Source organism: Desulfopila aestuarii DSM 18488, assembly GCF_900143695.1.
Taxonomy (GTDB): Bacteria; Desulfobacterota; Desulfobulbia; order Desulfobulbales; family Desulfocapsaceae; genus Desulfopila; species Desulfopila aestuarii.
In genome coordinates this window covers 115344-173014 of the sequence record NZ_FRFE01000012.1, presented here as the reverse complement: position 1 = coordinate 173014, position 57671 = coordinate 115344, and the positions used below count along the sequence as shown (strand labels likewise).

Here is a 57671-nt window from a genome sequence, read left to right as displayed (position 1 = left end):
AGCCGATGACGGCGATATCCTGAGTATAACAATTGATGGCGTCAAGTATGAGTGGAATGGTTCGCAAATAACTCCTGATAATGGTGGGAAGGCTACTGCTGGTAGTGAAATTACGATCCCGACCGGACAAAATGGTGTATTGACGATCGATTTTGCTACTGGAGAGTATAAATATTTGCCCGATTCAAACATGCAACTTGATACTGCCTATCGGGAGGTGTTTAATTTTGTCGTTGAGGATAACGATGGTGATAAAGGTACTGGCACCGTAACGCTCAATATTGGCCGTGGCATCGATAGTGACAATGATGGAGTTATCGATGCTGTCGATATTGATGATGATAATGATGGAATCGTAGATCTAAATGAAGGTGCATTTGTCGATTCTGATGTGACGATACATACAGAGCCTATGAGTATCGCAGGTAAGGGTGGTACCACAACCCAGAATATCAATCTCTCAGGATATGGTATTAACGTCGGTGATTATATTACTATATCTGATCTTTATGCGAGAGGAGACGCTGATGGAGGAGTTGACAATTTTGAATTTTTTAATTTAACAATCAATGGAACATCTGTTACGGGTTTGCAAACCCCCTCCCAGGGTCCAAGCAATTTGCCAGATCGCCTACATCACATATTGCGATTTGCTCCTCTAGTTGTGCAGGTTCAGTCAGATAGTAACGGTGACCCGGTACTCACGATTGTGGGGCAAACTGGCTCTGAAGTAAAAAGTCAAGGTATAGAATATCGTTTTGATATTACACACTCAATTTCAACCTTTGAGCTTACGGCAGATACCGACCATGATGGTATCATGAACATCCTTGATACGGACAGTGATAATGACGGTATTCCCGACAATGTTGAAGCCCAGGACAATAGCACCCATGTCGCACCAAGCGGAATTGACGCAGACCATGATGGCCTTGATGACGCCTATGCGCCTGACGGACTGAAGCCGCTTACTACTGGCAATGCAGGACCTGCTGATTTCTTGAATACTGACAGTAATGAAGATGGCGTGCAAGATGGAAAAGCCGATCCGACAAATGGTGATGACCGATTGGTTGGCGGAGATGGATCTGACACTCTAGAAGGGCAGGATGGTAATGACTTTCTGTTTGGCCAAGCGGGTGACGATACTCTCCATGGTGGTGAAGGCGATGACGTCATCGATGGTGGCGCTGGCCGTGATTCCATCTATGGTGATGTGGGAGATGATACGATTTTCTTTGATAGTAACGATGCTCATATCGACGGTGGTTCTGGAACGGATACACTGCTGATCTCTGATGCAATTCTCGATTTCAGTAGTATTGCAGATATTACTATTAAGAATATTGAAAGGCTGGATCTCAATGCTCCTGAGGCGCAAGAGGTCAAACTTACTCTTGATGATGTCCTTGATATGTCCGGGACAACCGGAACAACTCATGTGTTGGAAGTGGCAGGTGGGGAGGGTGATAAGGTCACCTTCGATACAACGGGTTGGAGCAATGATGGTAATGGCTTATTCTCCAAAGCTGCTGACACTGTGCAGATCGTCTCTGATGATAGTGATGCGAACAGGGTTCAGATATTTACTGATGATGGTACAGAGATTGGCTAACCAGCCAGCACGATAACCAAAAAGCAAAGATCCGTACCGGCGTCGTGCTGGTACGGATCTTTTTTTAAAGAAATTTTGTTCGGTCAGAAGATATGCAGCAATGCAGTTGTTTACCGGCTCCCCTTCAACCTCAACCCCAATTCCAACCGATTTCGCAATCCAGTTTTCTCGTAAATAGAGCTTAAATGCGCTTTAACCGTGCGCAGACTCACAAAAATCGTATCAGCAATCTGCTGGTTCGACATGCCTTGAGCCACATAGCGGGCTACCTCCTGTTCTCGTTCACTTAAGCCACTCAGAATAGTGTCATCCTGGTGAAGAGTACGATCAGTGCCGACTGCTGTCAGGATCAGTTGGGTAATAATGGCAGGAGGAAGCCAAATCTGTCCCTCTTTCACACTTCCTATAGCCTGGGCTAAGTTGTCCACACGCATCTGGCGATTACCATACCCTTTCACGCCGCGCTGGACTAATCCAACACATTCCTCGAAAGTTGGGATTGCGGTAAGGACGATGACGGGCAATGGAATATTTTTGACTTCTGGTATTGTAGTATATGGCAAATCGACAATAACCACTTCGCGTTTCTGAAAGGTGTCTTCTTTCACTAGACTGATATCTGCGAAGAAAAGTACACCCTTGTCACCAAAGAGTGAGACGAGTTTTTCTTTCAGCTTGTCGTCCTGGCTACAGCATACTATTGCCATTATCTTTCCCGTAATGCGTTGTATTTTGCTCTGAGTATTGGCTTCATGATGTATTGCATCACCGTTTTCTTGCCGGTGATTATATCGACCTGGGCTGTCATACCGATAATGATGTTTTTCTTGTTGTCTTCAGTCCCAAGATAATTTTTGTCACATTTCACCCGAACGAGATAAAATTCTTCCCCTTTTTCATCAGTGATGGTGTCAGCACTGATTAGGGTGACCTCCCCATCAAGGCCGCCATATATGGCAAAGTCGTAGGCGGTGAATTTCAATATCGCTTTCTGGCCGGGGTAGATAAAGGCAATGTCAGAGGGTTTGATTTTTGTCTCGACCAGCACGTTTTTATCGATCGGCACAATCTCTAAGATATCCATGCCCGGTTTAACGACTCCACCGACGGTATTGATCAAAAGTTGTTTTACTGTACCATCAACCGGGGAGCGGACACTTGTTCTGGTTACCCGGTCTTCGATTGCCACCTGGGTAAAGGTAAGCCTGTCAATTTCGGCCATGGCAGCATTGAGTTCTTCCAAGGCCTCTGCTTTTCGTGTTTCTTCTAATTCTTTTATCTTCTGTTCTGCTTCGATAATCTGCAGATTCAGTTTTTCGATTTTCTTGATGGTGCGATTTATTTCCTGCTTCTTTTCCAGATCCCGCTGCTCCAGCTGTAAAAATTCGAGTTCGGAGATAAGGTTTTTTTTCAGTAAAGGGCGGCTGAGCTGCATCTCCCTGTTGATCATGTCCTGGCTGGTTTTGAACGACTTGAGATCCTGCTCTGCATCCACCAGCTCGACTTTTCGCTGTTGTAGCTGCTGTTGCAATACAGATTGCTGATTCTCATACTGTCGGAGCTGGGTGGCAAAAAGACGTTTCTCATTTTCCATCAGGCGCGCCATATTCTGGTCGCCTTCAAGCTCTACGAGCGTATCGGTGATGCCTGCCTCGGCCCGAAGTCGGCTGGACTTGGCGCGCAGTTCATTAATCTTGCTGGCGCTTTCGCTATACGAGCTGCCGATGCCGGTATCGTCTATGGTGACAAGCAAATCTCCCGCATGGACGAACTGTCCCTCGACGACATGAATTTCCTTGATAATTCCACCCTCCAGATTCTGGACCACCTGTATCTGTTGTGAGGGGATGGTACGGCCTATGCCTTTGGTGCGCTCATCCAGCTCGGCAAAATATGCCCAGATGACAGCAGCAACGATCACCAGGCAGATCACATAGAGAAGGACATTGAGGCGGGATGAGCTGCCGGCAAGCATTGCACCGCTCAGGCTGTTCATGAACTCGACATCTCTCTTGCTGTACTTGCCACTGTATCGTGATTGGCCGTCACCTATTTGCTCCTCTCGAGAAGGGGAGGCCGGGCCTTGGTTTTCTGCACTCACAGGCTCTTTCCTCCAAGCTTTGCGAGAATTTCATCTTTGGGACCATCCATCACCAAGGTGCCGTCGTCCATGACCAGCAACCGATCGACAATCGCCAGAATAGAAGGCTTGTGCGTAATAATGATGGTTGTTTTGCCCTTTGTGGCCTCGTTGAGGTTGTTGATCACCTTGATTTCGGTGTTGTAATCCATGGCGTTGGTCGGCTCATCGAGAAGCACAATCGGGCTCTCGCTGATGAAAGCCCTGGCCAGGGCAATGGACTGACGCTGTCCCCCGGAAATATTTCGGCCCCGCTCGCCAACCTGCAGATCCATCCCAAGTGGATGTCGATCTGTCAGGGCATTTACCACACCAAAATTTGCGGCTTTCACAATTTCGGCGTCGGTTGCGTGGGGCGATTTAAGGGTAATGTTGTCCCGGACGGTACCGGAGAAAAGGGTTACTTCCTGGGGAACAAAATGGACATTTTGTCGTAAGTCCACCGGGTCGATTTGCTTGATGTCGAGGCCATCAATAAAAACAGAACCACTTTCGGCGTCAAAAAAACCCATCAATAGGTTGCTGAGGGTCGACTTGCCTGAGCCGACCGCGCCGATTATGCCCACCCGTTCGCCGGGCTTTATTCTGAAGCTGATATTTTTTAAGGCCTGTTTCTGCTCATCAGGATAGGTGAAGCTGACGTTTTTCAGCTCAATGTCACCCTTGAATTCCGGGCGCCGGATAAACCGTTTACCGTCCGGGCGCTCCTCTTGTTTGGCCATCAGCTCATTCAAGGAGTGGAGAGCCGTCTTCATCTGCTGGTAGTTGGTGAGAAGGGTTGCGGCCTGGGTCCAGGGTGCGATGGTACGGGTCGCCAGTATATTGACTGCGATCAGGCCACCCATTGTCAATTCACCGTTTTTAATGAGGTAGACGCCGGCAACGATGACCAGCACAGAGCAGAGTTGTGTTAAAAAAGACGAAAGAGTGGAGAGCGAACTGAACCTGATTCTCGACCCCAGGCTTTTGGAGGCAATGTCACCGGTGGACTCTTCCCAGTGCCACTGCACGGTGCTACTGGCATTGAACGCCTTCACTGTTTCGAGGTTGGACAGGGACTCAACCAGAATGGAGTTGCGCCGCCCTATCGCCTGATGGGTGCTGTCGACGATCTTCTGAATGGAATTCTTCATCGGTACGGTGATGATAAAAAGCACGAAAACGACGGTCAGGGGCAGCAGGACGAGAACCGGGTGGATGGTGTAGATCACAACAAGAAAAATCACCGAGAACGGGAGTTCGATAAAGGCAGTGAGGGCTGTTGATGCAAAAAAGGAGCGAACTCCGTCAAAGTCCCGGATGTTGCTGGCGAAGGCACCGACCGAACGGGGACGCTCCACCATTTTCAGATTCATGGAGTGTTGGAAGAGCATAGATGAGAGAATGATATCGCTCTTCTTGGCGGCTTGTTCCAGGAGAATCGTTCTGAGAAATTTTAACGTCAGATCAAAGATGTATATCAGGCCGATGCCAATGGCCAGTACCCACAGGGTGTCAATGGCGTTATGCGGTATAACCCGGTCATAGACATTCATGGTGAAAAGAGGACCGGCGATTACAAAGACATTGATGAACAGGGTGGCGATAATCACCCGAATGTAGATATCTTTGAACCTGTACAGGGTGCCGAAAAACCAGTTCTTGTTGTCCTGCTTGATACTTTCGGTGATCAGATTTTCCCGGCCAAAACCCTGATATTGCTTCTTGAGAAAGAACACATATCCGAGATACTCCTCTTCCAGCTTGTCCAGTTCGATCTCAATGGGAGTGTCATCGACTGTCGGCATAATAATGACGGCACGCCTCTCTTCTGGTGAAATTTTCGTCAGCACACAGGCATTGTCATTTTTCAGCAGGAGGATGACGGGGAGCACCACGGCAGGAATGGAATCAAGGGGTCTTTGCTGCAGATTGGAGTTGAACCCAGCCCGGCTGGCTGCTCTGGAAAAGTTTGATTTTGATCCATGTATACTGAATAACCTCTTTTTCTCCTCCGCCGGATTGAACGGCAGACCTTCAACCAGGGATTCCGCCGATGCGGGTCTGTTATCGATTTTGGTCAGTGCCACCAGGCATAACAAGAGAGGGTCATATTGTAAATTATCAACCATGTACTATCCCGATCTGTAAAAGAGGCCTGCTCAAGCCAGGTAGAGTCAGAAGGCTGAGCGCCGACACCATTGTCCTCTGTTCCCCTGTGACGAAAAGGCTAAATTGGTAATCATTGGTTTATGCCGTATTTATCCGTTATTTAGTTGTATTGAAAGACAAATTGAAATGCAAGGAGGTCGGTTTCCGTCAGCAGAGGCGAGGCTGAGCCGCATTGAGGGGGACGCATATCGGTAGTGGTTGTCTTTCCAGGGTGGTGTGTCCGGCATTGAAGTTAAGTACTGCAAGTAGGTGCTTATCGGAGTGAAGAAGTTCCGATAAGCACTTGCTGAATAAGGGTGATCGATGATGTTATTGTAACTGCTCGATCGGTATGTTGAATTTCTGAGGCTCAATGTATGGAGGAAGCGGTTTATCGTCTCTATGCGGATAGCCAGTGGTATTGACATTGTCGTCCTCACATCCGGCCGGTCTGACCGTTGAATCGACCGCTGAGTTGTCGCATTGATCGGAAATATCAACGACCACATCCTTGTCACGATTCTCATCCAGACCTTCATAGGAGACCGTATTGTCGGGGTCTTGTTGCGGAAGGTTCAGCGCGGTGCGCAACCCGGGAACATACTCATCGAGGAGTGCTCCGGTTGCCTGCATAAGCCGATAGAGAGAGATAAGATGGGCGAAGTCCGAATCCGCCATGGATATTTTTGACTCGGTATATTCGTTTTCCATATTGAGGAGATCGAGCAGGGTACGGCGGCCGACATAATATTCTTCTTTGAATGCATCCAGGGTCTTGGCGCTCTCAGCGACATGGTCTTTCAGGTACTTGGTCTTGTAATTTTCCGCCTCCATGATATTCCAGGCGAGTCGGACTGTTTCATTGACGTTACGCCTTTCGATATAGGAGCGCTGATATTCTTTCCTGATTGCCATCTGGTCTCTGGCCTGTTCGCTTTCGCGAAGTCCGCCATCCCAGAAGTTGTAGTTGAGGGTCAGGTAGGCACCGCTTTGGGTGGTATCGCCTCTTTCGCCACCGGTATCGTCCCGATATTGGCTCTTGAGCTCCAGATCTATGGAGGGGCGATCCGCCGCTAAGGATTTTTCATAGGTATAGCGGCGAGTCTCGATATTGTATTTGGCAACCTTCAGCGCCGGATGGTTCTTTAAAGCTACATCCACTGTTTCCGGCAGGGTCCCGGTCGGCGCGTATGCCGGCTCGGGTCTGACAAACTGTTCTGGCCGCAGCAACCGGCCGAACTGGCGATGGAAATATACCAGGGCCTGGTTCAGGTCCTGCTGTCTGGAGATATAGCTGGCTTTGGCCAGTGATAAACGTGATTCTGAGTTGTACAACTCAGAGACCCGGTTAAAGCCGGCATCGGTTTTTTCCCGAACCTGACGCATAATTCGCTCCTGGGTGAGCGCATTTTCTTCAGCAATCTGCAACAAATCCCTTGCCTTGATTACGTTGATATAGGCTTCAGCGCAAGCGAGGTAGACATTGTTGGCAACGTCCAGAACGTCATAGGCTGCAGCGAGGATGCGGGCATCGGTTTCTGCAACAAAGGCTGTACTTCTGCCGCCATTATAGAGATTTTGGCGGGCAAAAAGTGTGGCAGTTGTTGCAAAAAGGCTTTCACTTTTATCATTTGTGGGAACTCCATCTGTCCATTCAGGACCAGCGGAGAGGGTAGTGCCGATGGTGGGGCGAAATTCACTTTTTGCAATACCACGCTCAGCTAAAACACTCTGATACCTATTATAGGCCTCAAGAATCGAAGGGTCTGTTCGTGTAATATCTTCAAAGACCTCTTGAAGACTGACAGCGCCTGAGACAGGCTGTTCCGCAGCGGCAAGAAAGCCCGGTAGTAGGAGACCAGAGAGAAGGGCAAGAAAGCATGCCATTCTGAGTGAGATTTTAAATGGTTGTAAGGTCATATGCGCCTTCCTTTCAAGGGTAAAGATATAATAAGACTCAGCGAAGATTCATGCTGTAAAGATCATGGGGGGGGCGAATTGCACGAGACATTTTTCCCGCTGCAAAAATGATATTTTCATTTTGTTATTTTCCGATCTTGTCTATATCGGTTGGGAAGCCTGAAAATCAATGAAAATTCTTCATAACTTTCAATATATATACTACCTGTCATGGTATTTCCAGATCTTTTAAGACGTTCTTTTGTGGAGTAATTCATTGATATGTAAGGAATATTTCATATTTATGCCATTATGGTCAAGAAATTGCGGTGATTTATTAAAAATTGGAACATGGTAACAGATTGTATCATGGATGTTTGTGGTTTGGCGGTCGTTTAGCAGAATTTGTAAATCATCGAGATTTTGAAGTGCTTTTAAAACCGGAAAATCCTTCACGCGCACAGCTGTCGTAACATCTCATAAAAAAATAATCGTGGCCGTTCGGTAAACAGAAGACTGTCGGGAGGCACAACGATAGAGGCGAAAATAGTAAGATAGTACCAAATTCTCAAAGGATACCTGTGTCGCAGTCTGTAACTTTTTGATTCTGTTTGCGTTTAGGTAACTGAAGCTGTTGGGACGGAATTGGGAGGTGCCAGGACTAGGCGTCTCAAAACTTTGCAACTTACGGAACTTTGGAATTGGAGCGAGGGTGTGAACGGTAATTCTAGCAGTGCCAGCGCCTACTTTTCATCTGATGGTCTGGTTGTTCTTGGCGTAGTTCTCGGAGCAATGTCCTGGGGCTTGGAGTCATTTATCCATTCACAGATTTTTTACGATCAACAGCGGGATTTTATCTTGAGCCTGCTGATGCCTGATAGGCATGAACTCTGGATGCGTTGCATCATTGTCGCGCTGTTTGTCTCTTTTGGCTTCTACTCCCGAAAGGTTATACAGGCACTAAACGATGCACGGGAGGAGTTGGTCAAAGTCAATACAGAACTGGTCCAGATATTTGATACAGCGGCCGATGGAATGCGGGTTATCGGCGCAGACTTCAGTATCCAGAGAGCCAACAGCACCTTTTTGCACCTGGCTGGGGTTGGAGCGATGGATGTGGTGGGTCGGAAATGTCACGAGGTGTTTCAGGGTGAGAGCTGTCATACCGATACCTGCCCAATGATTCGGATACAGAGAGGGGAAGCGCGTGTTGAGTATGATGCGGTCAAAATGCGGCAGGATGGTTCCAGAATTCCCTGTATCGTGACAGCAACACCATTTTATAACAGCAGGCGTGAACTGGTCGGGATTGTCGAGGATTTCAAGGACATCTCCGAGCGAAATAAAACAGAACAGGCGCTTAGGGATTCTCATAATAAGCTGCATCAGGTGAGTACCCATCTGGAAATGGTCCGTGAGCAGGAACGCCGCACTATTTCCCGGGAAATACATGATGAACTCGGGCAGAATCTCACCGGCCTGTTGATGGATGTCCAGTGGCTTGTCCGTAATCAAGACGCCACCGATGCCGATGTTGATGAAAAGTTGACGGGGATGGCGAGCCTGTTGAATCAGACAATTCAGACTGTTCGCCGTATTGCCTCGGAGATCAGACCGGGGGTGCTGGATGATCTTGGGCTTCAGGCCGCGATCGAGGCGGAGGCGGACAAGGTGCGGGATCGGCTTGGAATACTTTTTGATATCGTTTGCCTACCGGAAGAAATGGAGCTTGACGAGCAATACAGGAACACCGTTTTCCGTATTTTCAAGGAGGCGTTAACGAATATTATCCGTCATGCCGGTGCATCCAGGGTGACCATTCGTCTCATGGTAGCCGCTGGTGGTGTAACACTCACCGTGAGTGACAATGGCAGGGGGATTACTGAAGATGAAAAAAGGGGAAATCGATCACTCGGGTTGGCGAGCATGCATGAACGGGCATGGCTCGTTGGTGGTTCATTGAGGGTTTTCGGCGAGCCAGGGCAAGGGACCACGGTTTTTCTCAATCTTCCCCATGCATATTAACAGGAGGGAGGGTGATGCTGAAGATATTGACGGCCGATGATCATGCAGTGGTTCGGGCGGGTGTGCGACAGATCCTTTCCGAATCAAAGGACATGCGAGGTGTGGTGGAGGCGGAAACGGGAGCGGAAGCAGTCAGGCAGGCGGCTCTTGGGCATTTTGATGTGATTCTCCTCGATGTCTCTTTGCCGGATAAAAATGGTCTGGAGGTTTTGAAAATGCTTCGGCAGCAGAATCCGGACCAGGCGGTGCTTATGCTCAGCATGCATCCGGAGGAGCAGTACGCGATCCGGGCCCTCAAGGCTGGAGCGAGGGGATATCTGACAAAAGAGAGCGCACCGGCTGAGCTGGTATCGGCAGTTCGCAAGGTTTCAAAAGGTGGGAGATATATCAGTCTTGCCATGGCGGAGAAGCTGGCTTTTTATTTGGACCAGGATCAGCAGTTAATGCCGCATCAGCTTCTTTCCGACCGTGAGTACCAGGTGATGTTGATGATTGCCGGCGGCAAAACCGTGTCCGAGATTGCCGACGAACTCGGCCTGAGTGTGAAAACCATCAGTACGAACCGAGTTCGAGCCATGCAGAAGATGGCAATGCGACACAATGCCGAATTTACCTATTATGCAGTGAAAGAGGGTCTTGTCTCGTAGGTTGTAGAGGAAATTAACTAATTTCCTTTTCTCATCTTGTAGGAGTTTGTCCTACAACATATACCTCCCTGCTCTGATATGCAGGGTGTTACCTCCCTGTTACTCTGGTCTCAAATAGGATGTCACTCTGGGTGGCATTCGGATGAGGTAACTCTCAGAGCCCTTCTCCTGGATCTTCTCCGGAGAAAAATGACAACACGTGAGGTACATGATGAAAAAGGTATATGTGATGGCGATGGCAATTGTTATGGCGGCTGGCGTGGCTTCGGCTGCAAACCTGAATTCAAATGATGTGTATGGGTCAGGCAACGACAATATGAGCATTGCCAAGGGAGTTGATTGTACTGGAGATCATGCCAAGGATCAGGACCAGAGGCAGGATGGCTCCTGCCAGGATTCTGTCGCCGGTAATGGACCTGCAACTGGTGACCAGGACGGTATTCCGGATCAGAAACGTGATGGTTCCTGTGTAGATTCAGTGGCCGCAAACAGAACCGGAGACAAGGACGGTACGCCGGACCAGGATCAGAAACGTGATGGTTCTTGTGCAGATTCCCTGGCCGCAAACGGAATTGGCGATCGGGATGGTACCCCAGACCAGCTTCAGGATCGTAAACAGGATCAGAGCTGTTAAGAGTTCATAACTATCAGCTGCGAACAACAACGCCCCAGACCGAATGGTCTGGGGCGTTGTTGTTTGAACACAAAGTGTAAAAAGACAGGGGGCCATATCCCCTGTCTGAGGCAGTACTAATGGAACATGCTGCTGTTGATCAAAAAGTGAACATAGATACTCGCAACATAGCCAAGTGCGATGGCCCAGGACCACTTGAGGTGGCCAAAGAAGGTGTATTTCCCCCTTGCCTGGCCCATCAGGGCTACTCCGGCGGCTGAACCGATGGAAAGCATGCTGCCGCCAACACCCGCAGTCAAAGTGACCAGCAGCCACTGACCGTGGGACATGTCCGGATTCATGGTGAGGACCGCAAACATTACCGGGATATTGTCGACAATGGCGGAAAGGATACCTACCATGACGTTGGCTGCCGTCGGCCCCCAGTCGAGGTACATGACCTTGGAGACCATGGCCAGGTAACCCATGAACCCGAGGCCGCCAACGCAGAGGATGATACCATAAAAGAAGAGCAGGGTGTCCCACTCCGCCCGAGCTACTTTGGCAAAAATGTCAAACGGCTGGATCTGACCGATTTCTTCCTGGGCTTTTCTTGGGTCATATGCAGATTTTTTCGAGTCGTGGGTCTTTTTCAGGTAAAAACCATAGAATTTCAACAGAGACAAACCGGCCATCATGCCGACCATGGGTGGCAGTTGTAGGAAGTTGTGGAAGCTGACTGCGGTGGCGATGGTCCAAAGGAAGAGCCCCATGATGACAAAGGCGCCGCGCTTCATTTTCAGATCAGCAATACCCGCTTGGGGCTGGGCATTGGGAATGGCAAAGCTCATGATGAAAGCCGGAACGACCCAGTTGATCACTGACGGGATAAAAAGTGCGAAGAATTCCGTGAACTGGACGATACCTTTCTGCCATACCATCAGGGTCGTGATATCACCAAAGGGACTGAAGGCGCCACCGGCGTTGGCTCCGACCACGATGTTTATGCAGGACAGGCTTATGAATTTGGTGTCGTCTTTTCCGATAGCCATGACCACAGCACACATGAGAAGAGCCGTGGTAAGGTTGTCGGCGACCGGTGAGATAAAAAAGGCCAGGAGGCCGGTTATCCAGAACAGTTTTCTATAGGAAAAACCGGCGTTGACCAATTTTACCCGCAGCGCTTCGAACACCAGCCGCTCATCGAGGGCGTTGATATAGGTCATCGCCACCAGCAGGAAGAGAAACAATTCCGCGTACTCAAGGATATTATGGCGTATGGCGACCTCTGCGGTATGGTCAATGCCGTGCGTGGAGTAGACAAGACCAATCAGACCCCAGATGATACCAGCGGCGAGCAGTACCGGTTTGGATTTCCGCATGTGGGTCACTTCTTCCAGCATTACGAGGGCGTAGGCAATAACGAAAACCGCCAGACTGAAATAACCAACCCAGTGGCTGGTAAGGTTAAGGGTCTCGTGGGTGGCTCCGCCTGATGCTGCCAGCGCTGTCCCGCCAAAACCAATTGCGGCCAAAAGCGTGGCCGCAAGACAAAAAAAACTTCGTTTCCGCATCACATAACTCCTGTTGTTGTCGATAGTTTTATGCTGCCGGCAGACATCTGCGTGTACTGCCGGCATATTGTGGTGGGTTCCTTTATGCTAGTGGAATTTTGGTCGCCATCCCCATCAGCGGCCAGATAACCGTTACAGCCAGCCAGACCACCACCATCAGCAGGATGGAGGCTGGAATACCGTACATCACGAATTCGCCGGTGGAGAACTGCTTGGAATTGTAGGCAATGGCGTTGGGTGCAGCGCCAACCAGCAGCAGAAACGGCATGCCTGCGACAACAAGAGAGGAGAAAAGAATAACCTCACCCGTTACGCCAAGGTACGGGGCGATAACCAATGCTACCGGCAAGGAGATGGCGATGGCCGCCACGTTCATGATGAAGTTGGTCATCATCATGACAAAGAAGGCCATACCCAGAATGAACACGATGCCCGGTGCGTCCTTGAATAGTTGCAACCAGTTGACTGCCAACCATTTGGCGGCGCCGGTCTCCCAGAGACAGAAGCCGATGGACATGGCTCCCGCAAAAAGCAGGATGATGTTCCAAGGAATCTCCTCAAGATCTTCCAGGGTGAGAATTCCCACCATGAAGAACGCGATTGTTGAACAAAGCATTATACCGGTCTTGTCCAGTGACGCAAGCGCAGGTACAAAATTTTTGAGGGCAATTACCACGATAGTGGTTAAGACAATGGTTATAGTTATGATTTCGTTGCGGCTCCAAACGCCAAGCTCCTTGTACATCCGCGTGGATCGTTGTTTAAGACCGTCAATTCTGGCTCTCTCAGGTTTGCAGAAGATCATGAAGAAACCCCAGAGCAGAAAAACCATCAGCCAGCCGATCGGAAACATGTACATGGTCAGCTCAAAGAAACTGATGTCCACCTTCATGATATCCTTATAGAAGCCCAGGGCGACAGCACCGCGGGCAGCACCCAGCAGGGTGATGATACTGCCTGCGCCCGCTACGTAGGCCATGCCAATGAAAAGCCCCTTGCCAAATTTGGTTGGTTGATCACTGTCGGAATAGAGGGCGTGTATGGCCATGAGCAGCGGAAACATGGTGGCGGCTACGGCAGTGTGGGCCATAAGGTGGGTAAGGGCGGCAGTCATGACGAAGCAGCCCAGGTATATCATGGAGGTTCTCTCTCCGACGATGGCCAGCATTTTGTAAGCGAGACGTTTGGTCAGGCCGGTCTTGGTGAAGACCATGCCGATAACGATGGAGCCGAAGATAAAGAGGACTGACGGGTCCATGAAATCTTTGAAAGCTACTGCGGGTTTTCTAATAAGGAAAAGGGCTTGCAGGGTGCCGATGGCGATGCTGGTCACGCCGATAGGCAGAACTTCGAATACCCACCAGGTCGCGGCCAGGGCGAAGACGGCCAGCGCCCCTTTGGCTTCCTTGCTGAGAACAAAATGCTCACCCAGCGGATCGATGGCGTCCGGCCAGGGCGGACACCAGTAAATGAAAGAGAAGAGAGCGATTCCTAAGAACATGAAAAAGGCACGCTTTTTGTCAAAGCTTGCTTTTTCCTGTGGTAATTGCGCGGCGGCTGCTGTGCTCATATGAATATCCTATATGGTTGATCGTTGCTTTCTGATGAGTTAGATGGTGCAGTAGCTACCGAGGACCCTGAATATGTCCTGCATCCGAATTGCGCCGGTCAGTACATTGTTTTCTGTTACTGGTAGGGTGGATTCGCCATCTTTCACCATGATCTCAAGAGCGTGGAGCAAAGACATTGATCCGTCGACTGAGCGATGGGGCTTGGTCATATGCATTTTTACCGTATGGGCCGCTTGCCGGCGGCATTCGCGACGGAAGCTGTCCTCCAGGAGGATGGAGAGATCGGTGAAGTGCTCTTTTTTTCCTTCGTAGATCCCTGAAGTGGCGGTGCCGAGGATCGACGGGAAAAAGCTGGTGAGAATGTCTTTGACCAGGATGTGGCCGACCAGTTGACTGTTGCCATTGGTGACGAGGATTTCATCATAATAGAGGTGGCGTCCATCGGCAGAGCCATTTTCGAGAAGCAGTGTTACGGCACTGCCGATCGGCTCGTTTTCAAGCAGATGGGGATATTGATCAAGGGGAATGAGGATCTGGCTGACGAGGGATATATCGTTTTGCATAGGGATCTCCCTGGGAAGTTTTTTGAATGGAAGTCTGATTACCAGCCGCGACTTTTCAGGATCTGGTCGAGCTCGTCCTGTGCCTTTTTTTCCAGCACATGAGTCCTTCTGTCCTTGGCCTCACCGATCTTGGTCAGCAGGGTAGTCATGTCCACAGGTTTCTGCAGGAAATCTCCCGCTCCTTTTTTCATGGCTGCGACCCCGCTTTCCACCGTGGCATGACCAGTGAGCATAATCAGTTCGGCGGTGGGATTGATGGCTTTGATTCGTTCGATCGTCTCGATGCCGTCGATGCCGGGCATCGAGAGATCGACGATGATCGCATCAAATTCCTGTTGTTCTGCCCTGGCAATGGCCTCTTGGCCACTGCTTGCAATCTCCACAGTCAGGCCCCGAATTTCGAGACGTTCAGAGAGGGTTTTTAAAAATTCTTCCTCGTCGTCCACCAGCAAGATCCTGGCTTTTAGTTGTGTGTCCATGTTGCTCTCCCTGAAATGATAGTATGTTGTACAGGACCGGTTCCTGTGCAGTGTGCTTATGGTTGTAACATCCTGCATCGATACAGAATGGACACTGGACATACAGCAACCCCCGTGCCATTCCCGACAAAACTTCATAACTTACTGAATATGTTTAGTAATGATTTTGTCTCAAGCTGTTGGGCGCGGATTGCTTTGAGATGCGGATTGTAGTTGCTGGGGAGACGAATAGATACTTTAAGTTGCAAAATGTTACATTTCGTTATTTAATGTATCTGGCAGTGTGCTGGTGTGTCAGTTGAGGGGGTGGGGCGAATGAAGCTTTTCTGTAGTGGTGGGTGCGAGGTCCGTTTGTGATTTTATCTCTATGTTTTCTCGTTGTTTGTTCGATATGTATCCCTTTGTGGCAATGTGAAGTATGAAGGCGATGTGAATCAAAACGTTACATTTTGTCGCGTGTAAGTGTAACGGGTTGTACGTAACATGCAGACATTATGTTTTCCGGAATTTTCTAAATTGTTGATATGTATATATATGTTTGTCGTTGCTCTGTTGTGGCACGGCGTGTGCAGATGGTGATAGTGAGACATCTGGGGATACAGAAAAACAATCTGTCACCGTAATATCAACACGAGAGGTTCAATTATGTCATCAATAGCCATTTTTCCATGTACCTTTACCCCGGCAGACACCATCATCCATGAATTGGCGAAAACGTTAGAGCTCGAAGTGTATGACGATGAGCATCTGCTAGCTGATACCGCCCGAAAACATGGGCTGAATATCGAGAAGCTCAACGCGGCAATGTACAATAAAACTTCAGTATTTAATCAGTTTACCCTGGAGAGGGAAAGGGCCATCAACCTTTTCAAGTCTGAGCTAGCCGACAGACTTGAAAGTCCAAAGTCCTATCTTTTTCATGGTTTTCTGACCTCTCTCATTTCTTCGAGGCTCACCCATGTTTTGAAGGTCTTGGTCGTTGACTCCAGGCAGGAGCGGATTGCCCATGCTGTGGAATCTGGACTAACGGAGCGGGAAGCGAAAAAAGCGGTGAAGGCGCATGACATCAAGGCCTATAACTGGACAGATTTTCTCTTCAAGAAAGAAGCATATGACAGTTCGCTCTTCGATCTGGTAATACCTGTTGAGGGCAAGTCACCGGCCGAGGTCCAGGAGGTTATTGTGAAATGCCTGCATACAACTTCGGTTTTGAGGACGCCGGAGTCCATGGCGGCGGTTGGAGACTACCAGATTGAGGTTGAGGTCGAAAAACTGCTGTTAAACGGCGGTCATCGGGTTGTGGTAGATTGTCAGGGCGGAGATGTGACGCTGACGGTTGAGAAAAGTGTATTTAATTTTAGTAAACTCGCTACAGAATTGACAGATCTTGCAGGAAAGGTCGGCGGGGTCAAACGGGTGCATGTGGAAAAGAGTGTAAACTATAACGACTCGATTTACCGCCAGCAAAAATTTGAGCTGCCTTCAAAGGTTCTCTTTGTTGACGATGAAAAAGACTTTGTTCAGACCGTTTCTGAGCGACTGATTAGCCGTGATGTTGGTACCTACGGAGTGTTTAACGGTGAAGAGGCACTCGAGTTGATTGCTGATGATCAGCCGGATGTGATGGTTCTTGACCTGAAAATGCCTGGCCTGAATGGTGTCGAGGTGTTGCGTAGAACGAAAGAAGTGGCCCCGGATGTTGAGGTAATTATCTTGACCGGCCACGGTACAAGTCAGGACATGCGAGAGTGTATGGAGCTTGGCGCCTTCGCCTATATGAATAAACCGGTGGACATCGAAGAGTTGTCGGCAACCATCAAGGCTGCCAATGACAAAGTTCATAAGAAAAGTTGAAGTGTTGGATTGTTCTGCGAAAAATGACCGCGAGGAGGTGGAAATGGAGACAGCACTGCAAACCAGGATTCTACTGGTGGATGACGAAGAAGAATTCATCGCCACTCTAGGGCAGCGGCTTGAGACCAGGAATCTGAAGGTGATGGCTGCGACCAGCGGCGAGCGGGCCATCGAAATTGTGGACAGTCAGGATGTCGACGTGATTATCCTTGATCTGGCAATGCCCGGTATGGATGGACTTGAGGTTTTGCGGCGAATTAAGAACGGCCACCCGGAGGCAGAGATCATCATGCTGACAGGTCACGCCACCATTGAGTCAACAGTCGAGGCTATGAAGCTTGGGGCAGAGGATTTTCTTGAAAAACCGGTGGACATGAAAGAACTACTCGAAAAAATACAGGAAGCAAAACAAAAGCGGGTCCTGGTGTTGCAGGAAAAATCGAAGGCGGAAATTGAACAGATCCTCAAGACCCGCGCCTGGTGATGCTTTGGTAACGGTTGGAAACGGAACTTGCGATTCGCAATGACATTTTCGCCGCGGGTCAAGGAGTGGGTTGAGAAAGCATGATGCCGAAATTCGTCCCGGAGACAGCGACCCTGCTGGAGGGCATTCCCTACCCGGCAATGATCCTTGATGACACCTTCAGGATTGTTGCCATGAACCGCCTCATGGAGGCCATGACCGGCTATCCGCTGGATCGGGTTATCGGTATCCATGGTGAACTGGTGGTGCGCAGCAATACCGGTAACTCCAGGGGCCAGAATTACAGCCGGGTTCTGCAGACGGAAGAGTCTCTTTCTGTCAGTGGCGATATCATCAACTGCTATCGGCGTAAAATTCCGATCCAATACACCATATCACCGGTAAAAAGCGAGAGCGGTGTTCCTGGGCTACTGGTTATTGCCGAAGATACCTCCGCCCGGGTCGACGTCAGCAAGAGCAGTATGCGTGATTTTGCTTCCGAGGAGCTTATCGGCTACAGCCCGAAGATGCAGAAGGTGTTCGACATGATACCGCTCATGGCCCACACCGATGCCTCAGTGCTGATCACAGGTGAAACGGGTACCGGCAAAGACAAGATTGCCGAGATCATCCACCGTGAATCTGATCGTGCGCGTTTTCCGTTTATTAAGATCAACTGTGGGGCACTGCCTCTCGATCTTCTGGAATCTGAGTTGTTCGGCCATGTGAAAGGTGCATTTACCGGGGCGTCGCGCAATAAGCCCGGCATGTTCAAGCTGGCCGACCGGGGGACTCTCTTTCTGACGGAGATCGGCGATATGCCGCTGCCTCTGCAGGTAAAACTGCTCTCGGTGCTGGATGATCGACAGTTCATCCCCGTTGGCGGTGAAAAAAGTATCAGCGTCGATGTACGGATTATTGCAGCCACCCATCGTCCGCTGCGCGAGCAGGTGCGTCGCAACGCCTTTCGTGAGGATCTTTTTTATCGCTTGAATGTATTGCATGTGCATCTTCCTCCTTTACGGGAACGGGAGGGAGATATCCGTTATCTACTCGATCATTTTCTTGAAAAGTATACGCAAGCGCTTGGCAAGACCATCGTTGGTTTTACTCCGGGAGTCATGCAGAGTCTCCTAGACTATCCTTATCCTGGCAATATTCGGGAAATGAGCAACATCGTTGAGTATGCCGCCAACATCTGCAAGCGCAAAAAGATCAGTAAAGAGCATCTGCCGCCATATATCTTCGAAAAACAGGAGAGTGAGATCCTTAATGAAGAACCGGAGCCGGACGCCCCGAGGGTGGAGGCGTCTGTTACGAATATTGAGGAGAAGCGCAATGGTGAAACAGGTGAAAGCTGGGGTGCAATAGAGAGGCAGATGGTGGTCGATGCCTTAAAAGAACATGGCGGCAACAGGAGTAAGGCTGCGGATGATCTTGGCTGGGGCAGGATGAAGCTGTGGCGGAAAATGAAAAAATACAAATTGCTCTAGGAGGGGGGCTTGCGTGAGAAAATTGCTGATTCCCATTCAGGGCGATTTTGTTGCTCCGCGGTTTGACCTGGCAACGGAAATATTCATGGCCCGTTTTGAAAACGGTGAGGTCGTGGGAGAACCGAAGACCATTATCATGGAGCGGCCGTCAGACGAAGGGCTTTGCCAGATGATCGTTGAGGAGCATATCACCGATGTGGTCTGCGGCGGAATTGAGGAACTACACTATAATTTCCTGGTCTGGAAAAAAGTGAAAGTATTGGACGGTATTATCGGGGGGTGGCAGATGGCGCTGGAAAAGGCGCTCTCCGGCCGCTTGCAGCAGGGTGAGATTCTCCAGCAAAACAGTGACGAGCCGTTGAGCTTATGAATACCAAGAATCCATTTACAATTTTTGACTGGATTGCCCCGAATGCGGTGAGAAATCCGGTCGATGCCGACTCCGGCCAGCGGAGTTACGCTCAGCTCAGTATGGTGCTCTATTCGAGCATGCTGCTGATTGCCATCGTTCCGGTGCTGGTGGTCGGCTGGCTTGGCTATCAGAACTATAACAGGCTCTTCCAGATTTCCGAGCAGGAGGAATTGCAGTGGAAGATAGATGGCAAAATAAAGTCCATTGAGCATATGGTCACTAGTCTAAAGTCTGTAGTACAGTTTACCGCCCGTCGGGACCGCTATATGGAATTGACGGAAAATGATAATCTTGAGGAACTCTTTATTCGTATCCAGCACCAGTATGCCTTCTTTGCCGATCTCGGGGTGATTGACCAGAGCGGTATCCAGCAGGCATATTACGGGCCGTATAACCTGCAGGGGGCTGACTATTCAAAAGAGAAGTGGCTGCAGGAGGTGTTCGACAAAGGCGTCTATATCAGCGGTGTCTATACCGGCTACCGTAAGGTCCCTCATTTCGCCATTGCCGTCAGCAACCTCGACCCGAAGACTCGTCAACTCTGGGTGTTACGGGCAACTATCGATGCTTCAACTCTCCAGGAGTTTATCGATACTATCAAGACCAACGCAACCGACGACCTGTTCCTTGTGGATGGCAACGGGGTGCTTCAGACCTCGTCGGGCTATTACGGCAAGACGCTTGCAAAGTTCGGCTCACCGGTTGAGGTCGGAATTCACCATAAACTTTCGGATCGGGGGGAGGACACCTTCGAGGCCATCGGGACCATAAACAATACACCCTGGTCTCTGGTACTGCTGAAGCGTCGCTATATTCATCACGACGAGTGGAAGAATTTCCGGGCCAGGTTTATTTTTATCATCTTCACTTGTATCTTGATGAGTCTGATAGTGGTCCATACTCTGGTGAAGATGCTGACCGGCCTCATTAAAAAGACCGACGAAATGCAGATAGCAATGCTGAAAGAGGCCGAGCATACCGACAAGCTTGCCTCCATCGGCCGGCTGGCGGCAGGTGTCGGGCATGAGATTAACAACCCCCTGGCGATCATCAGCCAGAAGGCGGGATTGATCGAGGATCTGCTGGAGATGACCAGTGATTTTGAATATAAAGACACCGTTAAAAATAACCTGGGCGGGATTTCCAAGAGTGTGGAGAGGTGCAAGGCCATCACTCACCGGTTGCTCGGTTTTGCCCGGAGAACTGACGTGACCGAAGAACCACTGCAGGTAAACGATATCATCGGTGAAGTCTTGCAGTTTCTGGACAATGCCATGCTCTACAGCCGGATCAAACTCGAGCTGCATCTGCAGTCAGATTTGCCAGAGGCAGTGAGTGATCGGTTGCAGTTGCAGCAGATATTCTTGAACATCATCAATAATGCCATCGATGCCATCGGCAAAGACGGGGTGATTTCCATAACCACCCATACTGTGGCAGGCGATGTCAGGGTTGTTATCCAGGATAATGGGCCGGGTATCGACAAACAGATCCTTCCCCATATCTTTGAGCCGTTCTACACAACCAAAGAGACCGGCAAAGGGACTGGGCTTGGACTTTCCATTTGCTACGGGTTGATCAAAAAACTGGGCGGCGACATCACCGTCAGGTCGGTGGTTGGTCAGGGGACGGCCTTTACAATTACAATACCGGTACACAGAGAAGAGCATGGAGAATAACGAGAAAGATAAAGGGATACGCATCTTGGTTGCCGATGATGAGGTGGAGTTTGCTTCAACCCTGGTTACCCGGCTGCAACTGCGGAAGTTTCAGGCCAGAATGGTCAATTCGGGAATAGATGCGCTGGCAGCGATTGATGAAGAGGTGCCGGATATTTTGCTGCTCGATCTGAAAATGCCGGACTTGGACGGTCTTGAGGTGTTGGCGAAGTTGCGTGAGAGCTATCCTCACCTGAAGGTGGTCATTCTCACCGGCCACGGCTCGTTTGAGGCGGGCCGGGAGGGGATGGAGCTGGGCGCTTTTGATTATATAATGAAACCGGTGGATCTGAATCGGCTGATAGCAATCGTAAAAAGCGCCTGTGGAGATTCAAAGGCGTAACGCTTGCATGAATAATGTCCCGGGGTGTCGGGCGATCTCCCTCTAAGGGGCTGCCAGTGGGCCGGATATTCCGGAGAAAGCAGCTAGGTGTAGGATATGCGGAATATAGAAAGTGTGGATGGGCTTTGTCTTCAGGTCTTTGGGGCGATTTCTGCCATGGTATCCCATGATCTGAAAAATACCCTGGCGATTATTAACGAGAATGCCGGTTTACTCGATGACCTGGCACTTATGTCAGGGGATTCCGGGGTGCCGGCAGAACGGGTACAGAAGGCCGCTGCCAAGGTCGCTCAGCAGGTAACAAGGTCCAACACCATCATCAAGAACCTGAATCGTTTCGCCCACAGCGGCGATGCGCCGGTGGCCAGGGCCGCGGTCAGTGATATCCTGCAGTTGATGGCCGATCTCACCACCCGTAAGGCGGCCATGCGCAGTATGACCGTGATGGTTCAGAGTGATCCTGATCATCAGGTGGAACTTGGTTTGTTTCAGCTTGAGGCATTGTGTTATCAGATTTTGGTCCACCTCTATACTGTTGCGATTGCCGGCACGGCTGTAACCATAACCTCGCATGTGAGTGATGAGGGTCTTGTCATCCGTTTCGCGGTGCATACGAGTGACCTTTCGAGTTTGGGGGTGTTCCCCGGGAAAGAAGAGCGGGTTCTGCTTGAAGCGTTGCAAGGTCGTTGCGTGGTCGATGAGGATGCGGTACTACTGACTCTGCCGGCAGTGTAAACGAAAAGACTCGACGGATTGTCCGGCTGCCTCGGGTTATTACGGGTTACTTGACAATATCTGACAGACAGGAAGGGACATGCATTTATTTGAGACGGAAAAAGGTGACAGGTGGGTCTGTATCCACTGTGGTGTGGAAGAAAAAGAGATGATTGAACAAAAGAAGTGGGAGTACATCTTTGACAGGGAAGACCAAACCCTCAGGTGCTCGATCTGTGGTAAAGCAGATTATGATATCGAAGACTAGCCTCGACTTTTCAGAAGAGAAAACGACGGGTTGACCTCAATGGCAACCCGTCGAATTTTTCTTCCGCCTACCCCCGATTTCTTGAGAAATTCGGGTTAAAACCACCAGATCATACGTTTTGGCGGATTGCCAAACGAATCAAATGAATCACCGGACTCGCGGAGTACTTCTTTCAACTCATCGGCAGTGAAATCGTAGCCGTCGGTTACAGCCGAGGCAACAAAATCGTCCATACTTTTCAGAGCATCGTATTTGGTGCGCAGGGGCTGGCTTTTTCCGCCGGCGATAAGCAGTTCCTCAACATTCTTTTTGGCCATGGTTTTCTCCTTTGTTGCATCAATCTGTTGAAACAGCCTGGAAGGTCTATAGGTTTCTCTAGAGCAACTGATATGCCAAAGGAGACTAATGGTGTGTCGAATTGTTATTGTCTAGTATTTACAATTACATGTGTTCTTTTTCGCTTGAGGCTGCCCTTGATGTTCGCTTTGTCGGGAATGGCAGGAACTAGACAATAATGTCTCGCAACGACAAAAATGTAGCAAGCCTGGCAGGGTAGCTGGCCGTTATTTTCGTTTATTGCTTTTGGCTGTATACATTCTGCGGTCGGCATAACGAATGAGTTCGTCGGCGGTGGTGCCGTCGTCCGGGTAGATGGAGGCACCGATACTAGCCTGAATCTGGATGGTGACGCCATTGTCCAGCGTCAACGGATGGCGGATCAGTTGGGCGATTTTCTCAACCAGACTCGGGATATCTTCAGCTTTGTCGGTATCCTGCATCAGGAGAATGAACTCATCGCCGCCGATCCTGGCAGTAATGTCGGAGTGCCGCAACCCTTCGGTCATACGTAGTGCGACTTCTTTTAAAACATGGTCGCCGTGTTTATGGCCGTAGGTGTCGTTGATGGGTTTGAAATTGTCAAGATCGAGATAGACAATGGCAAACCGTCCTTGTTTGCGGGTGGCTGAAAAGACCGCCTGTTTTACATGCTCGAAAAAGAGTCGCCGGTTGGCAAGACCGGTCAGGGGGTCGTGGAGGGCCAGATAGCGGATACGCCGATACGAACTGAACAGGGCAAAAACCAGACCGCTGACAATAAATGAGACGGCAATACCGAATCCCCGCAGGAACAGGAGCAGTGGCGGCATTGCCGCCAGTTCAGCTGGTTTCGCTGCAAGAATCCAGTTGCCGACAGGAAGACTGATAGGGAGTTGTATCGACTCTTTATCGGTGAAGAGCGATTCCTGGCCAAAAAATACTGCGCCGTTTTCTCCCAATCCGTCTTTGCCGCGGAGGGCGTACCTGACCCTGGCATCATGCTCGGAGAGGCCGCATGCTTTGTAAAAATCGCCAACGTTGATAACAATGCTGGCAAGCCCCCAGTAACTGTCTTCCGATCCGGCAAGAAAAATCGGGATACGACTGATGAAGCCTTCACCACCCTGCTTGAGGTTCACCGGACCGGCAATGACGGTGTTTTTCAGCTTGATGGCTCGCACCACCGCCTCTTTTTGCTCCGGGTGATCCATATATCGAAGTCCAAGTGCCTTTTCGTTGCCCTCGAATGGGTAGATATGGTTGATAACGTTATCTTTGGCCAGGGCGATATTACGCAGGTTGGGCGCCTTATTGAGCAGTTCTTTGGCAATACCCACAAACTCACTTTCGGTGAATGTCGGGTTAATGGAGACAAAGAGAACGAGCCCGGTGGAAAGATTCAGCGTGGTGTTGATCTCACGCTCGATGTTCAGCCGGACTGTGGCGGCCTGGTTGAAGACTTCACTATGCTGCAATCCATGCTGGTGTTGGACGTTCAGATGAAAGAAATACTCAGAGACAATGAGCAGGGCGCAGAGCGTGATGACTGCAAAGAAATGGGGAAGATATTTTTGGCTGAACAGAAATTTCATTTCCATGGGTGAGTTGTTCTTCCCTCGCTGCAGGATACAGTTTTGCAAAACATTTTCTCATATTGATAACAGTACCAGATCATTGGTGCATGGTGAACCCTGTTCGTGCAATTGAGTAAAAAAAGATCATGAACCGGTTAGACCGATATCTTGAGGCAAAGAATAACTGCAGTTCACCCGGTCCATACTGTGGTGAAGAGGCGAGTCGTAAAATGGAGCCGGCTGGCGTAACACGAATGAAAACTCCTGGAGGAGCACTTCAGGTCTGCCGTCAGGAAGGAGTGAGTTAAGAGGAAAGCCGTGTACTGTTCTTGGATACCTCGGTGCAAAAGAGCATAATCGGCATGGTAATCTACGATATTCTGTCGTTATCTCTTGTCGTCAGAACCGGAATGGTTATTCTGACAAAAGAAAAATATAAACGCTGCACAGTCTGATGTCTGGCAGGTGCAGTAAATCTCGATTTTCGATAAAAAGGAGGAAAAAGTGTTACGAATAGGTCTCTATTTGGCAACAAACCTAGCTATTCTGGTGCTGCTCGGGATTGTAATGAGTGTCTTGGGGGTCGATTCCCGATCTACTTCGGGTCTTCTGGTAATGGCCGCCATTTTCGGTATGGGCGGTTCGTTTATCTCGCTGGCCATGTCGAAATGGATCGCTAAAAAATCCACAGGCGCCGTCGTTATTACCCAGCCGTCCAACCCCACCGAGCAGTGGCTGTATGACACGGTTGCCCGGATGGCGAAAGAGGCGGAGATCGGTATGCCGGAAGTGGCGATCTACGATTCTCCCGACATGAACGCCTTCGCCACCGGCATGAAAAAGGATGATGCCCTGGTAGCGGTATCGACCGGGCTGTTGCAGAATATGGCGCGGGACGAAGTCGAGGCCGTTCTGGCCCATGAAATCACCCACGTCGCCTGCGGCGATATGGTTACCATGTCGCTTATCCAGGGCGTGCTGAACACCTTTGTCATTTTCCTGTCGAGGATGGCGGCAAATGTTATCAATAATTTCCTGTCAAGCGATGAGGAAGGCGGAGGCTTGGGCTTTTTCGGCTATATGGCGGTGACTATTGTCCTTGAGCTGGTGTTTGGTCTTTTTGCCTCGATCATAGTCATGTGGTTCTCGCGGCGTCGCGAATATGTGGCCGATCGCGGGGCGGCCTATCTGGTTGGTAAAGAGAAGATGGTAAACGCTTTACGACGATTACAGCTGAGCCACGAACCGTCCCATCTGCCTGAGCAGATGGCGGCTTTTGGCATTCGGCCGCGTCAGGGCGGTCTGGCAGATTTACTGCGCAGCCACCCGCCGCTTGAGTTGCGAATCTCAGCGTTGCAGAACATGGAATAATGAATTGACGAATGGGGCAGATTTCCGCCCCATTCGTCTTAAGGGAACTCTTTATAGGAAGGGCTGTTGATTATACCTTGAACCGGATATTCAAGATATCTCCGTCGACCACGATATAATCTTTGCCCTGCAGGTAGAATTTACCCAGCTTTTTCAGCTCGGCCTCGCTGCCATATTCGATCAGTTCATCATATTTACACACTTCGGCCCGGATGAATCCGCGCTGCAGATCGGAGTGGATGGCGCCCGCCGCCACCGGTGCGGGTGAATTGACGCGCACCAGCCACTGGTGCACCTCATCGGGGCCGACTGTGAAAAAGGAGATACGGCCGAGTGCTTTCAGGCAAAGGCGCGTGAGGACCTCGATTGCCGGCTCCTTAATACCCAGGTCCTGCATGAACTCTGCTTTTTCCTCGTCGCTGTCGAGCTGGGCGATTTCTGATTCCACCTGGGCGGAGACCAGCATCGCTTCAAGTTTCTCTTTTTCGCAGGCAGTTTGCACTTTTTCAAGCAATGAGGAGTCGGCCAGCTGCTCTTCGGAAACGTTGAAGGCGACAATCAGCTCCTTTCGGGTGATAAGCGGGTAGCTACGGATCATCAGCTCCTCATCTTCGTTGAACTCCATGAGTCGCAAGGGGTGTTCATTTTCGAGATGCTCCTGCATCCGTTTGATCAGCTCCAGTTCTTTGATCTGCTTGTCGTCCTTGATTTTCTTGATCGCCGTCTCCAGCCGCTCGATCCGCTTTTCCACAAAGATCTGGTCATGCATCAACAGCTCTGAATTGACCATCTCCATGTCCCTGATCGGGTCGACCGAGCCGGATTCATGGTAGATGGCCTCGTCTTCAAAGGCTCGTACTACATGGAGCAGCGTGTCGACATCATTTATCTCTCGAAAGATATCACCACGAGAGATGTTTTCTTTTTCCATCTTCGGCAACAGCACCAGCTCCAGCCGGGCCCGGGTCTCTTTTTTCGGGTGGTACATAGTTACCAGCTTATCAAATCGCTGATCACGAATATCCGCAGTGCCCGGTATCGGTTTGGCTCCACTCTGTTCACGCAGAACGGTGCCGGTGATGACCTGAAACAGTGTCTTTTTTCCCGTCTGGGGCAAGCCGATTATTCCTACCTTCATAATGACCTCGATGGTTATGAAAAACGGTGATCTATCCTATAAAGAATCTCAGTGATGCGAGAGAGATATTGCGCCTGACCCACTATATCCCTTCCGGTTACCAAACTCAAGCGGCACCAATGGACTGCAGGGAGGATGTATGACAGCGTTGGTTGATATACGTCTTGTCCATTTTCCTGATTTGCCGACTGATTTTGAAGGTGATTGGTCGGAAATTCTTTCGTCAGATAATGAAGTACTTGCATTTACTCGGCGAAAATTGATATGCGTACTATATGGTGCTACAATTTGTGTAAGACTATAGTGTTGTAAATATCAGAATCAAAGCGGAATCGCAGTGCAGATGAACACCTTCGGTGATCTCTTAATGCAAAAGGAGTGACCAGTCATGTCCACCGATAGCCCTCCCGGTTCAAATCGGGTGAAATATTTTGAGCCGACCCTCCATTTTACCTCAACGCGGATGCAGATTGGTGAGGATGACACGGGTGACCGCATTGTCGTGTCTGAACTGGTACATAAGGACAGTTTGCTTCTCAGCTTCGAGGACTTTGCCAAATTCCAGGACCGGGGTTTTGAAAAGCAGCCTGTTAAGGCCGGCGATCATACGTATTTTTCCGAGGGGAACAACGAGTTGTATGCTGCGGTGCCGGGTTATCCCCGAGTTGACCGGTTTGTTGCGGAAGATGAAAACAAGGTGGAGACGTTGGTTGTTTCGGTGGAGCCGCTTTTTCGGGTAACCAGCGATAAAATGAAAGCAACCCTGGCTGTGCATCCACCGTTGCCGGAAGGACGCTCGCTCATTGGAGAGGATCTTGATCAGCTGCTGGCTGAGGCGGGGATCGTCCATGGTCTTGATGTCGAGAAAGTTGCGACTGCCAAGGAATATGTGCAGCAAGGATTAAAGGAGTTTCATTCAATAGTTGTTGCCACCGGTCATGAGTGTGGACCAAGCCAGGACGCGTTCCTGCAGTTTCTCATCGAGATCGGGCCAATTGCCGGTAAATTGCTGAAAGACGGCAGCATCGATTTTCGTGAACGGCGGGTGATGGTACCGGTGAGTGAGGGGGAAGTGTTGGCGATGAAGATCCCAGCTAGTCCAGGAACCGCCGGGGTGAATGTGTTCGGGGAGAACATTGAGGCACAGGCGGGTAAGGATATCTTGGTCAAGACCAGCGGCGACGTTAGCTTCAATCCTGAGACCAATGAGGTCCGGGCCACTGCCGGGGGCGTGTTGTCGGTGGTGCGTGGCAATATCATTAATGTCAGCAGCCGAAAGAAAATTGAAGGCGATATCGATTTTTCCACCGGTAATGTGGAATCGAAAAATTGCCTGGTGATTAAAGGCTCGGTGCAGCCTGGCTTTATGGTGAAGGCGGATGGTGATGTTGAAATAAGTGGTACCGTCAGCTCGGCTACCGTCGAGAGTCTTGCCAACATCGTCATCAAAAGCGGTATTACCGGGCAAAAGACGAGAATTGCTGCCGATGGCGATGTCGACATCCTTTTCATTGAACAGGGCCGAATTGACTGTGGGGGTAATTGTGTGGTGCGAAAGCAGGCATACTACTCAACGATTCATGCCGGCGGCGATATTCGTTGCCGAAAGGAAAGCACTGTGGTGGGTAGTGAGATGGTGGCTGCCGGCAGCATGACGTTTGGTGATGTCGGCTCTGAAAAGGCCAATCCGCTGTTGCTTGCCGCCGGTGTCACTCCCGAACGGCTTGAAAAATATCGTGAAATGAAAAAGAACCTCTCGGAAATGCAGGCCGAGATTATTCAGCAATTGCAGATAGGCGGAGGCCGCTCCCGTAAGCTGCGGCAGATGGAGCGCGAGGCCGAGGTGATTAAGTTGCAGTTGAAGCGGATGAACATGGTTCCCGGCTCAGGCCTCTATTCCCGGGCTGGTGCGGCAGAGGAGGGAAATTTCACAGCTGAAGAGATGTCCGACAAGTACAGTATCAATCTGCGGGAAATTTCCATCGAGGTGCAGGGCTCCATTCAGGCTGGAACTACCATCCAGATCGGTAACCGGACCATGTTGCTCGATAAGACCATCAGTTACCGGTTGTTTAAACTGAGCGACAATCTCAAACGTATCCTGGCGGTGCCACCACCGAGGAGGCGTAGATAACTACAGAGTCTGAACAAACGAAAAGAACGAAAATGGAGTTTGTTCGTGGTGCTGTTAGCATTTCGGTCTTTTCTGCTGACTCCTCATTTTCGTAGCACCGAACCGAAGTTTTTACCGTCCGGCCATCCTATGGTCGGACTTTTCTTTGTGAAAATCAGACTGGCAATCGTTTAGACCGTAGTATATGGTGGAGCCGAGTAGCTTTTCGTCGCTTGGCCTGCCTGTGCGTGTCTTGCCGGGTCAAGGGTCGCTGATGGATTGAGTACATCTTTCGAAAACCTCCCGGGAAAATGTAGCCATGACGATTATCCCCCCTTTAGGTGTCAGGAAGAAAATTCTTATCATACTTGTGTGCTATATAGCCGGTATCCTTGGTATGTCCGTGGTGTCGCAGGAAGATATCTTCACCGCCAAGGAAAAGCTGGAAGTGGTCGAACTGGCCTATAGTCTGAACACCATTATCCTCGAAGTCCGCCGCTACGAAAAAAACTTTCTGCTTTACGGCACCGAGGAAGCCTTGACGGAAAACCAGCAGCAGCTGGATAAGGCCCTTGAAACGGTGGATATCATCAATGCCCGGGTTGCCACACTCAAGGTGCATCCGATGCTGATCGGGCTGAAGGCTGCACTATTGGCATACCAGCAGGATGTGTTGCTGATGGCCAATATGTTCCATGATCATGGGCAGCGTATCCATAGTGAGCAGGACCATAACGAGCTGGAGGAAAAATTGCGTCAGGAGGGGCAGGACATGACCGAGCGCAGTAAGGAGCTGGTCAGTTTTGAACACCTGCAGATTCTTGCTATCCTGAATGCTCTGGTGGAACAGTTGCTGCTTTGGTCGCTGGTGGCCATTGCTGTCGGTATCTTTATTCCACTGGTCATGTCGATCAATATTTTCAGGCCGCTCGGTATTATCAAAAAGGCAACTGAAGATATTGCGGTGGGGCAGTTTCGCCGTATTGAGGTGCTTAATACCCGTGATGAGATGCAGCAGGTGATGGAGGCATTCAACACCATGGTTGGAGAGTTGGAGCGTCGCCAGGACCAGCTGGTACAGTCCCAGAAGCTCTCTTCCATCGGTACCCTGACTGCCGGTATTGCCCATCAGCTGAACAATCCGCTGAACAATATTTCCACTTCCTGCCAGATTGCCACCACGGAGTTCGACAGCGGCGATACCGAACTGGTCCGCAGGATGCTGAACAATATCGAACAGGAAACCTATCGGGCCCGTGACGTCGTACAAGGGCTTCTCGAATTCTCGAGGACCAGGGAGTTTTCACTCCGCCCCGCCAGTCTCCAGGAAACGGTCGCCCGAGCGGTCAAGCTGGTTCGCAGCCAGGTTCCTGCACCTGTCGCCATAACAGTTGATATTCCGGATAACCTCATTGTGCCGATGGATGTTCAGCGGCTGCAGGAGGTGCTCCTGAATATGCTGATCAATGCCTCACAGGCCATCGTTGGGGAGGGCAGCATTACTATTTCGGCTGAAGTTGATGATGTTGCCGAGGAAGCGATCGTCATCGTTCGTGATACGGGCTCGGGTATCCCTGAAGAGATCAAGGATCGTCTCTTTGATCCGTTCTATACCACCAAAGAGGAAGGACAGGGTACCGGGCTCGGCTTGTCCATTGCTTATGGCATCATCCAGAAGCATAACGGCCGGATTACTGTAGAGAGCAGCCCGGGCGAAGGCGCAGCCTTTCATATCCACCTGCCGCTATCGGCGGTGAGCAACGGGTAGGCAGGGGGAGATATGGCACGGATTCTGGTGGTTGATGACGAGGCGATTGCCCGGGACAACGTTGCGTACATCCTGGAAAAGGGTGGCTACGAGGTGTTGACTGCGGATGATGGTGGTGGGGCCATTGCTCTTTTAGAAGAGCAGGAGGTCGATCTGGTCCTCACCGACCTGCGGATGAAAGGGCGTGACGGTATGGCGGTGCTTGGCGTTGCCAGGAAACTGTGGCCGGATACCGAAGTGATCGTTATTACCGGCTATGCCAGCGTCGATACGGCGGTTGAAGCTATGCGTAAAGGGGCTTACCACTACCTTGCCAAACCGGTCAAGATGGATGAAATGCTGGCCCTGGTCCAGAAGGCTCTGGAAAAGCGGACCATGCGCCGGGAGATCAGTGAGCTACGTAAGCAGGTGTCGTCCCAGAGCGGCGCAAACAGGATTCTCGGGCGGAGCGTCAAGACCCAGTTGCTGCGCGAGACCATCACTCAAGTGGCTCAGCTCGATTGCAATGTCCTCATTTTAGGTGAGACCGGTACTGGCAAAGAACTGGTGGCCAGGACCATCCATGAATTGAGTCCTCGGGCATCCAATCGGTTTGTGGCCTTTAACTGCGGCGCCTTTACCGAGGAGCTGATCGCCAGTGAACTTTTTGGTTATGAAAAGGGTGCCTTTACCGGGGCGAGTCAGACCAAGAAGGGGTTGCTGGAGCTGGCCAATGGTGGCACCGTTTTCTTTGACGAGGTCGGTGAGTTGTCGTTGCAGATGCAGGTGAAACTGCTCAGGGTCCTGCAGGAGCGAGTGGTGATGCGGGTGGGCGGTTCCGAAGAGATCTCCATTGATGTGCGGATTCTCGCAGCCACAAACAAAAACCTGAAAAAGGAAGCGGAAGAGGGTGCATTTCGCCTCGATCTCTTTTATCGGCTGGATGTGCTGACCATCCCGGTTCCACCACTTTCCGAGCGAAAAGAAGATATTCCGCTTTTGATCAACCACTTTCTTGCCAAGCATTCACCGCCGGGCGCGGTGGTACCCAGACTTTCCAGGGAAGTGGGCGAACGGCTGCAGGAGTATACATTCCCGGGAAACATCAGGGAGCTGGAGAACATCGCACAGCGGCTGTTGCTCCAGGCAGACAATGGTGCAGTCATTGAATCTGCCCATTGCCTGGAAGACATCCAGCAAGTGACGGCTGTACCCACCGTCCATGCCGCGCGCGATTTCTGGCCCACCCTTGCCGAGCAGGAGAAACGCTATATCCTCGAAGTTCTTGACGAGGTAGAGGGGAACAAGTCGAAAGCCGCCAAGATTCTTGATATCGACCGCGTCTCCCTCTGGCGCAAGATCAAGCGTTATGGCTTGGAAGACCCGGATGCATGATACTTAGCTGTCGCTGCTTTCTCCTTTCACCAGCACGTAAGGCAATATTTCGTCGCTTGCGTCCACCAGAGTCACCGTCATTCCTTCTCGTACATCGGGCGGTAGAGATTCTACTTCCTCTTTGTTGGCAAGCGGCAACAGCACCCGCTGCATGCCGGCCCGCTGTGCGGCCAGAAGTTTCTCCCGAATACCACTGATAGGCAGAATCCTGCCGCTCAGGGTCATTTCCCCGGTCATGGCCACATCCCTTCTCGCCGGACACTTGGTGAGCAGCGAGACCAGTGCCGCGAAAATGGTGATTCCTGCAGAGGGGCCGTCCTTGGCGATACCGCCAGCAGGAAAGTGGATATGGATGTCGGTCTCTGCGAAATAGTGGTCGTCGATGCCGTATTCACCGGCTTGGCTGCGGATGAGACTGAGTGCCGCCTGAGCTGATTCCTGCAGGACATCTCCTAATGAACCGGTGAGCAGCAATCGGCCGCTGCCCTTCATGGCCACCGTTTCTACGTTGATGATCTCGCCACCCGACTCTGACCAGACTAGACCTGTGGTGATGCCGATGCGGGGAGTTGTTTGCGCCCCTTCACGAATAAAACGGCGCGGCCCGAGAAAGGCTGGGATGTCATTTGCTTCCAGTGTTGTCGCTTGCGGGGGTGTATCTTCCTGGTTCAGGCGGGACAGTGCCAGCTTGCGACAGACGTTGGCAATTTCCCGCTCAAGATTCCTGAGCCCCGACTCTCTGGTGTAACCGCTGATGACCCTGGCCACGGCTTCAGGGCTGAACTCAATGCCGGTATTACGTAGGCCGTTGGCTTTCAGCTGTCTTGGGATAATGAACTTTTCCGCGATCCGGCATTTTTCCTTTTCGGTATAGCCGGAGAATTCAATAAGCTCCATGCGATCGAGCAGGGGGCCTGGCAGCTTGGTTACATCATTGGCGGTGGCGATGAACATGATGCGCGAGAGGCTGAACGGAATGTCGAGGTAGTGATCCATAAACTTCACGTTCTGCTCCGGGTCCAGCACTTCAAGCATGACAGAAGCCGGATCGCCCCGGAAATCCTGGCCGATTTTGTCGATTTCATCGAGCATAAACACCGGGTTGTTGACCCCGGAACGCTTCAACTCGTTAATAATGCGGCCCGGCATGGCGCCCACGTAAGTGCGCCTGTGGCCACGTAGCTCCGCTTCGTCTCGCAAACCTGCCAGTGACACCCGGATAAACTTGAGCTGCAAGGCCTCGGCGATGGCCCTGCCCACAGAGGTTTTACCGGTGCCAGGCGGACCGGTAAAACAGAGGATCGGGCTCTTGCCCATGTCCGCCGTCAAGGTGCGGTCGAGTACTTCCCGTACCGTTTTTTTCAACTCATCGAGATTGACCGGTTTGCCGAGATAATAGGCGGCGCCGCTTCGCATCGCCTCCACCGCTGAGTTCACCGAGGCAAAGCCTGTAACCATAATCACGGGAATTTCCGGGTGATTGCGATGGACGGAGGCCAGTAACTCCATCCCGTCCATCCGTTCCATCTTGAGATCGCTGACGATAAGGTCGATATCTTCTCTGTCCAGCAGCTCCAGGGCTGCGACCCCGTTGGCTGCACTGTAGCAGCGGTAGCCGTCCTTGGTGAGGACATATTCCATGTTGGTACGGGCAATCTCCTCATCATCGACGATGAGGATGTTCTGCTGGGCTTTCTGGCGCAGGGTCTTGGCGGCCAGGAATTCGAGGATTCGCTGCTTCACCTGTTCAAGCCCGCAATGCCGTTCCTCAAGAATGGCACGGGCCCGCACCGGATCGAGATTGCCCATGCTGGAGATGTTCCAGGGCAACGAAACCAGGAGATCAACATAGTTGATGCCGACACTGTATTCAGCGACTGCCGCGTCGGTTTTCTCGAGTTTTTCAAGTTCTTTGAGAGCGGCGTCGTGGGCGTGCGGCGGCAGGCCGGCCTCCTCGACACGGTTGCGTATTTTCGTCAGCTGGGAGTCTTCCACTACTTTTTCGCTGATCTCTTCCTTGGGTTCCGGTGGTTTCTTAAAGAACATGATTCACCCTGTCTGTTGCTGAAAAGAGCGACTGCACTGTATTAGTCCTGCGACTGTCACGGAAATGCGGTACGGGCCGCGTGACCGTTATCCCCGATATCTCCGATTGCCTATCAAAGACTAGCATAGTCCGGGAAAAATGGTACGAGTTTTTCCGTTTCTACGCCCTGTCCGCGATCCATTTTGCTTTGCCATGTTTATTCCTCACCCCGCCTTGATTCCACTTAAAGCAACCAGCTGATTTGTTTGGAGAGTTGCATATCGCAACGAATGTTGCAAGTTGCATCACCTGTACGATTGCCACTGTTGCAATGTGTAACATTGATGGCGATAGGGCCTCTATTAATAATTACAATATGCATATTATCGGCCAGTTATGCATGTTTTTTGTGTTGGCCCGGTTTTTGAAAAGATAGGACGCAAGAACCGGTTTATGACACACGAGGTGGAGGATTGTATGGACCAAATGGCAATTGAAAAAGATGAGGGATATGGCTCAAGCATCCCGCACAGCCAGGGTAATCGTGGCTGCATCCTGGTGGTGACCAGCCAGGCCCATCCAGCCCAGCATGTCATGGATTATGTGATCAGCGTGGCTGACAGACTCGGTTCCAAAATTATTATGGCCAGCGTCAATCCACGGCCATTGTTGAGAGAAAATTCGTTTCTCTCCAGAACGGTGCGGGTCGCTGTCAGTCCCGAGGCCGACATTTTTCGAGCCAAGGCCCAGGGGCGGGGCATTGCGTATGAGTGTATCGCTGAATCTGGAAAAATAGATAAGGTTATCAGTAGGTTGTGTCATATCGTCAAGCGTGTTGAGTTTGTCGTTATTGATCAGGGGATAAGAATGGAAGAGGTGGCTGCTGGTTCGCCGGTGCCGGTCTTCAGCGTAGCCGGCGGCACGCAGGATTCGGCCTGGAAAACCAGGGGACACCAGATACGAACACTTTTTCACGGAGAAACAACTATGAAAGCAGCAACCAGGAAAACGTATCTTATGAAAACGCTCATTTTCGGAGCCATAACGGCCGCTCTGTATGGCGCGGTGTTTGCCTACCAGGATGCGATCATGCATTACTGGACCAAAGGCGGTATCTATTGCCTGCTGCCGGTGGCCACGGTGTTTGTTTTCTCGTATGCCCATGGCTCTTTTACCGGCAATTTCTGGTCTGCTCTCGGTATTGAAGGCTCCAAGGCAAGTAGTTCGAAACAGAAAGAAAAACAAGTCAGCACTACGGAAAAGGCTACAAAACGACCCGATACCAGACCGCGGGTGCAGGCTAACGCCTAATGACCTAATGACGGCAATTCATTTTCAACTGAAATATCCGCAGCATTATGTCGCTGCCCCAAGAATACGAACTACTTTACAAGGAGACGAGTATGCACGGCCCAATAACAGAAGCCATACAGTTTATTGATCTCAACCTTTCCTCCGCAATATTTCTTATTATCGTCGGTTTTATCGGTGGTCTGGTGAGCGGTTTTATCGGCTCCGGCGGCGCCTTTGTTCTTACTCCTGGCATGATGAGCCTGGGTGTTCCCGGCACTGTCGCTGTTGCAAGTAACATGTGCCACAAATTCCCCAAAGCGCTGGTCGGCTCGATCAAGCGATATCGGTACGGTCAGGTAGATATCAAGCTTGGCCTCATCATGGGTCTCTTCGCTGAGGTCGGTGTTCAGGTTGGTATCCAGGTCCAGAAATGGATTCTGGATAAGTGGGGTGATGCCGGTTCCAACCTCTACGTTAGTGTGGCCTTTGTGGCGGTATTGGTGATAGTTGGTTCCTTTGTCATGCGCGATGCCATAAAAATCAAGAAAATGGGTGGTGAGAGTACTGTTAAGCCGCGTATTGCCGCACGCCTCCAGAAGATCGAACTGTGGCCGATGATGACATTTAAACGTGCCAATCTGCGTATTAGCATCTGGTTCCTGATTCCTGTTGCCCTTGCCACCGGTATGCTGGCAGCCACTATCGCGGTCGGCGGCTTTATCGGCGTTCCCGGCCTGATGTACATTATTGGCGCAACCAGTATCGTTGCATCTGCAACTGAGCTGGTTATCGCATTCGTGATGGGCCTTGGCGGCACCCTCATCTGGGCCTTCTATGGCATGGTCGATATCCGGCTCACCCTGCTTATCCTTGGCGGTTCTCTTTTCGGCGTGCAGCTTGGCGCCATTGGTACCACCTACGTCAAGGACTACATGATCAAATATGTTATGGCTACCATCATGCTGATTGTAGCGGTCAGCCGTTTTCTCGCCATGCCGAAATATCTCAACCAGCTGAGCCTGACCTCTTTTGCTGACGGCCAAGTTTCCCTTATGACCCAGGCTAGCTTCTATATCATGTGTTTTGCACTCCTGGTCGGTGCCATGATCATTCTGGTCTCGACTTTCAAGGCGAGAGCCGCAGAGATGGCACTGGAAAAAGCCCAGATGCAATCCGCATAAAATGGAGAACGCGGGCAGGTTGTGCACCAGAAGGTGCGTGCCTGTAGTCGTCGCGGGAAAGAGTTGAGAACATCTGTCGCTCCTTCCCGCGACCAACCAGCAGATTGAACGTCATATTTGGAGGTTATGGTGCAAACAATACTAGCCGCTGTAGATGTGTCCAGAGCCAGCCATCTGGCGTTCAAGCAGGCTCTGGTCCTGGCGTCTTCAATGCGGGCGGAACTGGTCACCGTGGCGGTAACACCTCGCTATGAAGGAAACATGAACCGGCTGACCTTGAAAGATGCCGATACCAAGATGAGCGTACCTTTTTTAAAGTGCCTCGAGGATGCCGCAGATTATGCAGCCTCTTTAGGTCTCAAGATCAGTACGGTGCATCGGGTGGGGCAGCCTTCTGAGGAAATTGTCCGGGTGGCAGAAGAAGTGAATGCCAAATATGTCCTGCTCGGTAGCCCTCATCGGTCACAGGTGGAGCGGGTTTTGCTTGGCCGGACCATTGCCAAAGTGATCGAGGAAAGTCCTTGCGACGTCCTGCTCATCCCGGAGAGTGCGGAGATCCGTTTCGGGAAGATACTTGTCGGCGTCAATGGCTCAAAAGCCAGTATGCGCGCTGCCGAACGTGCCATGGAGGTCAGCCGTGAGTATGGCGGTCAGCTGCACGGAGTGACAACGATTGATGTGCCGGTTGAACGCAGTCTGCGCTACGGAGTGATGAACGAAGCCTGGCAGAAGGGATTGGCGGTTCTGGAAAAGTTTACGCATCTGGCCGAAGAGATGGAGGTGCCGGTGGTGACGGCCCTGCGTGAAGATCATCCGAAACAGGCTCTACTGGCATACGCGGCAGAAAAGGATATCCATCTCATCGTCCTGGGGTCGCATGGTCACAACTGGGTCAACGAATTCTTTGTCGACAGCGTAATTGAACGAGTTGCCTCGAATGCGTCCTGTCCGGTTCTGGTGGTGAACGGGCCAGCGCAGGCAGACTGAACTTTCAGTAAAATCGAAGGAGGGAAGTATGGAATCTCTGCAACTTTTCACAATGCTCTTATTGGCGGTAGCTATTACTCATCTGCTTTTTTCGGCAGCGGAGGTCATTGGCCGCTGGACGAAGAAGGATGTTCGTACTCCGGGACTTGTTGCGCGAGGAAATGCATCGGTAGATCGTTCCGGCTGGTATGTGTTTTTTGATCCGGCAGATCTTTACGGCAGAAAATCGCAACCGGGCAAAAATAGTCAACGGAAAAATGATGCAAGCCGGACCGGTCAGTCCACCCGACCTCAGAAACCTGCGGCAAGAAGGCCGCGTGCTTCAGCGTAAAGAACTTGGCCCAAAGAAATACGGGTTAGCAGAGCGATGTTCCTCCGGGGAGTATTTTCGTGCTCCCCTTCTTTTTCTTTCCCTCTTCACATGCCACCAAATAATGGTGGTGGCCCATTCTCGTTCAATTCTTCTGAGTTCTCAGTATCTCAGCTTCTCTTTAACTTTTCCCGGCTTATTGGTTAGCGGGCCTTCTTTCGCAAAATAAGCAACAGAGGCATTGAACAGAGGGTAATCCACATGATCATTTAAAAATCATTGAGATAGGCGATGGTTAGCGCCTGGTGGGTGATTTCACCGTTTAAGGCGGCAGCACCGGCGGTGATTGCCACCTTGTCAGCCTGAACGTAGGCATTGTCGGTGTACACATATCTGCCGCCGCTCAGGTAGATATTTGAGGCCGCCGCGGCCATGGCCAACGGATCGAGGAGCAGCAGAAATCTGCGCACGAATCTTCCTTTTTTTTTTAGTAACAATCATGCCGCATCAGGCGTGAAACTTGATAGATGAGAAAACCGATGCTCTTTTTGGGATCATTGCATTTCATACGGGGAGTTTAATCCGCTGGCTTATAATAAGTAATACATACTATTAACACGTAAACATATCGGTTGATGTACATTAGCTGATATTCAGATCTAGCCAAGCGAAGAAGGTCAATATGTCTTTAGTTACGGAGGCTATTGCTGGTCACGGCTGTAAGGAAAAGGATTATTGACAAAGAGCAGGTAGTTGGCTAAGTACAAAACCATCGCTAGGGGTGCATGACACGCTGAGAGGATGAACTCCAACCCTTAGAACCTGATCCGGGTAATGCCGGCGCAGGGAAGCGGCCGGTTACTGCATTGCAGAAAGAGAACACGCCGCTTTTCATTATTTGAAAGGCGGCGTTTTTTTTTGGGGAAAGGGGGAAGGCTCGAACATGAAGACAATTCACGTCAATGGTGAAGTCAAGCAAATCGAAATGGCCAGCCTTGCTTGTCTGGTGCGCTCGATACAAAAGGATACGTCTGGTCTGGTACTGGAATATAATGGCAGGATTATCAGGGAGGCAGAGTGGGCGAACATTGAACTTTATGACGATGATGTCATTGAGATGCTCCGCTTTGTTGGAGGAGGTTGAAAATGGATGAACTTATCTTGGGCGGCCACACATTTACCAGCCGTCTTTTTACCGGTACTGGCAAGTTCGGTTCCAGGAGTTGGATACCGAAGATGCTTGAGGCGAGCGGATCCCAGATGATCACTGTGGCCCTGCGCCGGGTTGATTCGGGCGGGAGAAATGAAAATATCCTCTCTTTCATACCTGAAAACGTAGTGTTGTTGCCGAATACCTCCGGAGCGAGAACTGCGGAGGAAGCGGTGCGGATAGCCAGGATTGCCAGGGAGGCAGGCTGCGGCAAGTTCATCAAGGTTGAGGTGATAACCGATATGCGCTATCTGATGCCGGATAACTGGGAGACCCTGCGTGCAACCGAGATCCTGGCGGCAGAAGGTTTTGTGGTTCTGCCCTACGTATTGCCTGACCTGGTACTTGCCAAACGACTTGAAGAGGTAGGGGCAGCCGCCGTCATGCCACTTGGCGCGCCCATCGGCACCAACCGCGGGCTCGATACCCGCGAGCTGATCGCCATGCTTATTGAAAACTGCACTGTGCCCGTGGTGGTGGATGCCGGTATAGGTAAGCCTTCGCATGCTGCGGAGGCTATGGAGTTGGGGGCGGACGCGGTGCTGGTCAATACTGCCATTGCTACAGCCGAAGACCCGGCCATGATGGGCCGTGCTTTCTCCATGGCAGTTGAAGCGGGGCGTCTTGCGCGTATAGCGAGGATGGCCGGCACCAGCGTGGAGGCGCGGCCTTCTTCGCCCCTTACCGGATTCCTTGACTAAAAAAGGTGGCTCGTGTCGTTTATTACTCTTCTTGAAAAATACCAGGATCTTGATTTCGAAACCTTCTTTGCCAACGTGACATCCGACCAGGTGGAGCGGGCAATACATTCCTTGCAGCCAACGGAGCTTGATTTCCTGACCCTGCTCAGTCCTGGTGCCGCGTACCGGCTGGAAGAGATGGCTCGACGAGCCCATGATCTGACGGTACAGTTTTTCGGGCGAACCATCCAGATGTTCATCCCCATCTATATCTCCAACTACTGCAGTAACCACTGCGTATACTGCGGTTTTCATCGTGGCAACAGGATATCCAGGCGAAAACTGAGTCTTGCCGAGATTGAATCGGAAGCACGCTCTATCGCTGCGACTGGAATGCGCCATGTGCTGATGCTCACCGGTGAGTCGCCCGCTCATACCCCGCCCGAGTATCTTGTGGAGGCGACCCGGCTGTTGAAACGCTATTTTGCTTCAGTGAGTGTGGAGATTTTTCCATTGGAGGAAGAAGGGTACAGGTCGCTCAAGAATGCAGGTGCTGATGGTCTGACGCTCTATCAGGAGGTCTACGATCAGAAGATTTACCAGCAGGTCCACCTGGCTGGCCGGAAGGCAGATTACCGTTTTCGTCTGGATGGGCCGGAACGGGGAGCCCGGGCCGGGTTGCGAGCGGTGAATATCGGTCCGTTGCTCGGCCTGGGAGAACCGCGAAAGGAGGTTTTCTTGGCCGGGTTGCATGCGAATTATCTCACCAGGAAATATCTGCAGACCGAGATCGGCCTCTCACTACCGCGGATGAATCCGGCAGAAGGCGATTTCACACCACCGGCTCCGGTGGATGACAGGATGTTTGTCCAGTTTATGCTGGCGCTCCGTTGCTTTCTGCCGCGGGTCGGCCTCACCATCTCGACCCGTGAAAGGGCAGATTTCAGGGACCATCTTATTCCGTTAGGTGTAACCCGTTTTTCTGCGGGTTCGTGTACCGGGGTGGGTGGATATGTCGAGACAAAAGAAGGAGATGTGCCACAGTTTGAGATAACCGATGACCGGAGTGTAGAGCAGGTGGCAGCCGCCGTTGTGGCGGCGGGTTATCAACCGATCTACAAGGACTGGGATCTGATCTGATGAAGGTGGGAATAGCCGGTGTTGGTGGAATAGGCTCAAATGTTGCCTTCAATTTGGTGCGGGCTGGCTGGCGGGAGCTGAAGCTGGTCGATATGGACCGGATAGAATCTTCCAACCTCAATCGCCAGTTTTACTTTGCCGATCAACTGGGTCGTTATAAGACGGAGGCACTCCGGGAGAACCTGTTGCGTATCGAGCCGTCTGCCGAGATCGAAAGCCTGGTTCTGCAGCTTGATGAGAGCAATATCATTTCGAGTTTTGTGGACTGTGGGGTGATTGTTGAAGGTTTTGATAATGTGACAACCAAAAAGATGCTGGTAGAGAGTTTTGCCGAGCGTAACGTTCCGGTAATTTCTGCCTGCGGCATTGCAGGATTTGCGTTGTCGGAGGTGGGGAGGAGAAGGATTGGCAATTGTGAGATCGTCGGTGATTTTACTACCGATTTCAACGAGGCTGAACTGTATTGCCCGAAGATTCAGGTGATAGCCGCAATGATGGCGGATAGAGTACTTCAGAGAATAAGGGAACAACGATGAGGGACAGAAAACGACTACCTCAGGGACTGTATGGGATTACCGCCGAGAAGTTTTCAAAGGGCCGCTCCAATATCGAGGTGGTTCAGGCGATGATCACAGGCGGGATCAGGGTGATCCAGTACCGGGAAAAGCGACATGAGAAGAGTTATCGGCAGATCCTTGAAGAGTGCAGGATTATCCGGCAGCTGACCCGTGAGGCAGGGGTCATGTTCATTGTCAACGACTATCTGGATATTGCTCTTTTGGTAGATGCCGACGGGCTGCATGTCGGTCAGGATGATCTGCCGGTGGCCGAAGCCCGCCGGTTGTTGGGCGATGGGCGGGTTATCGGACTTTCCACCCATTCGCCTGCGCAGGCGAGGGCTGCCGTGGTGGAGGGTGCGGACTATATTGGGGTCGGGCCGATCTTTGCCACCAAAACCAAGGACGATGTCTGCGCGCCGGTTGGCCTGGATTATCTGGAGTATGTACGGGATAACATCGATTTGCCATGGGTTGCCATCGGCGGAATCAAAAGGGATAACCTCGATCAGGTCGTGGGTCGTGGAGCGGAAAGGGTTTGCCTTGTCACCGAGATCGTCGGAAGCGAGGATATTTTTAAAAGGATTGGTGAACTTGGTGATATCATCGATTGCCAGGTGAAGATGTGATTCATGTCATCTGCGGGATATGGAATAGGGGTTTTACGAACGACCGTTTCCTGGAGCGTGCAGTTTGTTGGCAAGAAAGAGTAGTGCCTCCAGGACCCCGCCACTTATGCAGCGTGCCTTGTCGGAAATGGTGTGGCAGATGGCCGTCTGCTCGGTGCGCGGATCGACATCGGCAATTTTCAAGCCCTGTCGAACGATCGAACGGTCCCTGATCATGCCCCGGATGAGACCGGAAATACTTGCCAGTACCGGATGGTCGTCAATAGTTGCCACCACCTCATTCTGCTGCACCATACTACCGATATCGCGCCGGATCTTGAGAGTGCCGGAATGCTGGGCATAGAGAACCCTTTCGGTGGTATACCCAGCAACTGCGCCGGGGATGCCGGTGTTGGCCAGAGCCGTTCCGGCAAGAATGACCCGGCCGAGATCATGGCCTCGGGCGGTTTCGATGACGGCCCGCACGTCTTTGCCGGCACTAAAGCCAGGCCCGAGTCCTATAGTGATTGGGGCCATCTGCAGGGTGGTGCCGCAGTTTTTTTTGGCGAGAATGGCATCGATGAGTGCAAAAGGCTTGAGTTCGGTAAGTGACTGGGCGGCCGGATCGATGAAAACTGGGACATGACCCCGATTCCAGATTTCTGGTAATTTCGACAATGTTTCAGCACGTTCAGCGGTAATCCCTTCGACCGTATGTGTTGTTGTGTACACCGCTTCGCCAAAGGATACCGTTCGCCTGATAGCCACCGGTGCATCGGTTTCCAGCACGATCAGCCTGATACCGACTTTGTGCAGCCGGTGGATGGTGCCGCTGGCGATATCACCGCCGCCGCGGACCACAATTAGTGACTCTTTTTCCATCTTCTCAATATATCCTGATAGTTGTCGTCGGTGTCGATGTCGTAAAACTCGTCGGGAGAGGAAAAGTCTACCGCCAGCTTTCGTTCGAAATGGTTCTGTATTACTTTCCGTCCGCCCTCATCACCCTGCAGTTTCTGTAAGTCGATTCGTAGATCGGCTGGGAATATGACAGGGCTGGCGGAGGTACCGCCTACTTTCGGCAGCACGATGCGACTGGGGTTGTTCCTGAATACTTCGACAAGTTTCATGATGGTGGCTCCGGTCAGAAGCGGCTGGTCCGCAACCGAAAACAGTATCCCACGTTGAGACTCTCCTGCCTCTAGGCCCAGCCGGATGGAAGAACTTTTGCCCTCTTCTGGATGTTCGTTGCGACATATTTGCACCGGGAAGGATCTGGCAATTTCCTCAACTGCCTGATCGGCTATCACAACAATGACCTGGGCAAAGAGCCCATATGGAAAGTTCGTGAGAAACCGGCCAATGACCGTGGACTCGCCAAAGGGCAGGAGGAGCTTGTTGCGTCCCATGCGTTGGGACAGTCCGGCGGCGAGAATGACCGCATCCAGCTTAGCCAAGGATGGTCCCTCGGGCAACACTTCCGGTCACGATATGCAGATTATCAAGCTGGGAACGGAGTAGCTCTGCATTTCGTTGCTGCTCTTGTGATTCCACCTTGTTGATAAAAAGGATCTCCCTACCAAGCGACCGGGAAAACAGCCCATCATCGTGGCAGATGATACGCAGCAGATGGCCAAGGGAAATAATGTCACCAGGCTCGGCACCGGTCAGCTGGGAAAAGATCCCCAGCCGATGGACAGATGTTTCGTTGACTATGGTGCCAATGGTCTGGATGTCGAGTACGCCAATGGTAGCGGTGGTAGAGTCGTCTACCACCGGTTCGTCGTTTCGCCAACCTTTGAGGGGCTTGCAGGCAGCGCCATCGGCTTCGATCAGTACAAGATCAAACAGATGCCGTTGCCGGGCGAGGAAGTCCTCGCGGACACCTTGCATTTTGCCAGGCAGGTTGTCGGGGAGGCCGCCGACATATACGCCCGGTGCCGCTATCGTCTGGTCAGAGAACAGCTTGCCGGTGAGATCGAGCGCATCATATTGGACAGAATTCGGCACCAGTATTTTGGTGGAGGTAGTTACCAGTACCTTCATTTCCCTATTCCGGGCTTCGCGGGCCAACCGGAACATCAGCGAGGTTTTCCCGCCTGCCCCGACGATGGAGACGACATCTCCACGTCGAAGCCCGAATGCATTGAAAAACGATTGATTATCTGGGGTCGACATTATTTTTTATCATTCCCAGCAACACCTTCTCGGCGGTGATGGGCAGGGACCGCACCTGAACTCCGGTGGCGTTGGCGACCGCTGCGGAGATGGCAGGAGCGGGCGTATTGCAGACTACTTCACCAATGGACTTGGCGCCGTAGGGGCCGGTCGGTTCATAGCTTTCTTCAAATGCTACCCGGATACTGTGGATATCGAGTCGGCTCGGGATCTTATATTCCATAAACGAATTGGTGGAAAGCCGCCCTTTACCGGAGTAGCGCACTTCCTCATAGAGCCCAAGCCCTATGCCCATGGCTACGCCGCCTTCTACCTGGATTAGGGCCAGGTTTTTGTTCAGTACCGTGCCGCAATCCGCAACGGCCACATAGTCGGTCACCTGGGCCTCACCGGTTTCGAGATCTACCTCCACTTCCGCGAACCCGGCAATAAATGGGGGAGGAGAGGTTTCGCCACCAAAGGTGCCTTTGGCGATAAGCATATCTTTACCGTTAAATGAACAGAGGGTTTGGGCTAGCTCTGAAAGGGTCATCGTTTTTTCACTACCGATAGTGAAAACGCCATCTCCATATGTTACCGCATCAGGACTAACACCTTGTAAGCTCGCCACGGCACAACGCATCTGTGCTTTCATATCCTCGGCGGCAAGGCGGGCAGCGTTGCCGGTGACATAGGCCCCACTAGAGGCGTAGGCACCGGGATCGTAGGGGAGGGTGTCGAGGTCAAAACTTGCCACCACAATCTGATCCATATCAATTTCCAGCACCTCGGCTCCAATCTGGGCGAGAATGGTATCGGAGCCCTGGCCCATGTCGGAGGCGGAGTGGCTCAAGGTGAAAAATCCGTCTTCGTTCAGTTTGATGAGTACCGAAGCCGTGTCAATCTTAGCGATCCCCGAGCCTTGCATAGTGACGGCCATGCCGTAGCCGCGGACTTTGGTGTCGTTCACTATTACTTTTGGAAACTTTTCGTCCCAGCCAATCAGGGCCTTGCCCTTTTCGATGCAGCGATGCAGGCTGCTACTACCAAGGGTGGCGGGATTTCCCGGTGTGGAACCACAGAGTTCGGGATGGGTTTCACCTTCACCCAGCAAGTTTTTTGCCCGCAGTTCTGTCGGGTCCATATCCAGTTTTGCCGCTAGTTCGTTGATGGCCGATTCGAGGGCGAAGGTCCCCTGCGTGGCTCCGTAGCCGCGCAAGGCACCGCCGGGTGGTTTGTTGGTATAGAGGGCGTGTCCGTGGTAGCGACAGGCTTTAGCCTTGCCGTAGAGCGGCAGCGTTTTCTGTCCCACCACCCAGAAGACGGTGGGGGCGTGTTCGCCGTAGGCGCCGGTATCGGAGAGGCAGTAGATGTCGATGGCCCTGATTGTGCCGTCGCGGTCTGCACCGAGCCGTACCGTCAGCTGCATTGCGTGACGGCTGGTAGTGCAGGTAAAGGTTTCCTGACGGGTGTAGACCAGCCGTGCAGGCTTGCCGGTCTTCATAGTGACGATGGCTGGAAAGATCTCCACCGAGGCGGTTTGCTTGCCGCCGAAACCGCCACCAACCCTTGGCTTCAGCACCTTGATTTTCGAGCGTGGAATCCCGAGCACCCGCGAGAGATGCCTTCGCACATGGTAGGGGATCTGAGTCGAACTCATCACCTGCAACCGGCCGTTGACATCAAAGGAGGTAGTGGCCCGGTAAGTTTCCATCATGGCGTGGGCCTGGGCCTGGGTGGTATATGTTTGTTCCATTACCACCTCGCTGGCGGCGAGTTCCCCCTCCACATCGCCTTGCTCAGTGTAATGGCTGGCGGCGATGTTCCTGGCGGCATCATTGCCGATGGGGAAATTGGTAAACGGTTGCTGCGGATGGACCCTGACGGGATTATCGAGCGCCTCCTCAAGATTCAGCACCGGAGTCAGCAGTTCGTAATCCACTTTTATTTTCTTGAGGGCGGCAAGGGCCGTTCTCTCATCGACCGCGGCGACGATGGCCACTTCATCGCCCACATAGCGCATGTGATTGTCGACAATTCGCCGGTCATACGGAGAAGGTTCGGGAAAGGACTGGCCGGCCAGGGTGAAGCGGGTGGTCGGGGTGTTCAGGTGAGTGAGCACGCATTCCACCCCAGGGATGGCCTCAGCTTCACTGGTGTCGATGGTCCGAATTCTGGCCGAGGCATGAGGGCTGCGCAGGATCTTGACGATGAGGGCATTTTCACCGATATCCAGATCGCTGGTGTAGGCGGGAGTGCCCTTGACGAGGCCGAGGCCGTCAATTTTGGGGATTTCTTTGCCGACAAAATCCATTACGCCACCCCCATATACTTTTTGATGGCCCGCATCTGGCCTTTGTAGCCGGAACAACGGCAGAGGTTGCCAGCTAGATAATGATTTATCGCCGCCTCGTCGGGATTATCCAGTTCACGTTTCATGGCAAGTACCGTCATGGTAAAGCCAGGCGAACAAAAGCCGCACTGTTCGGCTCCTTCGGCCACCATGTACTCGGCAAATTCACGGGCATCGTCCTGCAGCGCCTCAATTGTGGTGATTTCATGACCTGCAACTCTAGCGGTCAGAGTGGAACAGGAGAGCGCCGGTTTGCCATCCAGCCAGACTGTGCACAGGCCGCAGGAAGAGGTGTCGCAGCCCTGCTTGACGCTCAGGTAACCATAGCGCCTAAGGGTCTCGTAGAGAAACTCGCCGCCGGCAAAATCGAGGGTAACGTTACGGCCGTTGATGGTGGTCTCAAGCTGCATGGTGCACCTCCATAAGTGCTCTGGCGATCAGTACCGGACAGATGGCTTTTCGGTATTCACCGCTGCCTCTGGGGTTGTCGCCAAACTGGAGACTTGCGGCGGCAATGTTGCCCGCCTTGCGCGCTGTCGTTTCGTTAAGACCGTTGCTGGACAGATAGTCGCTTGCCTCAGGTACAAGCACAGCACGACCAGGACGGGCGCCCACAACAATACGATAATCATCACCCGTTTTCGTCACTGCTGCGTTCAGCACCGCATAATCGGTTTTCGCACGGCGAACGCTCTGAAATGCGCCTATCTGGCCCCGCTTTGGAATGATAATTTTCACCAGGATATCCTTTAAGCCCTGACCCGTAAAAAATTCTTCGAGGGAGATTTCTCCATAATGATAAAACTGCAGACGGGCATCAAGGGCTAGAAGAGCTGTCAATGGGTCCGAAAAGGGATAGCGACCCGCCACCGTGCCGCCGATGGTAACACAGTTGCGAAGCTGCACTCCGACGATGTTCTCAACACTTCTCGGCAGCAGACCATGCCAGAGCGATTGGCAAAGTGCATCGGTTTCAATTGTGCGAAGGGTGGTCATGGCACCGATTTCCACCTCTGATTTCGTTCCATGCACGAAATTAAGACCAAGATTCGAGAGATCGATGGCGTTGGAAATTGTGCGATCTCCGAGGCGGATATATCCGCAACCACCGAGCACAAGACTTCCTGGTACCGATGTGAGCGTCTCGTATGCTTCTTCGAGAGTGGACGGGCTGAGATGATTTTCTATCTGTAACATAAGAAATGTCTTTGCATTGTTTTTGTGAGTGCCACCTTTTCTGTCGTAAATCAATCCGGCGGCATTGATGCCGTTATGCCTATCAACAGTATACGAATTTCCTTTGTGGCATGCATTAAATAACATTTCTAGTCATTGTAATATCTTTACAGCCCGCATTCGGGAATCTGATACTGGAAACATTTTCATGTGCGGCGCTGAAAGTATGTTGTGCCGAGAATGGTTGGAGGAGCCTAGAAGGTTGAATGATTTCAAAGCACTCTTGAGTGAAATGATTTTACAATGATTTGCTGGATATAGCGTAGGGGCAACATTATGAAAGTGATAAAGGAATCACCTTAGGTGGAAAAAACATTTGAAATTGCAAGCATTGTTGCTTTTGTGTTCATTATGGGGTAATGCACAAAAAATGAATTGCGTGTTCAGCACGATGGTTTGACCTGATAATTTCGAGGTTATTTAATAATTAACACGAAGTTTCTATTCTGTTTTAGGGTGTTGGGTATGGTGAGAAGGGTTCTGTTTGTCGATGATGATGAGATTTTGCAGCTGGTAGTGGAGAAGGGGCTTGCCCCTTATTCTGATACATTTGGTGTCGTTCTGGCGAAAGACGGTTTTGAGGCTTTGAAAAAGCTTGAGAATACCGCTGTATCGCTTATCGTCATCGATCTGCAGATGCCTCGGATGGATGGTCCCGCCATGCTCTCCCATATTCAAGAAACATATCCGGACATTCCGGTAATTTTTATCTCAGCTACGCCGAAAGCCGCGGTTCCTTACCTCGAGGAGATGCGTGGAGTGCTTGCCTACTTGGAAAAGCCTTTCCGTATCGATAGATTGGCAAAATTGATCCAGTATGCGCTGCAGGGTGAAGCGTCTGGTGGAGCTATTGCTGCTGTTTCACCCACCATGTTTCTGCAACTCATGGAAATGGAGGGTAAGACATGCACCATCCGTATTCTTGATAATGATTCAACGGAAGGCGGCATCCTCTACCTGCAGGATGGGCGACTGTTGGATGCACGGGTCGGTATCTTGAAGGGAATTGAAGGTGCCTACCGAATCTTCAGGTGGGATGAGGTATCCGTCTATTTCCAAAACGAATGTCCCGAGGTTGAGGATCGGATTAATAGTGATCTTCAGGCAGTGATCATGGGGGCTCTGGCGGCCAGGGATGAAGATGACGATTCACCTTTTGCCGACTCTGAAGGCCCTATCGCCGGTTTCACTGGAGATCTCGGCCCTGCTGATAGTTCCCTTTCGTCACTATCGCCTGGAGCAATTGGCGGTGAAGAGTGGGGTGGAGTGACAGATGTGCAAGAAGTACGCGGGAATCCTGCCTGTGACAGAATCAAGGAATTGCTTCATCGGGAAGTGGGCGATCTGGAATGGGTGCATGAGGTCTATCATGATGTTCACCTTGATCACATCATGACGATGCTGTCAACTCTTGGCGAACAGGTCCGGTTTGGACCATTGCGAGTTGCCCATATCGATAACGGCGAAAAAAATGATAGGCTTTTAGTGTCGGATCCTGCCTCCCTTCAAACTTCAGTGCTGCAGGTTGATCATGATGCGCCTCTTTCCACTGTAATGGATGTATTGCGTTACAGGGAGTAACGGTGTGGGGCTCGCCAGCTGGAGTTACCGGATTGCTCTGGTAGCGCTAGGTGTGGGATGCAGGTAACCTTATGATGGGGCTTTTTCAATAACCCCGATTCTGCGGAGCTCGGTTGGTGTCAACTGCTGGTCAAATTCCACATGCATTGAGTAGAGGTTACCAATAGGGTCGTGCGAACCGATGGCTCGAACAATACCGACGCGTGAAACCAGGGGTTCGGTGTTGCGGCAGAAAATCGAGAATTGTACCTTCTTCCCTAACAAGTTCGCAGCAGCTTTTTTTTGGGATGCATGAAAGCTGAGGGCAAGGCCTCCCTGGGAAATATCAATCAGGTCTCCTTTGGCAACCCGTCCAGCCTCATTTCCCTTTTCATCAAGAAGTCCAAACGCCACTCGGTTGTTGGCTGTTTTTCTCTCATGATGTCTTCTGGTCTTACGTCCTCGGGCAAATAACGGTTGAGACTGGAGCGGTTGCCGACAGAAATCTGCGAGTTTGGCTTCTAGCGCTGGATAGTGTCCGACAATCTTCTGGAAAACATCATGTGACAAAAGAAATATTTCAGCTCCAAGGCTTTTAGCCCCAAAGGTCCAGACCGACAGTTCGAAAAAAGCTTCGGCACCGAAGGCGGTGCCCGCCTCAAGAGTCGATACTGGTTCACTCTTTCCTCCGCAGGTCATCTGGATCTGTACTTTCCCACTGTTGATGAAAAAGAGTGTTGACTCGAGATCGCCCTGCTGCACGATCATTTCCCCGGTGTTAAACTTCTGCCTCGTGAACGCGTGATAGAGAGCAGAAAAGGCTTCGGCTGAGATGTTGTCGATAAGTTTCTGCCAGGTGTTGAGGTCTTCATTATTTATGGCCGATTTGCGTTCTTCCTCGATAATCTCTGCAGCACGGATGATTTCACCGACCGCCATCGAGTCGATCTCAATCAACCAGTTTCGCAAGTGCTCAGCTTTAATGAAGTTGCGGCTTTTGGCAGCAACAGAGATGTGATCAAGAAGAAGCGTCATCGCCTCATTTTTGCTGCCATTTATGAGGAGCTCACTGATTTGTTGTGCTTCCGGCAAATTTGGTACTGATGAACGGTTTCTGGCAGTGGTGGAAACCGTTTTCTCGTTTTTGGGAGATGCTGCGGATGATGGAGTCGGACGATCATGTGAACTTTGCGACGACCGGCTCTGTCCCCGTATTGATTGGCCAGTTGGCATTTGCGACTGGCTTTCCTTCAGCTGCAGGATGGCAATTTGGGCGGCTCTTGCGACGTTTTGCCCGAGCTTACCCTTGTCTGTTGCAAGGAGGGTCTGGAGTGGTTCAATGGCTTCCGGGGATTTGCAGTATCCTAGTGCCTGACAGATAAACAGCAGCAACTTGTCCCTGGTATTGGCTTTGAACTGGTCTCGCTGACCCAACAGGCTAAGGAGGGTTGAGGCGACACTCCTGTCGGCCAGAGGCAAAAGCTCCTTGATGACATGTGGCTTTAGTAGCTCTTCGGTATCGGTCAGTAGTTTCAGGAGGGTCTGTTTGCAAATGGAGGTGTCGCTCAGCTTTTTACTGACAGCGTTGCACGCTATTCGAACCTTATTAAGGTTCGAGTCGTTCTGCATGCCGACGATCAGGTAACCAATAGTCGTTTGCTGCAGAAAGTAACGGCCTTTGGCAAAAACAAAGTCTGCCGTTACCGGGTTGCCGAGGCTGGTTATAATTTCACTCCAGCGGGCTTCACTGTCTTTTCCTGCTGGTAGTTCGCGGCTGTTAGAATAGAAAAAGAGACCTTCGCCGCGGCTGGAGAGGAGTGTCACATCGATGATGGAACCAAGTTGTGCTATTTTGGTCAGAAAGGTTTTCATTCCACCCTGGTTGTCGTAAACTCTTCAACGGCATAGCTTCATCAAAAGAATAGAGTATATAGTGCAATTAGCCGTTTTGTTTGTTTTTCCGCATCAAGAGGTCGCTTGTGTCGTCTGAATATCGCATAATATACTGAAAAGACCTGACTTGCAATGAATCTCCTTTACTAGGCCATGAGCTCACCAGAAATCGGAATCATTGCCGGTCGGGGAACGTTTCCCGACCGGTGGTAGTTTGATCAGAGCATATTGATGGGTTGGCCGGTAGAGGCCAGCACACTGGCCCAGAGTTTGCCCTGCGGGTCAACTTTTTTTCGGGATTGGACCGCCATGGGGATCGGTACGTGGGTGAACTGGTTGTTCCAGTGGCCAACCAGCATATTGGTGCGGCCCGACATGCCGGCATGAACAGCGTACTGGCCAAGTTGCAGGCAGAAAGCGGAGTCGGAGGCAGATGCTGCGGTGGAGCGGATCATGTAGCTTGGGTCGATGTACTTTAAGGAAATGTCCATCGCCTGGGCCTGGAAATAACTTTTGATGCGATCTTTCAAGAGATGACCGATGTCGCCAAGCTTGCGGTTGCCGGAGGCATCTGCACCCAGATTGTCGTCAAACAGACTCTGGCCCGCACCTTCACCGACCACGATGACTGCATGGCCGCGAAGTCTCAGCCGTTTTTCCAATGCTTTCAAAAAGACGTCGAGTGAAAATGGCACTTCAGGGATCAGACAGAAATTGACCTCATTGTTGGCTAGAGTCGCGGCGGCCGCGATAAAGCCGGACTCCCGGCCCATAAGTTTCACCAGGCCGATGCCGTTGCGGGCACCGATGGCCTCGACATGGGCGGTGGAGGTGGAGCGCCTTGATTCCGCCACGGCAGTCTCATAGCCAAAACTGATATCGACATTGCAGATATCATTGTCGATGGTCTTGGGGATCGAAATCACACCGATGCGCAGGTCCCGTCGCTCAATTTCCCGGGCGATGGCCTCTGCGCCCCGCAGGGTGCCGTCACCGCCGATGACAAAAAGCAGGCCGATTCCCAGGTGGACCAGGGTGTCCACCATGATTTTGGGATCCTGAGGACCGCGGGAGCTGCCGAGCACGCTGCCGCCCTTCTGATGGATCCCACCGACCAGGGTCGGCGTGAGATCGAGCGGGGTGTGGTAATATGATGGGTTCAGCCCTTCGAAACCGTAACGGAAGCCGAACACTTTTCTCACCCCGTAATGGTGGTAAAGGCTCAGAACGATGGCCCTGATCACATCGTTTAAGCCGGGGCAGAGCCCGCCGCAGGTCACGATGCCGCAGGAGAGAATGTCCGGATCAAAGAAGATGGTTTCACGTGGGCCCGCCATTTCAAAAGCAGGTAGGTCAAGACCTTGTTCCTGATAAGGTTGAATCTCAGTTTTCAGGGTGTGGTAGAGTACCCCATCATTATCGGGAGTAAAGGCCATCCCCCGCATGGGCGAGGGGTGGGTGCAGTCGCCGAGACGGCTGATGATAAACTCGTCAGGAGGGAGCAACGTCTGTGATTCTGTCATGGTCTGCCTGTCCTTTTCTAGTAGCGACCGGCGCTGCCCAGCACCTGAGTGTTTTTGTGGATGATCATTTCCGTCAACTCGTCCCGGGCCGGTCCGAGGTATTTGCGTGGGTCGAATTCCGATGGTTTTTCGGCAAATATCTGGCGGATGGCAGCGGTCATGGCCAATCGTCCATCGCTGTCGATGTTCACCTTGCAGACTGCTAAAGCGGCGGCACGGCGTAGCTGTTCCTCGGGGATACCGGCGGTATTTTCCATCTTGCCGCCAAAACGATTGATCTGTTCGATATGTTTTGCCATGACTGAACTGGCTCCGTGGAGAACAATGGGAAAGCCAGGAACGCGACGCTCGATTTCTTCTAAAATGTCGAACTTTAATGGTGGCGGCTCTTCGCCCGGTTTCAGTTTGAATTTATGGGCACCGTGTGAGGTGCCAATCGAGATGGCGAGGCTGTCAACGCCCGTCATTTCAAGAAATTTTTCAACCTCCTCAGGCCTGGTGTAGCTGCTTTTTTCCGCCACCACCTCATCTTCGATACCTGCAAGTACACCAAGCTCTGCTTCCACCGTCACGTCATTATCATGCGCGTATTCGACTACCTCACGGGAGAGTTTGGCATTCTCTTCGAAGCTGTGATGGGAGGCGTCGATCATTACAGAGGAGAATCCCGCTTCGATACAGGATTTGGCGAGTTCAAAAGAATTGCCATGGTCGAGGTGGAGGGCAACTGGAATTGCGGAGCGGGCCTCCTCGACCATTGAGCGGGCAGCGGCCGCCAGATGGGGCAGGAAACCGGCGCCGATATAGTTGCGGGCGCTGCCGGAAACCTGCAAAATGACGGGTGAGTTTGAGCGGATGCAGCCGGTGATGATCGCCTGCAGTTGTTCCATGTTGTTGAAATTATAGGCTGGGACCGCATATTTTCCGGTCATAGCCCGGGAAAACATCTCTTTAGTATTTACCAGACCGAGTTCCGAGTAATGGATTTTTTTCACGTTCGTCACCTTGTGGTTAGACGCTGGGATTGATAAGGAGAAGACTGCATGTTTTCGTTGATTGTAACATCATGATAATACCGTAAAATCAACATCCTGACAAGAGCAGGCGGCAAGTAAAATAACCAGTTGCATTACGTCGGTGCCACACTGTCGTTATCTAGGAGCAGATCCTTTTGTCTTGAGAAGAGGTTTTTTGGCTGAAAAGAGGGCCCAAATCGTTCTTTTGAAGAAAGTTGGCGATGGCTTATTTCTTCGTGAAAAAAGTAACTCATCAATTTGTTCGATTTCAGTTCTACTCGTGCTCAATTGTATGACAGATCTCATCAGCGGCAAGTACATGGATGAGCTCTCGCTATTGCATTTTCCCGCCAGATCAAGCCGGGTCGCTCGTATCAGAGATGAAAATCAGACTCGGTTCAGTCAGGAAATTGGCGGTAATGAGACTCGGCATATGCTCTACCACCTTGGATTGTCGTACTTTTCTATGGGTGAAAAAACTTGTCTTTTCGTTAAACCGTTCTATTCTGTAGGCAAGAGGGGGTAATGCTGGACGCGTTCCCTTTTGTGCCATTTCATCAACAAGGAGCGGACCAATGAGATTGCTGCTGTTACTGCTGTTGCTGATTCCGAATGTGGCAAGTGGTGCCGGGGTTTCTGTTCAGTACCAGGTGGGAGGAAAACCGTATGAAGGTTATTATGTCAGTCCTGGTCCGGATGCGCCGTTTCTCTTGTTAGTTCACGACTGGGACGGCCTTACCGAATATGAAATACAGCGGGCCGGAATGCTCGCCAAACTTGGTTATGCCGTGTTTGCTGCCGATCTGTTCGGTGCCGGTATCCGCCCGACCAAGGTGGAGGATAAGCGCAAGCTTACCGGAGAACTCTATGCGGATCGGGACAAAATGCGCAACCTCATGAATGGGGCGATCACTGCTGCCAGAAATCTCGGAGCCCGGATAGATAACGGTGCAGCCTTTGGCTACTGTTTTGGCGGTGCGGCTGTGCTGGAGCTGGCCAGGTCCGGAGCCGGGTTGAAAGGGTTCGTTTCCTTTCATGGTGGTCTGGCAACCCCGGAAGGGCAGGGTTATGACCAGACCAAAGGGTCAGTGCTCGTACTACACGGCACCGCGGATGCCAGTGTTTCCATGGAACAGTTCGCCAGCCTGGCCACTCAGCTGGAAACGGCGCAAATCCCCCATGAGATGATCACCTATTCAGGCGCGCCTCATGCCTTTACCGTGTTTGGCTCCCCCAGTTATCGGGAGGATGCCGACAAAAAATCCTGGCAGAGATTTGTCGGATTTTTGCAGGAGACCTTCAAGTAGCCGCTGGAAAATTGCCGGCTACTTGGCGATAGGTGGCTGCTGTTTTTATTGTTCCTCAATGAAGTTCTGTACTGCCTTGCTGATACCGAGTTTGGCGGCCAGTTCGTCAAACCAGTGTCGCTCCGCCTCGCTGTCGATATCGACGGCACTGACTGCCAGCATGTACATGGCTTTAGCAGTAGCTGGATCGCTAATCCCTGCTGTGAGCTCGGTGATGGACTTCGGGCTGTGTAGTTCAGTTAAGAGAAACATCCGCTCTTCCTGACTGATTTTTTCCCCTTTGAGTTTTGCAAGCACCGCCTGTTCTTCCTGCTCATCCATAGTGCCGTCAGCATGGGCGGCGGCAATCATGGTTTGAATCATCCGGCAGGCCAGGTCCTGCGAGGTCAGGTTGCCAGGGACTGCCGGTGCTGAGGACGGTAAGGGTGGCGGCATTGGTGCAGATGCCTGGTTGCCGACTGGTGGGGGCTGACTCCCCGGAGCAGGTGGAACCGGTGGAGGCGGCGCGGTCTGGCCGTAGCTTGTGGTTTGGGGCTGTGATTTTGAACGCAGAATCTCGTATGCGCCGATACCAAGGCCGATGGCGGTCATCAGGCCAGAACCTGATTTCAGACTGTCCACCAGAGTATTACTGTGTTTCGATTTCTTCTTCTTTTTGCCGGAGCTGGAACCGACAACTTCACGCATGAGCGTGCCTAGGAGTTTTTCCGCGTCGAACATGGCAGCACCTTCAGGTTAAAGAGTATTGTAAGTTTATAGTGAGTCCGTAACAAACACTGCAGGCTAACATTTTGTAATCATTTTATAAGGCATTCTATATAAGTTGGAAATTTGCTGGATAGGGTACGGTAACAGGTGCTCATGGGACTATCCGGGCCAGACTCAGTAGTTTTGAACTCATGGTGAGCCCTGATTTCTGGACCGCATTATGATTGATCTCAACCTGGATCTTCTGCCCGTTCTTGATAAGGTTCACCATTCCACCCTGTTCGGGAAATCCGGAGGTATCACCAACGGTGAGGATAGGATAATTGGCTAGACGACTTTGTATGGCCTTCCATTCGTCTACCTTCGAATCATGAATAAAGAGGATGTTGCATCTGGTCGGATCGAGTTCCTGCAGGTTGTGGTAGCGTTCAATTTTCAGCGGACGATTATTCTTTTTCTCGCCAGCGACAGCCTTGTCAAGGATGGAGTCAAAGGGGTCGGGGCCATAGATACCGATGATGAATGGCGCATTTTCCCGGTCCACATTCTCCGGCCAGGTGACAAAATGGGTGAGGTTGGTGAGAAAGACTGCTTTGATATGGTATTCACCGACCTGCTGCGCTGCTGCCTTTACAGGCATGGTGCAGAATAGCAGCAATAGAACGGCAAAGAACGCAGTGTGCGTCGATGTGGCCCTGTATGCGGTGGTGAACCGATGCATCATTGAAGAGTGTCGTCGTTGATATCAGAAAGTATAGCTTGCTTTCAGCCAGAACTGCTGCGGTATTTCCGAGGGCAGGATATCCTGCCGTTCCGGGAACTCCTGGTGGCCTGAATCAAAAAGATTCTCCGCGCCGACACTTACCCTGAAATTTTCTTTGGCCTGCCAGCTGAGCTGCAGATCGAATCGGAGATAGGAGTCGATATCCCGATCCTCGAGTTTGTCCACATAATAGAGCTCGGCGTCAAGGGACAGATTGTGTGGTAGGTCGAGATAGGAACGGATCTGGAACTGCTGCTGCGGTGTGAGTTGCTCATCGCTGATACTGTTTCCTCTCAAAGCAGGATCCTTATACTCAAGGTCAAAATCAATAAGGGAATAAGCGGCGATGATTTTGAGTGTATCTGTGGCCTGCCATGTTCCCTGCAGTTCGAAACCGTAGGTGTTGCCTTCAAGGCCATTGCCAACATAGGCTGGAATGATGACGGAAGGCGGGTTGAGGGAAATTATGGGACTGCCGTCTTCGAGGGTGCGAAGGTTGTCATAGACATTGTAAAAGGTGGCAAGATCAAACGAGAGGGCGTCGCTGGCTTGCCAGCGGTAGCCGAGTTCATAGGCGATCAGCTCTTCGGAGTCGAAATCATCGGTGCCGTAAACATAGGCGTTGGCTGGCACGATGAGTGGGACAGTCATCCCTGGAGGGAACGGAGGAGAAGGGGCCGGAACCATGATATTAACTGAACCGTTGCCCAGATAGGCGGTAAAATCATGCTCCGCTCGGGATGGTGTACGCACAGCCCGGGAGACTGCACCCCAGATGGTCTGACGCTCTGTCGGTTTGTAGCGGGCACGGGCAGAGGGCTGGATTTCAAAGCCGGAATAGTCGTTATGTTCAAATTTGGAGCCGAGGGTAATCCAGAAGGTCTCGGGGATCAGGTTGATATCGTCCTGGACAAAGGCGCTCCAAAGATTGTCGCTTCTCGAGTCCGGGTCAAAGGAAACATACTGGGTACTGTCGATGTCATCTG

Annotated in this window: 53 protein-coding genes and 1 riboswitch (2 of these 54 cut by a window edge); of the genes, 28 read left to right on the top strand and 25 right to left on the bottom strand. The window is 51.4% G+C overall.

The window, feature by feature from the left end; genetic code table 11:
- Positions 1–1615: part of a cadherin-like domain-containing protein coding region (locus tag BUF15_RS28080; protein WP_200802383.1), annotated on the top strand (this coding region is incomplete at its 5' end). The annotated region extends 1330 nt beyond the left edge of the window; the window shows 1615 of its 2945 annotated nt.
- A 110-nt stretch (positions 1616–1725) separates the two neighbouring features.
- Here the strand turns inward: BUF15_RS28080 and BUF15_RS13435 are convergent.
- The 4 genes from BUF15_RS13435 to BUF15_RS13420 form a co-directional block, all read right to left on the bottom strand.
- On the bottom strand, positions 1726–2322 hold the full coding sequence (locus BUF15_RS13435) for a response regulator transcription factor (protein WP_073614005.1): 597 nt from the start codon (positions 2320–2322) through the stop codon (positions 1726–1728).
- Positions 2322–3716 carry an HlyD family type I secretion periplasmic adaptor subunit gene (locus BUF15_RS13430; RefSeq protein WP_234981174.1) on the bottom strand — a complete coding sequence of 465 codons (1395 nt, stop codon included), beginning with the start codon at positions 3714–3716 and terminating at the stop codon, positions 2322–2324. Before BUF15_RS13430 ends, BUF15_RS13435 begins: the two co-directional genes overlap by 1 nt.
- Positions 3713–5866, bottom strand: coding sequence for a type I secretion system permease/ATPase (locus BUF15_RS13425; RefSeq protein WP_073614004.1), 2154 nt, complete (start codon positions 5864–5866; stop codon positions 3713–3715). The genes BUF15_RS13430 and BUF15_RS13425 overlap by 4 nt, the downstream gene beginning before the upstream one ends.
- Before the next feature lie 349 nt (positions 5867–6215).
- Positions 6216–7805 carry a TolC family protein gene (locus tag BUF15_RS13420; protein ID WP_073614003.1) on the bottom strand — a complete coding sequence of 530 codons (1590 nt, stop codon included), beginning with the start codon at positions 7803–7805 and terminating at the stop codon, positions 6216–6218.
- A gap of 693 nt (positions 7806–8498) precedes the next feature.
- Between BUF15_RS13420 and BUF15_RS13415 the strand changes: the two genes are divergently transcribed.
- From BUF15_RS13415 to BUF15_RS13405, 3 genes are all read left to right on the top strand, one after another.
- On the top strand, positions 8499–9809 hold the full coding sequence (locus BUF15_RS13415; RefSeq protein WP_073614002.1) for a PAS domain-containing sensor histidine kinase: 1311 nt from the start codon (positions 8499–8501) through the stop codon (positions 9807–9809).
- A 14-nt stretch (positions 9810–9823) separates the two neighbouring features.
- A complete protein-coding gene (locus BUF15_RS13410; protein ID WP_073614001.1) occupies positions 9824–10456 on the top strand; it encodes a response regulator in 633 nt (210 codons plus the stop codon).
- Between the two features lie 208 nt (positions 10457–10664).
- Positions 10665–11090, top strand: coding sequence for a hypothetical protein (locus BUF15_RS13405; protein ID WP_073614000.1), 426 nt, complete (start codon positions 10665–10667; stop codon positions 11088–11090).
- Positions 11091–11206: 116 nt separating this feature from the next.
- Here BUF15_RS13405 and nhaD read toward each other — a convergent pair whose 3' ends face one another.
- The 4 genes from nhaD to BUF15_RS13385 all read right to left on the bottom strand — a co-directional run bounded on the left by nhaD (position 11207) and on the right by BUF15_RS13385 (position 15256).
- Positions 11207–12643 carry a sodium:proton antiporter NhaD gene (gene nhaD, locus BUF15_RS13400; RefSeq protein WP_073613999.1) on the bottom strand — a complete coding sequence of 479 codons (1437 nt, stop codon included), beginning with the start codon at positions 12641–12643 and terminating at the stop codon, positions 11207–11209.
- Positions 12644–12725: 82 nt separating this feature from the next.
- Positions 12726–14213, bottom strand: a complete 1488-nt coding sequence (locus BUF15_RS13395) for an SLC13 family permease (protein ID WP_073613998.1) — start codon at positions 14211–14213, stop codon at positions 12726–12728.
- A 39-nt stretch (positions 14214–14252) separates the two neighbouring features.
- Entirely contained in the window at positions 14253–14777 is a 525-nt protein-coding gene (locus BUF15_RS13390; RefSeq protein ID WP_073613997.1) for a CBS domain-containing protein, read from the bottom strand.
- Between the two features lie 38 nt (positions 14778–14815).
- Positions 14816–15256: a response regulator gene (locus BUF15_RS13385; protein WP_073613996.1), complete on the bottom strand. Its 441-nt coding sequence runs from the start codon at positions 15254–15256 to the stop codon at positions 14816–14818.
- A 645-nt stretch (positions 15257–15901) separates the two neighbouring features.
- Here BUF15_RS13385 and BUF15_RS13380 point away from each other — a divergent pair.
- The 8 genes from BUF15_RS13380 to BUF15_RS27140 all read left to right on the top strand — a co-directional run bounded on the left by BUF15_RS13380 (position 15902) and on the right by BUF15_RS27140 (position 22521).
- Entirely contained in the window at positions 15902–17110 is a 1209-nt protein-coding gene (locus BUF15_RS13380; protein ID WP_073613995.1) for a response regulator, read from the top strand.
- 43 nt (positions 17111–17153) lie between these two features.
- Entirely contained in the window at positions 17154–17594 is a 441-nt protein-coding gene (locus BUF15_RS13375) for a response regulator (RefSeq protein ID WP_073613994.1), read from the top strand.
- A gap of 80 nt (positions 17595–17674) precedes the next feature.
- Positions 17675–19066: a sigma-54 interaction domain-containing protein gene (locus BUF15_RS13370; protein WP_073613993.1), complete on the top strand. Its 1392-nt coding sequence runs from the start codon at positions 17675–17677 to the stop codon at positions 19064–19066.
- A 13-nt stretch (positions 19067–19079) separates the two neighbouring features.
- Positions 19080–19436, top strand: a complete 357-nt coding sequence (locus BUF15_RS13365; protein ID WP_073613992.1) for a NifB/NifX family molybdenum-iron cluster-binding protein — start codon at positions 19080–19082, stop codon at positions 19434–19436.
- The gene (locus BUF15_RS13360) at positions 19433–21157 is read left to right on the top strand and encodes a sensor histidine kinase (protein WP_073613991.1); all 1725 of its coding nucleotides are present in this window, start codon (positions 19433–19435) and stop codon (positions 21155–21157) included. The genes BUF15_RS13365 and BUF15_RS13360 overlap by 4 nt, the downstream gene beginning before the upstream one ends.
- Positions 21147–21539, top strand: a complete 393-nt coding sequence (locus BUF15_RS13355; RefSeq protein ID WP_073613990.1) for a response regulator — start codon at positions 21147–21149, stop codon at positions 21537–21539. The genes BUF15_RS13360 and BUF15_RS13355 overlap by 11 nt, the downstream gene beginning before the upstream one ends.
- Before the next feature lie 96 nt (positions 21540–21635).
- Positions 21636–22274, top strand: coding sequence for a sensor histidine kinase (locus BUF15_RS13350; protein ID WP_073613989.1), 639 nt, complete (start codon positions 21636–21638; stop codon positions 22272–22274).
- Between the two features lie 79 nt (positions 22275–22353).
- Positions 22354–22521: a hypothetical protein gene (locus BUF15_RS27140; protein WP_159441297.1), complete on the top strand. Its 168-nt coding sequence runs from the start codon at positions 22354–22356 to the stop codon at positions 22519–22521.
- Between the two features lie 95 nt (positions 22522–22616).
- Here BUF15_RS27140 and BUF15_RS13345 read toward each other — a convergent pair whose 3' ends face one another.
- Both BUF15_RS13345 and BUF15_RS13340 read right to left on the bottom strand, forming a co-directional pair.
- Complete coding sequence (locus tag BUF15_RS13345) at positions 22617–22838, bottom strand: Nif11-like leader peptide family natural product precursor (RefSeq protein WP_073613988.1); 222 nt, start codon at positions 22836–22838, stop codon at positions 22617–22619.
- A gap of 246 nt (positions 22839–23084) precedes the next feature.
- Positions 23085–24437: a diguanylate cyclase domain-containing protein gene (locus tag BUF15_RS13340; protein WP_073613987.1), complete on the bottom strand. Its 1353-nt coding sequence runs from the start codon at positions 24435–24437 to the stop codon at positions 23085–23087.
- Between the two features lie 122 nt (positions 24438–24559).
- Between BUF15_RS13340 and BUF15_RS27135 the strand changes: the two genes are divergently transcribed.
- Together BUF15_RS27135 and htpX are read left to right on the top strand one after the other, a co-directional pair.
- A complete protein-coding gene (locus BUF15_RS27135) occupies positions 24560–24721 on the top strand; it encodes a hypothetical protein (protein ID WP_159441296.1) in 162 nt (53 codons plus the stop codon).
- Between the two features lie 196 nt (positions 24722–24917).
- A complete protein-coding gene (gene htpX, locus BUF15_RS13335; RefSeq protein ID WP_073613986.1) occupies positions 24918–25784 on the top strand; it encodes a protease HtpX in 867 nt (288 codons plus the stop codon).
- Between the two features lie 70 nt (positions 25785–25854).
- Here htpX and BUF15_RS13330 read toward each other — a convergent pair whose 3' ends face one another.
- Positions 25855–26922: a DUF933 domain-containing protein gene (locus BUF15_RS13330; protein ID WP_073613985.1), complete on the bottom strand. Its 1068-nt coding sequence runs from the start codon at positions 26920–26922 to the stop codon at positions 25855–25857.
- A 388-nt stretch (positions 26923–27310) separates the two neighbouring features.
- Here BUF15_RS13330 and BUF15_RS13325 point away from each other — a divergent pair, with 388 nt between their 5' ends.
- The 3 genes from BUF15_RS13325 (at position 27311) to BUF15_RS13315 (ending at position 32177) form a co-directional block, all read left to right on the top strand.
- Positions 27311–29056 (top strand): DUF342 domain-containing protein, encoded by a 1746-nt coding sequence (locus tag BUF15_RS13325; RefSeq protein ID WP_073613984.1) that lies wholly within the window; start codon positions 27311–27313, stop codon positions 29054–29056.
- Positions 29057–29354: 298 nt separating this feature from the next.
- Complete coding sequence (locus BUF15_RS13320) at positions 29355–30803, top strand: sensor histidine kinase (protein ID WP_073613983.1); 1449 nt, start codon at positions 29355–29357, stop codon at positions 30801–30803.
- 12 nt (positions 30804–30815) lie between these two features.
- Positions 30816–32177, top strand: a complete 1362-nt coding sequence (locus BUF15_RS13315; protein ID WP_073613982.1) for a sigma-54-dependent transcriptional regulator — start codon at positions 30816–30818, stop codon at positions 32175–32177.
- Positions 32178–32180: 3 nt separating this feature from the next.
- Here the strand turns inward: BUF15_RS13315 and BUF15_RS13310 are convergent, their stop codons facing one another.
- Entirely contained in the window at positions 32181–34223 is a 2043-nt protein-coding gene (locus BUF15_RS13310; protein WP_073613981.1) for a S16 family serine protease, read from the bottom strand.
- A 457-nt stretch (positions 34224–34680) separates the two neighbouring features.
- Here BUF15_RS13310 and BUF15_RS26595 point away from each other — a divergent pair, with 457 nt between their 5' ends.
- From BUF15_RS26595 to BUF15_RS13290, 4 genes are all read left to right on the top strand, one after another.
- On the top strand, positions 34681–35514 hold the full coding sequence (locus tag BUF15_RS26595) for a hypothetical protein (RefSeq protein ID WP_084553975.1): 834 nt from the start codon (positions 34681–34683) through the stop codon (positions 35512–35514).
- Positions 35515–35606: 92 nt separating this feature from the next.
- Positions 35607–36677, top strand: a complete 1071-nt coding sequence (locus tag BUF15_RS13300; protein ID WP_073613980.1) for a sulfite exporter TauE/SafE family protein — start codon at positions 35607–35609, stop codon at positions 36675–36677.
- Positions 36678–36803: 126 nt separating this feature from the next.
- Positions 36804–37664 (top strand): universal stress protein, encoded by an 861-nt coding sequence (locus tag BUF15_RS13295; RefSeq protein ID WP_073613979.1) that lies wholly within the window; start codon positions 36804–36806, stop codon positions 37662–37664.
- A 28-nt stretch (positions 37665–37692) separates the two neighbouring features.
- Positions 37693–37995, top strand: coding sequence for a hypothetical protein (locus BUF15_RS13290; RefSeq protein ID WP_073613978.1), 303 nt, complete (start codon positions 37693–37695; stop codon positions 37993–37995).
- Positions 37996–38243: 248 nt separating this feature from the next.
- On the opposite strand, the gene BUF15_RS13285 is transcribed toward BUF15_RS13290, so the two are convergent.
- Entirely contained in the window at positions 38244–38444 is a 201-nt protein-coding gene (locus BUF15_RS13285; RefSeq protein ID WP_073613977.1) for a hypothetical protein, read from the bottom strand.
- A 297-nt stretch (positions 38445–38741) separates the two neighbouring features.
- Positions 38742–38840, top strand: a riboswitch (TPP riboswitch).
- A 77-nt stretch (positions 38841–38917) separates the two neighbouring features.
- On the opposite strand from BUF15_RS13285, the gene thiS reads away from it, so the two are divergent.
- Genes thiS through thiE form a run of 5 tightly spaced genes read left to right on the top strand, consistent with a single transcriptional unit; the run spans position 38918 to position 42190 of the window.
- On the top strand, positions 38918–39118 hold the full coding sequence (thiS, locus tag BUF15_RS13280) for a sulfur carrier protein ThiS (RefSeq protein ID WP_073614014.1): 201 nt from the start codon (positions 38918–38920) through the stop codon (positions 39116–39118).
- Between the two features lie 2 nt (positions 39119–39120).
- Complete coding sequence (locus BUF15_RS13275) at positions 39121–39885, top strand: thiazole synthase (protein WP_073613976.1); 765 nt, start codon at positions 39121–39123, stop codon at positions 39883–39885.
- A gap of 12 nt (positions 39886–39897) precedes the next feature.
- A complete protein-coding gene (gene thiH / locus BUF15_RS13270) occupies positions 39898–41004 on the top strand; it encodes a 2-iminoacetate synthase ThiH (RefSeq protein WP_073613975.1) in 1107 nt (368 codons plus the stop codon).
- Positions 41004–41540, top strand: coding sequence for a sulfur carrier protein ThiS adenylyltransferase ThiF (gene thiF, locus BUF15_RS13265; RefSeq protein WP_073613974.1), 537 nt, complete (start codon positions 41004–41006; stop codon positions 41538–41540). Before thiH ends, thiF begins: the two co-directional genes overlap by 1 nt.
- Positions 41537–42190, top strand: a complete 654-nt coding sequence (thiE, locus tag BUF15_RS13260) for a thiamine phosphate synthase (RefSeq protein ID WP_073613973.1) — start codon at positions 41537–41539, stop codon at positions 42188–42190. Before thiF ends, thiE begins: the two co-directional genes overlap by 4 nt.
- 33 nt (positions 42191–42223) lie before the next feature.
- Here the strand turns inward: thiE and yqeB are convergent, their stop codons facing one another.
- Genes yqeB through BUF15_RS13230 form a run of 6 tightly spaced genes read right to left on the bottom strand, consistent with a single transcriptional unit; the run spans position 42224 to position 47876 of the window.
- Complete coding sequence (gene yqeB / locus BUF15_RS13255; protein ID WP_073613972.1) at positions 42224–43051, bottom strand: selenium-dependent molybdenum cofactor biosynthesis protein YqeB; 828 nt, start codon at positions 43049–43051, stop codon at positions 42224–42226.
- Positions 43033–43626, bottom strand: coding sequence for a nucleotidyltransferase family protein (locus BUF15_RS13250; RefSeq protein WP_073613971.1), 594 nt, complete (start codon positions 43624–43626; stop codon positions 43033–43035). The genes yqeB and BUF15_RS13250 overlap by 19 nt, the downstream gene beginning before the upstream one ends.
- Positions 43619–44347: a selenium cofactor biosynthesis protein YqeC gene (yqeC, locus tag BUF15_RS13245; protein ID WP_073613970.1), complete on the bottom strand. Its 729-nt coding sequence runs from the start codon at positions 44345–44347 to the stop codon at positions 43619–43621. Before yqeC ends, BUF15_RS13250 begins: the two co-directional genes overlap by 8 nt.
- Positions 44331–46640, bottom strand: coding sequence for a xanthine dehydrogenase family protein molybdopterin-binding subunit (locus BUF15_RS13240; protein ID WP_073613969.1), 2310 nt, complete (start codon positions 46638–46640; stop codon positions 44331–44333). Before BUF15_RS13240 ends, yqeC begins: the two co-directional genes overlap by 17 nt.
- Positions 46640–47089 (bottom strand): (2Fe-2S)-binding protein, encoded by a 450-nt coding sequence (locus BUF15_RS13235; protein ID WP_073613968.1) that lies wholly within the window; start codon positions 47087–47089, stop codon positions 46640–46642. Before BUF15_RS13235 ends, BUF15_RS13240 begins: the two co-directional genes overlap by 1 nt.
- Complete coding sequence (locus BUF15_RS13230) at positions 47079–47876, bottom strand: FAD binding domain-containing protein (RefSeq protein WP_073614013.1); 798 nt, start codon at positions 47874–47876, stop codon at positions 47079–47081. Before BUF15_RS13230 ends, BUF15_RS13235 begins: the two co-directional genes overlap by 11 nt.
- A 504-nt stretch (positions 47877–48380) precedes the next feature.
- Here BUF15_RS13230 and BUF15_RS13225 point away from each other — a divergent pair.
- The gene (locus BUF15_RS13225) at positions 48381–49496 is read left to right on the top strand and encodes a DUF4388 domain-containing protein (protein ID WP_073613967.1); all 1116 of its coding nucleotides are present in this window, start codon (positions 48381–48383) and stop codon (positions 49494–49496) included.
- Between the two features lie 69 nt (positions 49497–49565).
- Here BUF15_RS13225 and BUF15_RS13220 read toward each other — a convergent pair whose 3' ends face one another.
- The 3 genes from BUF15_RS13220 to BUF15_RS13210 all read right to left on the bottom strand — a co-directional run bounded on the left by BUF15_RS13220 (position 49566) and on the right by BUF15_RS13210 (position 53838).
- Positions 49566–51347: a cyclic nucleotide-binding domain-containing protein gene (locus tag BUF15_RS13220; RefSeq protein ID WP_073613966.1), complete on the bottom strand. Its 1782-nt coding sequence runs from the start codon at positions 51345–51347 to the stop codon at positions 49566–49568.
- Positions 51348–51586: 239 nt separating this feature from the next.
- Complete coding sequence (locus BUF15_RS13215; RefSeq protein WP_073613965.1) at positions 51587–52891, bottom strand: ATP-dependent 6-phosphofructokinase; 1305 nt, start codon at positions 52889–52891, stop codon at positions 51587–51589.
- Between the two features lie 17 nt (positions 52892–52908).
- Positions 52909–53838 (bottom strand): class II fructose-bisphosphate aldolase, encoded by a 930-nt coding sequence (locus BUF15_RS13210; protein ID WP_407642615.1) that lies wholly within the window; start codon positions 53836–53838, stop codon positions 52909–52911.
- A gap of 644 nt (positions 53839–54482) precedes the next feature.
- Here BUF15_RS13210 and BUF15_RS13200 point away from each other — a divergent pair.
- Positions 54483–55214 carry a dienelactone hydrolase family protein gene (locus BUF15_RS13200; RefSeq protein ID WP_073613963.1) on the top strand — a complete coding sequence of 244 codons (732 nt, stop codon included), beginning with the start codon at positions 54483–54485 and terminating at the stop codon, positions 55212–55214.
- A 45-nt stretch (positions 55215–55259) separates the two neighbouring features.
- Here BUF15_RS13200 and BUF15_RS13195 read toward each other — a convergent pair whose 3' ends face one another.
- From BUF15_RS13195 to BUF15_RS13185, 3 genes are all read right to left on the bottom strand, one after another.
- On the bottom strand, positions 55260–55934 hold the full coding sequence (locus tag BUF15_RS13195) for a DUF533 domain-containing protein (protein ID WP_073613962.1): 675 nt from the start codon (positions 55932–55934) through the stop codon (positions 55260–55262).
- 139 nt (positions 55935–56073) lie between these two features.
- Positions 56074–56646, bottom strand: a complete 573-nt coding sequence (locus BUF15_RS13190; protein ID WP_073613961.1) for a YfiR family protein — start codon at positions 56644–56646, stop codon at positions 56074–56076.
- Positions 56647–56667: 21 nt separating this feature from the next.
- Positions 56668–57671 carry the 3' end of a TOL_0244 family TonB-dependent receptor gene (locus tag BUF15_RS13185; RefSeq protein WP_159441295.1) on the bottom strand. It continues 1087 nt past the right edge of the window, so the window shows 1004 of its 2091 coding nt (coding positions 1088–2091); its start codon lies off the right edge, out of view — the gene reads right to left on this strand; the stop codon is at positions 56668–56670.

Coding starts and splice junctions, on each gene's coding strand:
- BUF15_RS13195 (WP_073613962.1), bottom strand. CDS start 55,934: ATGTTCGACGCGGAAAAACTCCTAGGCACGCTCATGCGTGAAGTTGTC.
- BUF15_RS13355 (WP_073613990.1), top strand. CDS start 21,147: ATGGAGAATAACGAGAAAGATAAAGGGATACGCATCTTGGTTGCCGAT.
- BUF15_RS13330 (WP_073613985.1), bottom strand. CDS start 26,922: ATGAAGGTAGGAATAATCGGCTTGCCCCAGACGGGAAAAAAGACACTG.
- BUF15_RS13200 (WP_073613963.1), top strand. CDS start 54,483: ATGAGATTGCTGCTGTTACTGCTGTTGCTGATTCCGAATGTGGCAAGT.
- thiE (WP_073613973.1), top strand. CDS start 41,537: ATGAGGGACAGAAAACGACTACCTCAGGGACTGTATGGGATTACCGCC.
- BUF15_RS13310 (WP_073613981.1), bottom strand. CDS start 34,223: ATGTTCTTTAAGAAACCACCGGAACCCAAGGAAGAGATCAGCGAAAAA.
- BUF15_RS13435 (WP_073614005.1), bottom strand. CDS start 2,322: ATGGCAATAGTATGCTGTAGCCAGGACGACAAGCTGAAAGAAAAACTC.
- BUF15_RS13405 (WP_073614000.1), top strand. CDS start 10,665: ATGATGAAAAAGGTATATGTGATGGCGATGGCAATTGTTATGGCGGCT.
- BUF15_RS13230 (WP_073614013.1), bottom strand. CDS start 47,876: ATGTTACAGATAGAAAATCATCTCAGCCCGTCCACTCTCGAAGAAGCA.
- BUF15_RS13345 (WP_073613988.1), bottom strand. CDS start 22,838: ATGGCCAAAAAGAATGTTGAGGAACTGCTTATCGCCGGCGGAAAAAGC.
- BUF15_RS13300 (WP_073613980.1), top strand. CDS start 35,607: ATGCACGGCCCAATAACAGAAGCCATACAGTTTATTGATCTCAACCTT.
- yqeB (WP_073613972.1), bottom strand. CDS start 43,051: ATGGAAAAAGAGTCACTAATTGTGGTCCGCGGCGGCGGTGATATCGCC.
- BUF15_RS13375 (WP_073613994.1), top strand. CDS start 17,154: ATGGAGACAGCACTGCAAACCAGGATTCTACTGGTGGATGACGAAGAA.
- BUF15_RS13380 (WP_073613995.1), top strand. CDS start 15,902: ATGTCATCAATAGCCATTTTTCCATGTACCTTTACCCCGGCAGACACC.
- BUF15_RS13390 (WP_073613997.1), bottom strand. CDS start 14,777: ATGCAAAACGATATATCCCTCGTCAGCCAGATCCTCATTCCCCTTGAT.
- thiF (WP_073613974.1), top strand. CDS start 41,004: ATGAAGGTGGGAATAGCCGGTGTTGGTGGAATAGGCTCAAATGTTGCC.
- BUF15_RS13215 (WP_073613965.1), bottom strand. CDS start 52,891: ATGACAGAATCACAGACGTTGCTCCCTCCTGACGAGTTTATCATCAGC.
- BUF15_RS13315 (WP_073613982.1), top strand. CDS start 30,816: ATGGCACGGATTCTGGTGGTTGATGACGAGGCGATTGCCCGGGACAAC.
- BUF15_RS13370 (WP_073613993.1), top strand. CDS start 17,675: ATGATGCCGAAATTCGTCCCGGAGACAGCGACCCTGCTGGAGGGCATT.
- BUF15_RS13325 (WP_073613984.1), top strand. CDS start 27,311: ATGTCCACCGATAGCCCTCCCGGTTCAAATCGGGTGAAATATTTTGAG.
- BUF15_RS13190 (WP_073613961.1), bottom strand. CDS start 56,646: ATGATGCATCGGTTCACCACCGCATACAGGGCCACATCGACGCACACT.
- BUF15_RS13385 (WP_073613996.1), bottom strand. CDS start 15,256: ATGGACACACAACTAAAAGCCAGGATCTTGCTGGTGGACGACGAGGAA.
- BUF15_RS13350 (WP_073613989.1), top strand. CDS start 21,636: ATGCGGAATATAGAAAGTGTGGATGGGCTTTGTCTTCAGGTCTTTGGG.
- BUF15_RS13340 (WP_073613987.1), bottom strand. CDS start 24,437: ATGGAAATGAAATTTCTGTTCAGCCAAAAATATCTTCCCCATTTCTTT.
- BUF15_RS27135 (WP_159441296.1), top strand. CDS start 24,560: ATGAACCGGTTAGACCGATATCTTGAGGCAAAGAATAACTGCAGTTCA.
- BUF15_RS13295 (WP_073613979.1), top strand. CDS start 36,804: ATGGTGCAAACAATACTAGCCGCTGTAGATGTGTCCAGAGCCAGCCAT.
- BUF15_RS13360 (WP_073613991.1), top strand. CDS start 19,433: ATGAATACCAAGAATCCATTTACAATTTTTGACTGGATTGCCCCGAAT.
- BUF15_RS13410 (WP_073614001.1), top strand. CDS start 9,824: ATGCTGAAGATATTGACGGCCGATGATCATGCAGTGGTTCGGGCGGGT.
- thiS (WP_073614014.1), top strand. CDS start 38,918: ATGAAGACAATTCACGTCAATGGTGAAGTCAAGCAAATCGAAATGGCC.
- BUF15_RS13220 (WP_073613966.1), bottom strand. CDS start 51,347: ATGAAAACCTTTCTGACCAAAATAGCACAACTTGGTTCCATCATCGAT.
- BUF15_RS13275 (WP_073613976.1), top strand. CDS start 39,121: ATGGATGAACTTATCTTGGGCGGCCACACATTTACCAGCCGTCTTTTT.
- yqeC (WP_073613970.1), bottom strand. CDS start 44,347: ATGTCGACCCCAGATAATCAATCGTTTTTCAATGCATTCGGGCTTCGA.
- BUF15_RS13235 (WP_073613968.1), bottom strand. CDS start 47,089: ATGCAGCTTGAGACCACCATCAACGGCCGTAACGTTACCCTCGATTTT.
- BUF15_RS27140 (WP_159441297.1), top strand. CDS start 22,354: ATGCATTTATTTGAGACGGAAAAAGGTGACAGGTGGGTCTGTATCCAC.
- BUF15_RS13320 (WP_073613983.1), top strand. CDS start 29,355: ATGACGATTATCCCCCCTTTAGGTGTCAGGAAGAAAATTCTTATCATA.
- BUF15_RS13210 (WP_407642615.1), bottom strand. CDS start 53,838: ATGTTTTCCCGGGCTATGACCGGAAAATATGCGGTCCCAGCCTATAAT.
- nhaD (WP_073613999.1), bottom strand. CDS start 12,643: ATGCGGAAACGAAGTTTTTTTTGTCTTGCGGCCACGCTTTTGGCCGCA.
- BUF15_RS13395 (WP_073613998.1), bottom strand. CDS start 14,213: ATGAGCACAGCAGCCGCCGCGCAATTACCACAGGAAAAAGCAAGCTTT.
- BUF15_RS13425 (WP_073614004.1), bottom strand. CDS start 5,866: ATGGTTGATAATTTACAATATGACCCTCTCTTGTTATGCCTGGTGGCA.
- BUF15_RS13240 (WP_073613969.1), bottom strand. CDS start 46,640: ATGGATTTTGTCGGCAAAGAAATCCCCAAAATTGACGGCCTCGGCCTC.
- BUF15_RS13225 (WP_073613967.1), top strand. CDS start 48,381: ATGGTGAGAAGGGTTCTGTTTGTCGATGATGATGAGATTTTGCAGCTG.
- BUF15_RS26595 (WP_084553975.1), top strand. CDS start 34,681: ATGGACCAAATGGCAATTGAAAAAGATGAGGGATATGGCTCAAGCATC.
- BUF15_RS13290 (WP_073613978.1), top strand. CDS start 37,693: ATGGAATCTCTGCAACTTTTCACAATGCTCTTATTGGCGGTAGCTATT.
- BUF15_RS13420 (WP_073614003.1), bottom strand. CDS start 7,805: ATGACCTTACAACCATTTAAAATCTCACTCAGAATGGCATGCTTTCTT.